Consider the following 57,671-nt stretch of genomic DNA (forward strand, 5'->3'; position numbering starts at 1 on the left):
TTGTACAAATCCAAAGTAAAAAGTCAATTTGAAAACGATTTAGAAATAGGGATTAAGAAAAAATTTTTTGTTTTTGTGTGTTTTTAAATATATTTTATATCTATCATCTCTTATTTTCAACAACAAAACCATAAAAATAAGCTGGCAAAATTATGCCAGCTTATTTTATTCCTCTTTAAACTTATATGCATTTTCAATCCTCTTTATCATTGAATCATACAAAAGCTTGGAAAGACCTATTCCACCTTGTTTTGAAGCACTTTTTGAAACCTCATCAACAAACATGTCGTTAAAGATATCATCTGCAATACCCTCTTTAAAAAGCCCACCTTTTGGTATCGACTTTTGCATCTGTTTAAAAATAGTAGAAAGCATTATTGCTTCAAATTCCTCACAAGCCTCTTTAAGCTTTTGCTTATCTTTCTCAGAATATGCTTTTTCCAGCTTGTCTATGATAGAGTTATCAATACCCTGCTGATAACCAGCCTGAACCTTTATACCCGAAATATCACTCATTGATAATTACCTGCCTCTAAAGATTTATCTTTTGAGATTGTTTGCCATGGAAAGCATATCGTCAGCTGTTTGGATTGCCTTGGAATTTATCTCATACGCTCTCTGAGCAATTATAAGTTTTACCATCTCATCAACAACCTGAACGTTTGACATCTCCAAAAATCCTTGTAATATTCTGCTCTTTTGCCCTTCCATCTCCTCTTCAGATACAGGCTCACCCGAAGCAGCAGAAACATTATAAAGATTTTTACCCTCTGCCAAAAGTCCTTGAGGATTTATAAATCTTACTATCTTGATTTTAAGACCTGAATCCTGAATTTGCCCCTCCTGGTCTTTATAAGTAATCCTCCCCGTTTCATCTATTGTGATGCTGGATATCGCAGTCTCTGGAAGAACAATCTCAGTGTCGCCCTCTGCTAAAACTGGATATCCATCTGAAGTCACAAGTTTTATTTGCCCCTCAACATTGGAGACTTTAAAGCTTCCATCTCTTGTGTATCTTGGGCCGTTGGGAGTTGACACAACAAAAAATCCTTCCCCCTGAATCGCTAAATCAAGCGGGTTTTCAGTCCTCTCCAAGTTACCTTCTGCAAAGCTTTTTGTTATTGCAGAGATTGTAACGCCATGACCTATCTGAAGGCTCACAGGTTTCCCGTCACCTGCAACAACATCTGCACGCGATAAAGTCTCATACAGAAGATCTTTAAACTCAGCCTTATCCTTTTTGAAAGCTGTTGTATTGACATTTGCAAGGTTGTTGGATATGATATCAACATTTGTCTGCTGTGCTTTCATACCAAGAGCAGCAGAATAAAGTGCCCTCATCATCTTATACCTTTTCCTCCTTTTACCTTTCTAATCCTTTTTGCAAATTACATCTTAACTATTTTCTTGCAATCTCACTTACTGCCTTTTGCAACGTCTCATCCTGAATGGTAAACGCCTTCTGGTTTGCTTCATACGCCCGTAAAACATTTATCATGTTGACCATCTCTTGAACTGAATTTACATTAGAGCCTTCCAAATACCCCTGAACAATCCTGCCTGAAAATGGTATCTGCTGTGCTGTAGCATCTGCTTCAAACAGGTTATTGCCAACTTTGCGAAGCAATTGTTTGTCCTGAAAATCAACAACCCTGAGTCTGTCAACAAACCTCCCATCTTGGTAGACATTCCCCTGTTCATCAATTCTCACTTGCCCACCATTTTGAAGAATTATCCTTCCGTTTTGACCTAAGACGTAAAAACCGTCAAGTGTAACAAGTTCTCCCTGCGAATTTAAAGTAAACGCACCGTTTCTGGTATAAAGTATTTGCTGAGCACCTTGATTCCCTGGCACCTCAATAGCAAAAAATCCATTTCCTCTTATCGCCAAGTTCAAAGGCTCATCTGTTTTTATGTAAAGTCCCTGGGAAAAATCGCTCACAATCCTTGACACATCCGCACCTAAAGACATATACCCTATTGCATTGTCAGGCGAAGAAACTTTGTCGTATATCCTGTAGACAAGCATGTTTCTGAAACTTTCAACCTGTGCAACATCTCTTTTAAATCCGGTTGTGTTCACATTTGCCACGTTGTTTGCTGTTATGTCCATTAGTTTTTGATTCAAAATCATCCCCGATGCCGATGTGTAAATTCCTCTAATCATCTTTTCTGCAATCTCCTTTTTTTATCTGACTCTCGGGTCTTTTATAAGACTTGCTTCCAAAACATCTAAGGATTCTAACGCCTTTCCTGTTCCAAGTGCAACGCACGACACAGGATCATCTGCAATCCTTGTTGGAATTCCTGTCTTTTCAGAGATAAGCTTGTCAAGCCCCCACAAAAGACTTCCTCCGCCTGTCATCACTATCCCAGTTGAGGTAATGTCTGCTGCAAGTTCAGGTGGTGTATTTTCCAAAACTCTGTGCACAGCTTCAATTATAGCCGAAACAGGCTCTTCTAAAGCTAAAAGCATCTCATCAGATGTCACAGTTATTGTCTTTGGAAGACCGGTAAGAAGGCTTCTTCCCCGCACCTCCATCGCTTCGACTTTCGGTTTTTTGTAAGCACATCCAATGTTTATCTTCAGCTCCTCTGCGGTTCTTTCACCAATTGCAACGCTGTGCTTCTTTCTTATATATCGGATAATTGCTTCGTCAAATTTATCCCCTGCAACTTTAATCGATTCGCTGACAACCGCCCCACCAAGAGAAATTACTGCAATGTCTGTAGTTCCACCACCGATGTCAATCACCATACACCCTACAGGTTTTGATATGTCAAGCCCTGCACCAATCGCAGCTGCAATTGGTTCTTCTATTAAAAATGTTTGTTTAGCGCCTGCCTCGTATGTTGCATCTAAGACTGCTCTTTTTTCAACCTCAGTAACTCCGGATGGCACACACACAACAACCCTCGGCTTGAAAAATACCCTCTTGCCAAGAACTTTGCCCAAAAAATATTTCAGCATTGCCTCTGTAACCTCATAGTCTGAAATAACACCATCCCGAAGAGGTCTTACAGCTACGATATTGCCCGGTGTTCTTCCAATCATGCGTCTTGCTTCTTCTCCAACTGCTAAAATCTGTTTTCTTGTCTGCTCTATCGCAACAACTGATGGTTCTCTTAAAACTATACCCTTTCCTTTCACATACACCAAAACTGTTGCTGTACCCAAATCTATTCCTATATCTGTTCCAAACGCCATAACGCCGCTCTATCCTTTCTATTTTTCTTTTTTGTAAATATACCTTAAATATATTTTAATTTTTAATTTGCATATTTTCAATGAATTTTATATACAATTTTTATAAAACAAATAAGGCTTTTGCCGCACTCACTTTTGAACTGCCGGCAAAAGCCTAGTTAACTTTCTTACTTTCCAGTTTTGAAATATTGGATTGCTCGCTGTAGCTGTTTGTCAACATACTTAGATTTTAAAAAATCTATAAACTTTTCATTTAGCTTTTTCTGTGTTGTTATATCAAGCACTCCAGAAGGATAAAGCTTATTGTCTTTCTGGAACTTTTTAACCGCAGCCACTGTGCTATCATCCATCTTTGCTGTCCAGCTACTTAAATATCCAAGGTAGAAAAGCCTTTGCTGGGCTGCCAAAACCTCTAAGTCCATATCACCATTCTTGAACTTCTTTGTTGCAGTCAGGCTCAAAATCTTATCAGGTCCAAACTGTGAAAGTGAATCATCCTGAACCTCTATGTCTGGCACAACACCTTTTCCTTCAACATAATAGCCAGACGGTGACTTGTACTTTGCAACAGTCACTTTCGCCACGTACCCTTTTTTTGTATCTGTTTCAGGAAGACTAACTAAATTCTGTACAGTCCCTTTGCCATATGTCTTTGTACCAATCACAACTCCTACTTTTCTGTCTTTTATAGCCTGGGCAAAAATCTCTGACGCAGATGCGCTCGACTCGTTTGTCAGAACAACAAGTCTGTATTTCGGGTTTTTGTTTTTGGATTTATACTCATCTTTAAACGTGTTGTATTCAATTGTTACAATTGGTCCTTCTGGCACAAAATATTCACATGTCTTTATAACCTCATCTAAAAGTCCGCCGGGGTTGTTTCGAATATCAAAAATAATGTTCTTGATATCTTTTTTGTCAAACTCATCAAGAGCTTTCTTGACATCATTTGAACACCCTTGGGTAAACTGTGTAAGTTTAATATAGCCGATGTTGTTTTCAAGTATCTTGTACTCTACAACAGGAATTTTTATCTTTCTTCTGACAATAGTAAATCTGTATGTCTTGCCATCTCTTAAGATGTCAATCACAACAGTTGTGCCTTCCTGACCACGAATGAGTTTAACAGCATCATCTGTTGTCTTACCAACCAGAGACTTTCCATCTGCTGCAATGATCTTGTCGCCAACTTTCAAGCCCGCTTCCTTTGCAGGTGTTCCGTCAAAAACTCCAACAATTACTATGTAGTCCTCCTGTTTTTCTATCTGAACACCTATTCCCGAAAACTCGCCATTTACGCTCTGGATAAAGTCCTGAGCCTGCTGTGGTTTCATATACTCTGAATACTTGTCAAGGCTCTTGAAAAGCCCTGTAAACATCATATCAATCAAATCATCATAGCTGTATTTGCCAATATGATAAACTTTGGCAACCTGAAGAACTTTCTTGATATAATCCATTTGCTTATCAGTAGGATAATCACTTGAAATTATAAAAAATTGAGAATATACAGGAGCTGCAATAAAGATAGAAAGTGCAACCACTACAGCTACAATTTTTATTAAAAGCTTTTTGTTAATTTTCATCTCTCTCCTGCCTCCACATCATGATTTTTTGTATGCTCAAAATCTACTACTTTAAACCTTTTCTAATTTAACCGTTAATCCGAGCTAAAGAGGCTCATGTCAAGATATCTTTGTGCAAGCGTGTCTCTTAAAAAGTTTATGAGGTTGTAAACAATGTTTGCGGCAGTACCTTTTGTAAGCCTTTGCTGAGGCAAAAAATTATTATCCTCTGTTCCAACCATTATTTTTTCATTTTTTAATATCCAAGCAGCATCCTTTGCCCAAACAGGAATACTCTCATCATCGAGGTAACCTGTTTGAGTGATTGGCTGGGTTACCTTTTTGTCAAATCCAAGCACCTTTGAAATAACAACAGCAGCCTCTGCTCTTGTAATATAATCTTCCGGTTTAAAATACTCAGCACTTTTCCCTCTCATAAGACCAGCTTTTGTAACTGCGTATATGTAACCATAATATTTATGATTTACAGGCACGTCCTTGTATATTGATTTTTTCTGCACTGTTCTTGGATTATAATAGTTAGAATATATGTTGAGCGCATCCATCAAAAGCTTGGCAAACTGAGCACGGGTTATATACTCTGCAGGATTAAAATCAGTGGCATTGTCAAATCCGCCAAAAGCAAAGCTTGTGTTCACTGCATCTTCGTACTCATACCCTTTCACCTTTGGAAGAGTAGGCGCAATTGCCATTCTGATAATTGGATTTTTTTCAATGCTTTTTGTCACTCTACCTTTCTGTCTTATTGTCAGAACTTCTCCCGTCTTTGTGAAGGTTGGAAGGTCAAACATAGCAATGAAATTGCCTTCAACCTTGGACTTCAGTACATATGTCCCTGGAATACTGGATGGAAGATTATTTTGTTGAAACTCTAAGATAGTTTTTTGCACAAGTGCAATATTGTAATTGATGGTTGCAAACCATGAAGGTGTTTCCATTATCTGTTTTATGTTCTGAAACTCTCCGCTTCCCCAGTACCCGTCATACCCGTAGTTTTTACCTTCGATAGTAATCTTTAGTCCCTTATCATATGTCTTTTCAAGCGTCCACTGACCCTGAAAAAAGCTCACAGCCGGGTTTGTATCAACCGCTGTCGATTTTGAAAATGAATAACTTTGAAGATTGTAAGTAGCACCCTCTACAGTCAACGTCTCTTTATAACCGGCAATTGTATACTCCTTTGTTATACTCCCATTTTGAAGCTTTGTCAAGCTACCTTTTAAACTTACAGTTCTTTTTATGGCAACCTTACCCGTTGAATCTTTCAGGTCATAAGTGTAAGAAAGAGTCTCGTTATTTGCCGCCCTTTTTATTTTTGCATCAACAGTACCTGTGAGAAGAACTGGTTTCCCAGTTACAAATGTATACTCATAATATTCAATCTTGGTCTTTTTAGGGTCGGGGTCTTTGTAGGCTGAAATTCCCCCCTCGTATCCTAAATACCCTTCCTCGCAAAAAGCAATTTTCCAGCTGCCAATTAAAATCAAACTCAAGACAAAAGCTGCTAAAAAAATTTTTTTTAACAATTCTAAAAACACCCCTTATAAATCAAAACTTTTAGTAGTTTACAATTACAATCACTGGTGATAATACTTCTCTTGACAAGTCAAAATTGTTCTGTGAAATCAGTAACAAAACCCTGTCACCAAACTGTGGCGCTTCAGCCCTCAAATTTCCATTTGCGTCTATCAAAACAGCTTGGGTTGTGTTAAGTGTAAAACTCTTATCAACTCTGTTCCATGTCTGAGTCATCATATCATTGTACTGGACATTTAGAATTTTCATATCTTTTCCGACAACACCCGAAACAATATATCCTCCAAAACTTGCATCAATTATAACATTTGCATATTTGCCATCATGGATAATATAAATATTTTTATCCTTAAGATTCAATATCTCTTTTGGACTTCCAAGTCCATATACATCACACAAAACTGTCTGTGTATCGTAAAGAAGAGTTAACTTGCTCGGAACATACTGCCATCCACGCTGACTATCCAAATATACATAATCTTTTAAGCTGATATATTCAAGCTCTGAAATATCCTGTACCTGCCCACGAACAAATATGGGTTTTGATATGCCCTGTAGCTTCTTCGCAACAACAAGGCTGTCTTGACTTGCAATGCCAATTATTTCATCCCCAACCTTGAAGCTTGCAGGGGTTAAAAGCCCATTTGAAATGGTGTACGTTTTGCTTCCTATTGAATATTTGTTACCGGCTACTGTTATTGAATTAGAAGACGTCATGCTCACCTCGCCCTGTATCTTGGTAAAAGTCCCTCTTGATATTGCCACAATGGTGTCTAAAATCTCCTGTGAAAATCTTTCTTTTGTCACAACTATAACAGGTAAGTTTTGAAGTTTTGACAGCGTTGCAGAAGAATTACCATCCAAAATAAACTTCAAATCAGATGGTATCTTGAATGAAAGCCATGTGTACAGCGGTTCAAATGCGTTGTTTCTCAAAATCTGAATGTCAGAAAGATATAAAACATCTCCAACAACCATTCCTTTTGCAATATAGATATTTTTTACATATTCATTTTCTGATATCTCTATCTTTCGGATGTATGCTGAACTTCCATAAAAACTTCCTGTAAGCTTTACATACTGACCTGGCACAACATCTTTCAAAGCTGCAGGCATACCGTTTTTTACAATATCAACTTTGTCATTTATTTCATATGGTCCATATATTCTCCCATCGATATTGACAATTATTTTTTGGGGAAGACCACTTGCAAGATTTCTTATAACATTTTCAATCTTTGCAAACTTTTGCTGTATGTTAGAACTTGCCGTGACTGTACGTACAAAATCTCCATTAAAATAGAGAAAAACCATATCTCCAGGCAAAAGACTCTCCAAGGAGACGGCATTGCCATCCTTTTTAACCTTTATGCCCAGCTTCTTGGAAAATCTGTAACTCTTCTTCATACCATCTTGATTGTAAATCTCTATATAGGCAAGGTTAGAATCTATTTCGTGCAAAATTCCTGAAACTGTATTCTCAGACTTCTCATCAAAAGTAGTGCTCATATACTGAACATACCCACAAGCTGTCCCTGCCAAAACTTTCATACCATCATAAAAATCATTTTTTGTAAGAACTCTTGAAAAATCACCCTTGTCAATGTAGACTGTATCCGATGAAAGAAGATATTCTGTTAATACTCCATTTTGATTGAGAACAACCCTGTCACTTGTAATTCTTGCTATAACTCCCTGTACTCTTGTTATTTGAGGACTGTCAAGCGAAACCAATGTGATAGTATCTGCTCTATTTTTTCGGACTTTGACCTGTACAAGATTTCCTGTATTCAGTTCGGAAAAGTTTAAGCTTTTGCCAGAGTTTTCATCATAGATTGTAGCTTTGGGATTTAAAGAAAGATTGTAAACTTTCCCATCCGAAAGTTTTACTGAAAAAGTCATTTTCTTTGTATCAATTTTTGAGATAGCACCTGTTATATTTTCCTCTCCTGGTCGTTGCAAAAGACTTGCAAGTACAACCTCGTTTTTACCATTTATATAAAAGCTTGCATAGTCCCCTTTTTGAAAATAAGAAGAGCTGAACAAGTTGCTATCTGCTATTACTGCAAAATCCTGCTTACCCGGAGTAACCACAATGTTTAAGCTGTTTCCACCCTCATTTTCACATACAAAAATAACTTTACCACTGCTAAATTTTTGAATATCCTTTATTTCAAGTTTTACCTCTTTTATCCCGTTTGCACTCAAGATGTTAGATTTTAAATTTCCAAGAACAAATGCCAGCTCTTCATATGTTATGTAGTCGTCTGGATGAAGATATCCATCAGACCTTCCAACAAGAGCACCATTCTTTAAAAGAGTATTTATTGAACTTAAAAACTTGCTGTCTATTTTATCATAATCAGGATAAGTCTTAGCCAAATTCTCATAAGAAATAGGTATTTTAAATGCCTTTACAACCCAGTAGCAAACTTCCTGACGGGTAGCAGGGGCAGACCTTACAAATATTAAATCGTCATACGAATACGGTCTTCCTTCATACACAGCTTTTGCAATGGTATCTTCATTTTTCTTTATAAGCTGCTGGGTCATCTTCTCATGTTCTTTTTCACTTGGCTGCACCTGCGCCATCGCATCCTGATACTCTTTTTTGGACAAAATTTTCATATCATATGCAAGCTGAATATATCCAAGATAAAGATAATTATATGGCTTTACAAGCTTTTGACCTGATGGTCTTTTTAGTTCCAGCTTCTCAGCTCTAACAAACGCATCCTGCTGTCTGCCCGCACTATTTAAAATCACAGCCAGTGCCTCTTCCTTTGTCAGAGTATCAGAAGGATTTATCTTTGCTTTCCCAATTGTATTGAAAAATCCAAATGCTGACATAAACAAAAATGTTTCTCTTGAAAAAGCATTTTGAGGCAAATTTAAAATTTGGGTATTTTTTACTATATTACTGTAACTGCTGCTTGCTATATACTCCTGACCAGCTTGGATATTTACAGGAATGAGTATACAAAAAAATAAAATTAAAACTGCTATATTTATTAATCTATATAGGCTAATCATTTTAAGTTTATTTCTTATCATGCTAAAAAACCCCCGCTTTAGCTTATGAATTCTGTCCTATAACATATTATCGACAAAGCTTTCTTTTTTCTCAAGAGAAAAGACAAGCTCTTCAAGAAACTCTAAAAGTTCTGTGGCTTTATCTATTCTGTTGATCTTATCTCTTATCTTAGCAGCATTCTCAATTCCTTTTACAAAAAAACTAAGATGCTTTCTTGCCTCCAATACTGCCATCTTCTCGCCCTTTTCAATGCAAAGCTGTCTGAAAAACTCAATCGCAACTCTTATCTTCATATGAGGCAAGACCTCAGTCTCCACATATCCCTTTTCAAAACCCTCTTTGATTTGTAGGAACACCCATGGGTTTCCAAGAGCTGCTCTTCCTATCATGATACTATCCGCACCTGTTATTTCATAAACTCTTTTTGCCGACTCAAAATCAGTTATATCACCATTTGCAACAACCGGAATTTTAAGCCTTTCTTTTACCTTTCTTATTATTTCCCAGTCAGCTTTTCCAGAATAAAGCTGTTTCCTTGTTCTTCCATGAACTGTCACAAAAGAGGCTCCGCTTTCTTGCAGGATGTATGCAAATTCAGGAGCATTAATACTTTCTTCATCAAATCCCTTTCGAATTTTGACAGAAACAGGTTTTCTGCTCACCTTTGCAACCCTTTCTACAATTCTTGATGCCAAAGAAGGATTTTTCATCAGAGCACATCCTTCACCGCTTTTCACAAGCTTGGGAACAGGACAGCCCATGTTTATGTCAATAAAATCATACTCAAACTCATCCTGCAATATCTCGGCAGCCTGCGCCATAACTTCAGGGTCGCTGCCAAAAATCTGAACACCTCTTATTTTCTCTTCCTGTGAAAATGAAATAAGCTCTTTTGTCTTTGTACTGCCAAGAACTAAGGCTTTGCTTGATACCATCTCTGTCACTGTGACATCTGCACCAAACCTTGAGCAAAGTCTTCTGAAAACCTTGTCTGTAAATCCAGCCATAGGTGCTAAAAAGACTTTTCCTCTGATGTCAAACATCTTTAATTGTCAACTCCTTTTTTGCAGAAAATTCAGTACAGCATCTTTAAATTCTAAAAAATCAGATAAATCTTTTTCAATTATATTTTTGAGAATCTCAAGATTAATAGCTTGATAATCATGCACTGCAATATTTCTAAAACCCACCATGGCTTTCAGTTTTTTGACCAACTCTTTTGACACAACATTTTTTCCTCTAACAAATCGAAAGCTTCTCTGCTGCTTTGCGGAACTCCAAATTTAAAAACTGTGCACAGGTGCATTGCAATGTCTATTGCTGCTTCTACAGCTCTTTGAAGATTTAAAAGTGCATATTCTTTCAAAGCCCTCATAAAAAATAAATTTTTTCTTTTCTCATCCTCGCAATATATTACCTCTCCTGTGCCAACAATCTGGGCTTTTAGTACAGTGGAAGCCTTTGTTAAATCAATAAAATCTATATCTCTGTTTAAACTATCCGCAATTTCTTGAGAAACCCAAAACCTCTCAACGTTTGATATTTCTTTATCAGAAAGATATGCAATGTCAATATCGCTATCTTTTCTAAAATTCCCCTTAACAAGAGAACTAAACAGAATTATAAGCCAGGGCAATATTTCTCTTTTCAAAATATCCACAACTACCTTTTTGATTTCCTGAATGTTAATCTCACATACGCTTTTTTACCTTCTTTTTTCAAAAACTTTTTGTAGTAACCTACTTACAACAATATTTTACCACACTTCAGCCTTTATAAGCTCACTATTTTATCATCAAGACCCTCATTTTATGAACATCCCAGCAGCTTTCCAACAAAAACTAAAAACAGCATGTGCACAGGATAGAACCAGTAAAAAAAGTATTTATTGAGCTTAAATTCAAAGTCAACTGGAAGCATTCTCACAAAAAGTATCAATACCACACTCAAAATAGAATATACCTGAAGTTGCCATCCCATAAGGTGTGTGACAATTAATGTAAGAATAGAAAATCCAATAAGCTGCAAAATGGGTTTTTCGTATAAAAAATAAAATAACAAAACTGCTAAAACACCATAGATTCCATAGTCCATTGAAACAAAGTATGATATGGCAAGTGGAATAATCACCAGTGGATACCACTTTCTTTTGAAAAAATAAAGGCAAAGTGCTGCAAAAAAGAAGGTCGCAATGACATTCAGCTCTCCATCACCTGTCATAAGATAAAAAGGATACTGGGATATGATGGCAAATATTAAGAGTCTTTTTAAATACCTTTTATGGTCAGATGTGTGCCAGAACCCCACCGCCACTTGATAGGCAAAAATGGGAAAGGCAATGCGACCAATTATCCGCAGCAAAGGTTTTTGTGGAAAATATAAAAATCCTGTATGGTCAATAAACATGGTTATGCAAGCAATAAGCTTTAGCAAATTTGATTTTGAGACAGTAAGTTTTTTTGAACACAAAGATAAAAAAGGTATTGACTTTAGTTTTAGTGCTAATCTCTCCACCGAAAATCTTTCCCTTCCATAAAAAAGTATTAGTGTTATTTATATTTCTTCAGCAAAAACAAAAAATCCTTCTTATAGCTCATAAGCAAAATTGTGAAGAAAAAATTAAGGACTGCCTCTAAAATTTTACAGACAGCCCTTACAATATTTGCTCTATTAATTTTTAATTTTCTAAATTTGTCTAAGTCTGAAGCCCTTTTTTGAGCGATTTTGTAATAAACAACATAAGAAGGATTATGGTTAAAAAACTTATTATCAAAATGGTAGAAAAACAAAGATAAATATTTTTAAAGTTATTATCAATAAATGAAATTAATTTTGACCACAAATTAGCTATAAACATAACTGCGGCAGGCACAATATAATCTACTTTTGTAAATCTTCTATATACATGATAAAACACTATTCCGCCAACTATCCAGCAGTAAATTACAATGATATTTAAGTAGAAAAGCACTAAAAAGAAATTTACTTTATCCTTTAAAACAAAATATTTAATAACAAATTCGATATACTTTGAGCCATTGAAAAGAAAACCAAGTCCATTGAACCAGAGTATAAAGATAACTATATCAAGCAAAAAGTGCAAAAATTCGCTTAGTAGAAAATAGCCTGGAGTAATTTTATTTGAAGAAAATACTAAAAATCTTTCTGGCTTTGTAAGAAGTTCATTAAACCTGATACAATGAGATATTAAAATCGCTATTGTAGATATGACTGAAAAAATAAAAAATATTGGCGCAATTTCATCTTTAGGAAAATATTTTAGAAATATCCACAATAAAATAGCAGTTGAACTTATAGTATAAATAAGATAAAAGTTTAAACTATTTCTGTATTGGTATTTTACAAACTTTACCATCAGCCTAAAACCTCCTTTTTGAAAAACTGGTTTATAGACACTCCAAATTTTGAACGCAAGTTTTCTGCAGAATCTCTTAAAACTATTTTCCCGTCTTTTATAAATATTACTTCATCAAATATATGTTCAATTTCGGAAATAATGTTTGTTGAAATAATAATTGTTCTGTCATCTGCCACATTGGCTAAAATTATTTCAATTATCATATCCCTTGATACAGGATCAATAAAAGCGAAAGGCTCATCTAATAGATATAAATTAGTATTTCTCGAAACTAAAAAAGTAACTGACAACTTTTCTATTGCACCTCTTGATAAATCATGAATTTTAGAATTCTCATTAATGTTCAAAAATTTAATAAGCTGCTCAGCTTTTTGAAGGTCAAAATCATTGAAAAAATCAGAATAAAACATTAAAGCTTCTTTTACCTTCATCCATTTTGGAAATATTATGGAATCCGGCAAGAAAGCAACATACTTACGTGTCTCAACCCCCACCTCCTTACCGTTTATAAAAACCTCCCCAGAAGTTGGTCTTGCAAAACCTGAAATAATCTTCAAAAGTGTTGTTTTACCTGCACCGTTTTCTCCTATAAGTCCAATTATTTTTCCTTTATCAGCTGAGAAGTTAATATCATTTAAAACAGTCTTTGAACCATATCTCTTATACAAATTCTTTACTTCAAGTAGCATTTATTTTACTCCTCCCTGCTTAGTTTTTTTTCAAGAATACTCAAAATCTCACATTTGCTATATCCAATCTCATTCATTTCAGCTATAAAATCTTCCAGTATTTTTTCTGCCATCTTTTCTTTTAAACTCTTAATAAGCTTACCATCAGATATTACAAAATTTCCAATTCCTCTTTCGGTTTTTATAAGGCCTTCTCTTTCAAGTTCCTGAAAAACCCTTTGCGCTGTGTTTGGATTTATATTGAACTTCTGCGACATTTCACGAACTGAGGGAAGCTTTTCACCAGGCCTTATTTTGCCACTGACAATCTGCTTTTTTAGGTATTCCAATACTTGTAAATAAATAGGGACATTGGGGTTAAATTCAATCAATTCTCTCCCTCCTGTATTTGTGTTCTAATTAGATAATACACTAATACGATAAGATTGTCAATGGGATATTTTTAGTTTTTTTATCCAACAAAAAATAAATTTCTAAAATGTTTAAAAGAATCTTCTCTTAAGGCAAGAACATTCTGGTATAATTTAATAAATAGAAGACCATTTTGAAGGTGTGAAAAGATGCAAGAAGAACTGGTGCTTGTCTGCAATGAAAAATTTAAAGACTTTCCCATTGGAAACTTCCCCTTTGACCCTCACCATTCTGCAATGGGAGAATATCACTGCTATATCCCTGAAGGCTATCGCGGAAACTGGTACGATCCGGTAGTTTATCATGGCTGGAATGGAAGTGGACCTACCTGGATTGTAACAGAGGAAGATGGCAAAAAGTTTATGGAACAGACAAGGGTGCTCGCCGCATTAAAGAATTTGTGGCCAATGCTTGTAACAGGAGATGAGTTTTGGCAAGACTATTTAGTTGAAGCTCAGGTAAGAATGCTTTCAACCATTTCTCCAGCCCATGCAGGCATAATGTTCAGATATATTCATGCCCGAAGTTTTTATGCTCTTTTGTTTCAAGACAAAAAGCTCAAGCTTATAAAAAAAGATCAGGAAAATATTGAGGTCCTTGCTTTGTGCAACTTCAATTATGATTGTGATACATTTTATAATCTGAAAGTGGAATGTGTCGGCAGCAAACTAATTGGATATGTAAACAACAAAAAGATGGTAGAAGCAATTGATAGCTCATATACAAGAGGAAAAATCGGGATTACAGCAACAATGCCTGCACAATTTACAGATGTCAGGGTGTTGATGAACCATCAAGCTTATAAAAATTATTTGATGGCAAAAAACAATTGGGTTCAAGTTGAAAAAAATCTTCAATGCGAGTATCCTCAGCCGGTTTTATGGAAGATAATTGATTTTAAAAATTTTGGCGCAGGCAGGCAAATAAGATTTGGAAATTTACCAGAAAACAATCAGAAGTTTATGATAATAGCCCAGCATCAAAAGAGAGTTCACAGAGATGCATATGCAAATATAAGCTGTCTTACAGCAATTGATTTTGATGGTAATGTTATGTGGCAGATTGGTGAACCTTCTTCACAAAAAGACCATGCATATCTTACAGCCGACCTTCCTTTTCAGGTGTGCGATGTTGACCTTGACGGGGTTGATGAGGTAATTGTGGCAAGAAACTTTAAAATCATGATTTTAGACGCTCTCACAGGAAAAATAAAAAAACAAATTTCTGCACCTTTTTCTGATGAAACTGACAAGCTATACTCTGTCCCATTTGGTCAATATGCATTCGATAGGGTCAATATTGACTCAATTAGAATTGCAAACTTAACTGGCAAATCTAAACCAACAGATATAATTGTAAAAGATAGATATAGCAGGCTTTGGGCATACGATAACAATCTTGAACTTCTGTGGAAATTCAATGGTAAAAATACAGGACACTTTATGTTCACAAAAGACATTGATAACGATGGCAAAGAGGAAGTTGTTGTAGGGTATCATCTTTTAGATCATGATGGAAAGCTTCTGTGGACTTTATCTGTAGAATCAGACCACACTGATGAGATTGTGATAGGTCCAATTGACCCTGAGAGAAAAGAGGACATCATTGCAATGGCCTGTGGTGATGAAGGTTTTATACTCTCTGACCTCAAAGGCAATATTATCAAGCGACATTTGATAGGCCATGCTCAAAGAATAAGTGTTGGAAACTATCGACCTGATCTTAAAGGGTATGAGATATGCGTAACTACATACTGGGGATATCAAGGAATAATATACATCTTTGATTGTAAAGGGAATCTTCTGCATCAGTTCGAGCAACCTGTGCCTGGAAATATAATAACGCCTGTCAACTGGACGGGAGACGGAAGAGATTTGATATTACTTAGCGGTCATGTTCAGCATGGTGGGATGATTGATGGTTTTGGAAGAAGGGTTGTAACTTTCCCTGATGATGGTCATCCAATCCTTTGTGCAGATAGCATTGATGTTACAGGTGATGGCAGAGATGAGATATTGCTGTGGGATGAAAAGAAAATGTTCATTTACACCCAGCAGGACAATGGTATTAAGTCAAACGTACTTGTTCCAAATAAATACCCCATTATAAATGGCTCAAACTATAGAGGGGAGTTCTCTTTTTATAATACTTAAAAAACAAGGGACTGGTGCTAATAATTAGCATCAGTCCCTTATCATTTTTAAGTTTATTCACACCACGCACGGCTAAGATAATTTTTGATTTTTTTTGCATCCTTCTTTTCGCCCACAATCTCAAATGTACCTGTAAACTTTATGTCTTCTGAAGATGCCCCTACCATGACCTCAACAGTGCCGGGTGAGATTACCCTGTTCATATCATAATCATAGTATGCAAACTGGTCCGGGAAGATTTCAAATACAACCTTCTTCTTTTCGCCCGGATTTAAGTGCACTCTCTTGTAAGCTTTTAGCTCTTTTACAGGGCGAGTTACCAAGAACTCTTCTTTTCTTGTGTAAAGCTGAACTATTTCATCACCTTCACAGTTTCCTGTATTTTCTATCTCAACAAAGATTTTTATACTTTCATCCATTGTAATTTTTTCTTTTTCAATAGTAAGATTTTTGTACTCAAAAGTTGTATACGAAAGACCATAACCAAATGGTAAAAATGGCTTTGAAGACATCTCAACATAATCTCCATGCCAGCACGACTTTCCACCGGATGGCTTGTGACCATAGTATACCGGTACTTGCCCAACATCTCTTGGGAACGAAATTGCAAGTTTTCCACCCGGATTGTACTTCCCAAAGACAATATCTGCAATTGCCTCTGCACCCTCTTCGCCCGGGAACCATGCTTCCAAAACAGCTTTTGATTTTTGCCAGATATTTTCTAAGGCAACAGGTCTGCCGTTCACAAGAATAACAACAATGTTTTGATTCACCTTTGCAATCTCTTCTATCAGTTCTTCCTGAACACCTGGAAGCTTTAAGCTCGCTCTGTCTCTTGACTCGCCGGATGTGCAGTCAAGTTTTAAACCTGCTTTGTCACCAACTACAACAATTACAACATCTGCATCCTGTGCAGCTTTTTTTGCTTCTTCAAAGCCGGACTTATCGTGGGAGTTTACATCACAGCCTTTTGCATAAACAACTTCTGTCTTCTCTCCTATTCTTTCCTTTATAACCTCATACACAGATTTAATATTTACAACCTTTTTGACAAATGCATCTTCATCGCCAAGATCAACTTCTTCTTTCATAAAGAACATCTCTGTTGTTGAGATGTGTGCTGGGTAAGAATAATCACCAAGAAGGTTTCTAACTGAATTAGCATTAGGTCCTATCACAGCAACTTTCTTGAGGTCTTTTTCTTTAAGTGGCAATATACCGTCGTTTTTCAAAAGAACTATAGACTCCTGTGCAACTTTTCTTGCCAAATCTCTTTGTTCTTTGTTGTCAAAAAGTTCTATGATATTTTCTGTTTTTACAAATGGATTGTCAAAAAGTCCGAGCCTGAACTTCATCTCTAAAACTCTCTTCACAGCAGCATCAACAACCGCCATGTCAAACTTGCCTTCTTTTAACGCCTCAATGAACTTTTCTGTAAAACATTCTATTCTTGGAAGCTCAATGTCAAGCCCTGCCCATAGAGAAATATATGCTGCTTCTTCATATGTTTTAACTGATTTGTGATAGTCTAAGATATTTTTAACACCACTGTAGTCGGACACAAATATTCCATCAAATCCCCATTCATTTCTTGCAATTTCGGTCAAAAGCTTCCTGTTTGCATGACAAGGAATTCCGTCAATTTCATGGTAAGCTGGCATAATTGATTTTAGACCTGCAACTTTAACAGCAACTTCAAATGGATAAAGATACACTTCTCTTAGCTCTCTTTCAGGAATATGAACAGGTGCCCAGTTCATCCCGCCTTCTGACATTGCATAACCAACAAAATGCTTTCCTGTTGCAATAACCTTTTCTTCAAAGTCTTTGCCTTGAATACCCTCAACATAGCTTACAGCCATGTTCGCAACAAGATATGGGTCTTCACCAAATGTTTCTTCAACTCTTCCCCAACGCGCATCCCTTGCAACGTCAATGAGCGGTGCTAATGCTTGGTGCGCACCAACAGCTTTCATCTGAAGTCCTATTACCTTTGCCATTTCTTTTACAAGCTCATTGTCAAACGTGCAGGCAACACCAATGCTCTGGGGAAATACTGTTGCTTTGCTTGCCATAAAACCAGAACATGATTCTTCATGGATTATAGCAGGAATTTTTAGTCTTGTGTTTTCAATCAAAAACTTTTGTATTTGGTTTGCAGCCTCTAAAGCCTGCTGAGGTGTGAAATTGCTCGCACCTGCAACTCTTGTAATCTGACCAATACCATGAGGAATAACTTTTTTTGCTTTTTCCTCAGAAAACTGATTGTTTTCCAAAATATCCTTCACAAGCACACTTGTGAGCTGATACACCTTTTCTTCAACAGTCATTTTCTGTAAAAGCTCATTTACCTTTTTTTCAATTGACACTTGAAATTACACCTCCAACTTGAAATTTAAAAAACTTTGTGCCGGGGGGGTAGAAAACGGTTTCAATGTTCATGAATAAAATTATGTCTCAATTAAATTATATCATTGTCAATTTAAATTCATCAACTATGCACTTTGTCAAATTATTTTTTAATATTATCATGAAAAATAGCTAACCAAATATCTCTATTTTAGAAAAAAGGGGGCTGTCCAAAAAGGTGAATGGATAGCCCCTTTATTTCAATAATATAACTTAATTTACTCGGTTCTGCGTGTATATTGCAAAATAAAAATTTTAAAATTTTGTTTTTAGACAACCTCTCTTATTTACATCAAAATCCTTATATAACATAGTGTCTCAAAACAAAACTAATTATTCCTGTTATAAACGCCATTACAAGCGAAATTATCAGGGTTGTTCTCAAGACCTTTGACTCCTCGCCGATTGCATCAATTGCTGCAGCTGCATTTTGAAGTTTTGACGGTGAAATGCCAGAGGCAAGTCCACCACCAAAAGCCACTACTGCGACCATCAAGAGTGGAGATAGTCCGAGCAATTTTGATGTTTCAATAGTATACTTTGCAAACATGGCAACGGTGGATGTTTCAGTACCTGTAATGAAACCGCCAAGTATACCAAGGTAAGGAGCCAAAAAAGCATAGCCATGTCTGAAAGCTTTTGCCGAATATTCTGCAAGTACATAAACAATGTTGTGTGCAGGTTGCAAAAGTTCATATCCGTTTGATGTCTTTTGATAACCTGAGTACATCATAACATAGGCCATCAGGAAAAACACAGTTGAAGACCAGAAAGGCTTTGGTATCCTTGATTTTGTCTTTTCCCATACACTTTTTAGTTTTTCCCCATCCATCTTGAAGATGAAGAATGAAATAACTGTTGAAAGTAGTATCCATGTATACGACTGCCAGATTACCCTCGTAAAAATCGGTTTTATTTTAGGTCCCTTCATTACTTCAACTGGCATTGAAAGTTTGTTATACAAAAATTCTCTTATAGGAGTGATGAGATTCGTAATTAGAATGAATACAACAAGAAGTATCCACGGCGATGTTGCTTTTATTATTCCCATTGTTTTCTCAATTTTTCTATCTTCATCAGTAAAATGGCTCGAATCATACACGCTTTTGCCAAGAAGTTTGAGTATTGCCATCATGACAAGCATTATGAGAATCCCTGCAAATATACCAGTTATAACTGGTGCTTTTACTAAAATCGCAAGCTCTGCTGCTGCATAGGATGTAAGTCCAACAATTATAGCAGGCACAAACCCTCTTTTGGTAAACTCGCTATTGCCAATTATAAAAAGCATTGCGAGTGAGATTGTAAATGAAACAACTCCAACAAACGGCAAAAAGTATCTTGCAGCTGTTATCAAATCCACATTTGCTATCTGCGAAAACACAACCAGTGGCGTACCAAGAAGTGCGTATGTACACAGCGCATCAAACCCGACTGCAGACAGGGCAATTGCCGCAAAAGTGGAATACCCAAGTCCAATCAAAATTGGGGGAAGCACTGTCACAGGAATAGCACCTGTTGCTGCAAGAAAAGTGCCAAAACCCACATTTAAAATCAATGCTTGATATACCTTGTCATCTTTTGATAGCCCTTTTATAAACACAATAATTCTTTTCATAGCACCTGCTGACTCCATGACATTGAGCTGTAGGATTGACGTGACAACAACTAAAGATACAGGAAGGGCAGCTAAAAATCCCATTATGGATGATTTTAACACAACATCAAATGAGGTTTTAAAATACACAATGGCAATCAAAGCTGTTGCCACCCATCCGACAAACCCTGCAACATCTGCAGTCTTCTTTGCAAAGATGAGAAGAAACAAGACAAGCAAAATTGGTAAGACACTCAAAACCAAATCCATACTACCATCAATCCCCCTTCTACCATCCTACAGATTTTATTCTCAAGGCCAGCGCAAAATCCTATTTTGAGCCGGCCATGCTACCAGTACTACCTCATACTTCAAACATCTTCTCAAGCAGGAAAAGTCCCATCTTTGTTTTAAAGTACTTGTCCCTTATAGTTTTTATTGTTTCGACTTCCATAGAGTCTTCATATATATTTACAAGAAAATCTGCCTCAACAAGGATTTGAAAGTCAATGTCATCTATCTTTGAATATGAATGATGGTTGCCAATGAGAAAAAGTATCCTCTCAAGTGTGTCTTTTTCAATATTCATGGGTGACAAAATTTCTTTTGCAACCTCTGGTCCTTCAATCTCCTGCAGATGACCTGCTGTTGAGTTATATTTTTGTTCACACACCTTAATCCCAATATCATGCAAAAGTGCAGCAGCCTCTAAAACATACTGTTTTTTACTGTCCAAACCTTCCGCCTTTCCAATCAATCTTGCAAACGAAAATACTTTGAGTGCATGGTTTATTCTTCTCACATCGTTTTTGAAATATTTTATCATCTCAAATGTTATTAAATCAATAGGATCCACTGCACAGCCTCCTTTGGCTTCGCTTGAAAAATTTCTACTAAACCGCAGGATGACCAGTGGCAAAATTTCCTGCCACTGGTCAGATTGTCTTATTCACTATTTAATTATTAATAAGCATATAGCTTACCATACGGGCGTTTGTTGTAAGGAATTAGTTTGTAAAACGGCTTTGACATTATATACTCTTTACTATATCCAAAAAGCTTTACAAACTCTGTGACATATTTATCAATGAATTTATAATCTTCTTCTTCCATATCAACAACTTTTACTTCTTTTCCAAGCTGATATGGCTGAAGTTCTCCACGAAGATACATCACACCACCATGCATACCTGTGCCACAGTAAAGACCTGTTATAGGCTCACCATCTTTCAATGTAAGACCCAGAACAATTATCCTTCCACCTGCCATGTACTCGCCAAGAAAATCTCCTGCTTTCCCGCCAACCACCAATACAGGAATCTTGTCTTGATACTCCTTCATGTGAATTCCTACTCTATAGCCAACATCGCCTTTTATGAAAATCTCGCCGCCGCGCATTCCATAGCCTATAATATCCCCTGCAGAACCATGAACTATTATTTTGCCCGCGTTCATGGTATTTCCAATACCATCCTGACCGTTTGCAAATACCTCAATTGTAAGTCCGTTCATGAACGCAGCCATGTCATTTCCAGGGGTGCCATAGATGTTAAGTTTCCTATCCGGGAATGTCAATCCATCGCCAATGTAGCGCTGTCCATTTACATTTATCAAATCTATCTCTTTGTAACCTTCATTAAGTGCACTTTCAATCATTTCATTCAACTCTTTGTAATGAATACCTTTTGCGTCTATGGTAAGCTTATGAAGATTCATTTTAAGCTTTTGCACCCCCTAAAATCTTCTCCTGCCTTACTTCTTTTGGCAAATCTAAATATCCAAAGTCCTCGTCAAGAAGTCTGTGCTTTATACTCTCAACATTAAAGCCTTCTTTTATCATATTAGTTATCATACCAGCTCTGTCAATTGAGTTTATAAACATAAAGCCAATAACTCTGCCATTTTTGAGATATATCTTTCTGTAAGTATTCTTCTCATTGTCGTGTTTTACCAAAACTTCTATATCATCAGAGTTAGGCACAACAATCCCTGCTGTTATCATATGGACATCAAAAAACCCTATTGAGTTCATTGGGAATCCTCTGTCAAATGTCTTTTCAACCCCTGCCATGTTATAGCCTGCCGTCTCGCCCTGATTATAAGCATTCGGCCAGATTGGAATTACTCTCTGTTGTTCAAATACAAAATCGTATCCTTCTGCACAGTCTCCCGCTGCATATACATCCTTTATATTTGTCTCCATTTTATTGTTAACAACAATACCTCTGTTTATTTTAAGCTCTGTACCCTTCAAAAAGTCTACGTTTGGCACAACGCCTATAGCAAATACGACTATATCGGCATCTAAAACCTCACCATTTTTGAGCTTTACCTTTTCAACCTTTCCGTCACCTGTTATCTCATCAACAGATGTCTCAAGTTTGAAAACTATACCATGTTTTTCAAGCTCATTTTGAACTATCTTTGATGCTTCCAGATCCAGTATAGACCCTAAAATCCTGTTTGCAAGCTCAACAACAGTAACATCTACATTTCTTTTTATAAGTGCTTCTGCTGCTTTGAGTCCGCTCAAGCCCGCTCCAATGACTACTGCCTTTTTTGCACCATTTTTGATAGCCTCATCTATTGCTTTCACGTCATCAAACTTTATAAATGTAAACACATTCTTGAGTTCAAACCCTTTTGTTGGCGGGATGAAAGGTTTTCCACCTGTTGCAATCAATAACTTGTCATATTTTACCTTTTCACCATCATCAAGTAAAACTTCCTTATTAGCAAAATCAACTGCTACTGCTTTTTTGCCAAGTTTTGTCTCTACTTTGTTTTTCTCATAGTAGTCCTCATCTCTTATATACATTTTGTTTTCGTCAACTTTTCCGCCAAGATAATAAGAGATGAGCGGTCTTGAATATACCCTGTACTTTTCATCTGATATAACAACAATAGGGTTTTGCGTGTCAACCTTTCTTATCGCTTCTATACATCCACAGGCAGCAACAGAATTGCCTATTATAACATACTTCATTGACAACATTTCCCCCTTTTTAGACCTCTTTGATTTCAAGGGCCTCATTTGGACAGTTCTTAACACACGCAGGTTCACCAAGTTCCAAACACAAATCACATTTTGAGGCTGCTTTCTTGTTTTCTCCTCGCCTTACTGCTCCATGCGGGCATGCCATTATACACGACCAGCACCCAACACACTTTTCCTCATCGCAAACTATTCTTCCATCTTCAAGCCTCTTCATTGCACCTGTGATACATGCCTTTGTACATGGAGCATCATCGCAGTGTCTGCAAGAAAGAGCAAATGTGGTCCATGTTCCACTTTTTTCTTCTATCAAGATTCTCGGCGTAGGTTTTTCATCTTTGTGTTTTATATAAAGCTTAACAAGCTCGTGAGCCTTAACATTTGGCTTTTTGTATTTAGAGTGAGCATACACACAGTAAACCTCACACAGGTGGCACCCTACACACACATCTTCTTTCGGAAAAATCTTCTTTGCCAAAGCCTATACCCCCTCTCCCGCATGCTTTACACCTAAGATCTCCATTTCTTTCTCTGTAAGTCCGACTGCCCTTAGCATAAGTCTATTACCTCTCAAGCTCTCCAACGCATTTATTCCCATAAGACCCAACATTTCTTTTATCTCATGACTCCAAGCCTTCAAAAGGTTTGCTGCTCTTTTTGCACCAATCTCTGGATTGAGTCTTTTTACTAAAACAGGGTCCTGTGTTGCAATTCCCCAGTTACACTTTCCTGTATGACACTTCTGGCAAACATGACATCCCAACGAAATGAGCGCCGCTGTTCCAATAAAGACCGCATCTGCACCAAGTGCTATAGCCTTTACAACATCTGCGCTGTTTCTAATCGAACCTGCAACAATTATTGACACTTGGTTTCTAATTCCTTCTTCTCTGAGCCTTGAATCAACAGCTGCTAAGGCAAGTTCTATTGGAATACCAACATTATCTCTAATTCTGAGCGGTGCTGCACCTGTGCCACCTCTCACACCATCGATTGTGATAAAGTCAGCACCTGCTCTTGCAATCCCAGAGGCAATTGCTGCAACGTTGTGAACAGCTGCAATTTTAACACCAACAGGTTTTGTATAGTTTGTAGCCTCTTTTAAAGCAAAGATTAGCTGTCTTAAATCTTCAATTGAATAAATATCATGGTGTGGAGCTGGTGAGATAGCATCAGAGCCAATTGGAATCATCCTTGTTCTCGATACCTCTTCACCAACCTTTTCACCAGGAAGGTGACCGCCAATTCCCGGCTTTGCACCCTGACCAATCTTTATTTCAATTGCTGCACCTGCGTTCAAATAATCAACATCAACGCCAAATCTTCCTGACGCACACTGAACAATTGCTCTTTCTTTGTATTTATAGAGTTTCTGATGAAGTCCACCTTCACCTGTGTTCCAGTATGTCCCTACCTGGACAGCAGCTGCTGCCAAAGACTCACAGGCATTTAAAGATATTGAACCAAACGACATCGCAGAAAACATAATAGGTACTTCTAATTCAAGCTGTGGCGGAAGTTTTGTTTTTAAATTGCCTTTTTCGTCAAACTCAAGCTTGTCAGGTTTTCTACCAATAAAGGTTTTAAGTTCCATTGGTTCTCTCAGCGGGTCAATTGACGGATTTGTAACCTGGCTTGCGTTTATTAAGAGCCTATCCCAGTAAATTGGTATTGGTTTGTCATTTCCCATACCAGTTAAAAGTATTCCGCCTGTCTCTGCCTGTTTGTATATTTCATTTATATAAGCTGGTGTCCAGTTAGCGTTCTCTTTGAATGCATTTTCTGTCTTTTTGATGGTAAGAGCCTTTGTTGGACACATAACAACACATCTGTGGCATGCAACACACTTTGAAGAATCAGCAACTACTCTGTCTTCTTCATCATCATATTCATGAACTTCGTTTGCACACTGGCGAACACAGACTTTACAGCGAATGCATCTTGTCTCATCTCTTACAACCTCAAATTCATTTTCATATAGCGAAATCATACTATCACCCCTTCGTCCAAAGTAACATACACAGGCTCTCCGCCTTTGGGCATCCAAACCTTTTCTGGGTCTTTGCATATTTCTCTTATTGCTGCCTCTTCTGATGCGACATATACAAAGTCGCCTTTTTGCGCAGCAACAAGCGGTCGCAGTTTTATTCTATCGTTAAGAGCAAGTATTCCATTGGAAAATCCAAGAATTATTGAAAATGGACCATTTACTAAACAGGATGAGTAAACTGCTCTTATCGCTCTGAGTTTTTCTCTTTCTTTTTCATCCTGCCTATCAATCACACTCCAAAACGGAGCTGCTAGGGCTTTGGCTGCAATTTCGACAGAAAGCTTGTGTTTTCTCAAAAGAAGGTCAAAAAGGTATGCCATGACCTCAGTGTCAGTCCTGAGTGTACACTTGTAACCAAACATCTCTAAGTATCTGTAATTTGTTCCATACGATGAAATCTCGCCATTGTGGACAATTGACCAGTCAAGCAGGGTAAACGGGTGAGCTCCGCCCCACCAGCCTGGCGTGTTTGTTGGGAATCTTGAGTGCGCTGTCCAGATATATGCCTTGTACTCGTCAATCCTGAAAAACTCGCCTATGTCCTCTGGATATCCAACGCCCTTGAATGCACCCATGTTCTTACCACTTGAAAACACATACGCACCGTCAATTCTACTGTTTATGAACATTACACTGTCAACAACAAAATCCTCTTCTGTTTTTTCTGTATCTCTCAATTTTTTCTCAAGTGGCTTTACAAAATATCTCCAGACAATTGGAGCGTTTTGAATACTTGAAACCTTTCTTGTTGGAATTACTTCACTTTCCAATACTTCAAAGTTCTGATTTAAAAAGTGCTCTGTATCTTCTTTTGCCTTTATATCATCAAAAAATAGGTGAAAAGCATACCAATCTTTTCTGTCAGGATAGATTCCATACGCTGCAAATCCACCACCAAGTCCATTTCCTCTTTCTTTCATGATAGCAATAGAATTGATGATGTCCGTGCCAGAAATTCTCACACCCTTTTTGTTGATAAATCCCGAAATAGCACAACCAGATGGAATTCTAACTTGCCCTTCCCTTAACAATTTTTATACCTCCTGTGTATATAAATTGAAAATTATTTACTATTGAGTTTTTTACTTCTAAAAAAATTACATCTTTTGCATACAAAAAACAACATTTATACATGTATACAATGGGTTAAGTTTAATTATAGCAGCAAATTGTTAAACAATCAATAAGAAATTGAGGAGAATTTTTTGTAAGCTGCAAGTTGAAAACAAAAAACTTGCAATTTTGATGTGAAGCTTGTAAACCTTTATGCAGGAAGACAAAAGATAAAAAATTTTGAATGTATCTTTTAATTGCAATGACCATAGGTTAGAATTTAAGTATAGCATATTAGATAAAAAATGAATTTTTAGAGGTGAAAAAATGCCAAAGCGAAATATAAAAGAAGAACCTGTCATGTTTGGCGACCCGGGATTTTCTTCATGGGGTATAGCTTATTACAAAAAAGGGCAAAAAAATATTGTTGAAAGACACACACACGACTGTGATGAGTATTATTTTGTGTTAGAAGGTAAATTAAAAGTAACATCGGAAGACAAAGAATATATACTTGAAAAAGGTGATATGCTCTGGACCAAGATGGGCGACTTTCATGAAATTGTAGAGGCCTTAGAAGACACAACAATGTTTTGGTTAGAAGGTCCACTGATGGGCAAAAGACGAAAGGGACATCAGTATGAGCTATAAATAAGTTATTGAAAAGAACTTTATTTTTTTGTAAAATAATAAACAGTTCTTTGGTTAAAAATTAAAAAGAGGTTGTGCTCTTTGTTAAAAGGGAGTAGCACCAAAAGCCTTGTCCTCAACATTCTCGAGAAAGGTGTTTTTAAAAACCTTTCTCTGGGGATAAGGGCCCAAAATAGGGTGTGCGAGACTTTTAACATGTGATTTTGTGTCACATGTTAAAAGTCTTTTTTATTTGTCTTTAAAAAGATTTTGCAAAACCCATAATAGTTTTGTCAGCAGTTTTAAAACACTTTAAAAGCAGCTCAAAAACACTTTTGAAAAAGGAGGGATTTGAGCTTGAATCAAAATTTTTCTGATTTTCACTCTAAAACTGTAGAGACCGTTTTGGAAAATCTCAAAACAAGTTTAAGCGGACTTTCCTTTGAAGAGGCAGAAGAAAGACTTAAAGTGTATGGAAAAAATATAATTGAAAAAGGAAAAAAGAAAAAGTAAAAGAAGTGAGAGTATATGCAAGAGTCTCTCCTGAGCACAAATTAAGAATTGTAACTAGCTGGAAAAGTCATGGCAAAATAGTTGCAATGACAGGTGATGGGGTAAACGACGCACCTGCATTAAAAGCTGCTGATATTGGAATTGGTATGGGAATAACCGGGACTGACGTTACCAAAAATGTATCTGATGTTATTTTAGCAGATGATAACTTTGCAACTATTGTTGCAGCTGTTGAAGAAGGAAGAAAGATTTACGACAATATACGAAAAACCATACAGTTTTTACTTTCTTCAAATATTGGAGAGGTTGTAACACTCTTTTTTGCAACCCTTTTAAACTGGGTGGTATTGTATCCAATTCATATCCTGTGGGTAAATCTTGTGACCGACACTTTCCCTGCTTTGGCACTGGGTATGGAAAAAGCAGAAAGTGACGTAATGAAGAGAAAACCAAAGAAAACTTCAGAAAATATATTTGCAGGTGGACTTGGCTTTTCAATCCTGTATCAAGGTTTTCTAAAAGGCTTGATAACATTATTGGTATTCTTTATTGGAAACAAATTATATGGCCACAAAACTGCCATCACTATGACTTTCATGACGCTCAGCCTCATACAACTTGCTCACGCATACAATGTGCGTTCAAACATTAATTCGCTATTCAAAATGGGTGTATTTTCAAACAAATATTTAAACCTTGCTTTTATAGCCTCGTTTTTGCTTCAGGTTGTAGTTTTAATAGTTCCTCCATTAAGGGAGTTATTTAAATTGTCATACCTCAATTTTTCACAATGGACAATCATAATCTTGGCATCACTTTCTATAATCCCTATTGTGGAAGTTGTAAAATATTTTACACGGCACTTCCACAAAGAATAATTTCAAAAACATTATCAGGCAAAAACCATTACACAGATCTTTGTTGACACTTTTTATTTGGTAGTTGTATTCTTATTAAGAAACATTAACAAAAGAAAGGGATGACAAAATGGTAGTCGGATACGTCTTAAAACTGATTATTTCTCTATTTGTGATACTTTTGGGATGTACCTTTTTTACAAATGCTGTTGAATGGTTTGGTAAAAAGCTAAACCTTGCCGAGGGAGCAGTTGGAAGCATTTTAGCTGCGGTTGGTACTGCATTACCGGAAACACTCATACCTATTATTGCAATACTTTTTGCAAAGGGTGAAAGTTCTCACCAAGTTGGAATTGGTGCAATTGCCGGTGCACCTTTTATGCTTGGAACACTTGCATTCTTTATTACAGGTCTTGCAGTAATAGTTTACACCCTGCTCAAAAAAAGAACTTTAAAAATGAATGTTGACTTGAGTGTATTTGAAAGAGACCTTACCTACTTTATAATTGTCTATGGCATTGCTGTTGCCACAACGTTTATACACAACCATAAGGTTATAAGAACAATAATTGCACTTATTCTTTTTGTTGCTTATCTTATCTATGTAAAAAAGACGCTTGCGGATAAGTCTGAAAATGAAGAAACTCAAGAGCTGGAAGAGCTGTATTTCACAAAATTTCTAAAGCTCCCAAACAATCTTCTTTGGATAAGCGTTCAGCTTATTCTGTCACTTGCTATAATAATCTTTGGTGCACACCTTTTTGTTGAATATGTGCAGAAAGTTGCCACTTTGATTGGAATCTCAGCACTTGTTCTTTCAATCATCATAACACCAATTGCAACAGAACTTCCTGAAAAGCTGAATTCTGTAATATGGATTGGCAAGAAAAAAGACACCCTTGCAATTGGAAACATAACAGGTGCTATGGTATTTCAATCATCTGTCCCTGTTGTTTTTGGTATAATATTTACTCCATGGGATTTGAAAGGAATTACAATGGTATCCGCAATTTTAGCTTTTTCGTCTGCCGTTTTAAATCTTTTGTGGGTTAAAATTAAAAAAAGCGTCAATCCATTTGCACTCTTGTTTGGTGGAGTGTTGTATATTATATTTATAGCTTATGTTTTCTGGATATAATTGTATAGATTTTTATTCCATGTTTGTGTTATAATTAAGAAAAACAAGCAAAACTTTAAGGAGAATAGCAATGAGTGATAGGGAAATACTGGAATTAATACTGGAAAAGGTCACTGTGCTTGACCAAAAGGTTGACAGGCTTGAAAAGAAAGTTGAAAGCCTTGAAAAGAGGGTTGAAAGCCTCGAAAGAAGAGTTGAGAGTCTTGAAAGAAGGGTAGAAAGCCTTGAAAAGAGAATGGATGCACTTGAGGCAAGAGTTGAAAGGTTAGAATTACAAGTTGCTGAAAACACCCAAATTCTAAAAGCTTTAGAGCACTTGGCACAGGTAAATAAAGCAGAACATGACAATTTTACTCATCAGCTTGCACGCATTGAAGGACTTCTCTCCTCTGAGATATCTAAAAACAAAGAAGAACATCAGCTGCTTTTTGTTAAGACTGAAGAGAACTCCGAGAAGATAACAAGGCTTGAAAAAGACATGGTTGTAATCGAGTCTGTTTGTGGTAAGAATATGCAAGATATAGCTTTTTTGAAGGGTGTGAAGAATTAAAGAGCATTTACATACAAAAAGCTGCCAATCTGCCTGGCAGCTTTTTTGTTTGTATCTTTGCAATATTTTCACCTCTATCTATTTTTTATTTAACAAATTGTTAACACATTGTGATATAGTTTATACTATAATTAAAGTTGTGTGCTCATATACTTTATTGATTTTGGAGGAGGGATAATTTTTGATAAAGGTAGAACACTTAACTAAAAAGTATGGCCAGCACTATGCCATTCATGACATCTCTTTCGAAGTCCAAAAAGGGGAAATTGTAGGTTTTCTGGGCCCAAATGGTGCTGGCAAATCTACAACAATGAATATAATCACAGGATATTTATCACCTACAGAAGGTACTGCATATGTTGACGGATTTGACATCTTAGAAGAACCAGAAGAGGTGAAAAAAAGAATTGGATACCTTCCTGAAAACCCACCACTTTATATGGATATGACTGTGCAAGAATACCTTGATTTTGTTAGCGATATCAAAAAGGTTGATAAGAAAGAGAAAAAAAGAAGTATGGATAAGATAATGGAAACTGTTGGCATTGCTCATGTAAGAAACAGGCTCATAAAAAATCTTTCAAAAGGATATAAGCAGAGGGTTGGTCTTGCTCAGGCTTTAATTGGCAATCCTCCTGTTTTAATTTTGGATGAGCCAACAATTGGACTTGACCCAAAACAGATAATTGAGATAAGGACTGTTATAAAAAATCTTAGAAGTGAACACACAATAATATTGAGTTCTCATATCCTGCCAGAAGTAAGTGCAGTATGTGAAAGAGTGCTTATAATTAATAAAGGCAAGATAGTTGCCAGCGACACACCTGAGAATTTATCTAAAAGACTTACTCATGGAAGCAAACTTCAAATGAGGGTTTTGGGACAAAAGCAAAAGGTTTATGGAATCCTTGAAAAGGTGCCAGGAGTAAAATACATAGAATTTATCGGACCGAAAGAACCAAACACTGTTGAAGTTATTGTTGAAGCAGAAAATAATTTGGATATAAGGGCAGATATATTCTATGCACTGAGTGAAGCAAGACTTCCTATCTTGATGATGAGAGCGGTTGACCTGACACTTGAAGAGATATTCCTGCAGCTTACTACCGAGGAGAAGGAGGCTGAAGCTGTATGAGTGCAGTTTTGAAAAAAGAGCTAAAAATATACTTTTCAACACCAACAGGCTATATATTCATGGGATTCTTCCTTTTAATCTCTGGATTTTTCTTTGCAGTGTCAAACCTGTTTTCGGCAAGCCCTAATTATACATCAGTACTGGGTAATATAACTTTTATATTCTTGGTTGTTGTTCCAGTACTTACAATGAGACTCTTGAGCGAAGAGGCAAGAACAAAGACAGACCAGCTGCTTTTGACATCCCCACTGAAACTTACTGAAATTGTACTTGGAAAGTATTTGGCTGCTGTAACTGTTTTTGTTGTTACAATTGCTGTTACTATATTATACCCAATAATTCTTTCTCTTTACGGTGATATACCTGTAGCAGAAACCTTAGGAGCATATATAGGCTTTTTCCTTCTTGGATGCTCTTTTATTTCCATAGGACTATTTATATCTTCACTTACTGAAAATCAGTTTGTTGCTGCAGTTGTAACATTTGCAGCTCTGCTTTTGACATGGGTAATAGATTGGCTTGAAAGTGCTCTTCCGACAGATAGAGTTGCAGGATTTGTGTTCGTTTTGATCCTTGTTGGGCTTGTTGGGGCATGGATTTATCTCACAATAAGGAATTTAATTATAAGCATTTCAGCAACAGTTGTAGGTGCTGCAGTATTTATTGCTGTGTACATCTTAAAACCTGAATTTTATGACAATGCTATAGTTAGATTTTTCAAGTGGTTTTCGCTTTTAAGCAGATACCAAAAATTTACAAATGGACTTCTGGACTTATCATCAATAGTTTACTATCTATCTTTTATATTTGTATTTATATTCCTCACTATAAGAGTACTTGAAAAAAGAAGATGGAGTTAAAAAAGGGGGAAGAAATAGTGAAGCTTGATTTTAAAGCTATTAAAAGTTCATTTAAAACAAGAAAGTTCAAATATGGCGGATACGCTGCTATGCTAACTGCATCTGTTATAGCTATACTGATAGTATTGAACCTTCTTGTGGGACAAATTCCGGCAAAACTTGATCTTACACACAACAGACTTTATTCACTTTCAAAACCTACAGTTGACCTTTTGAAAAACCTAAAAAAAGATGTTACAATTTATGCTCTTTTCCCTACCGGAAATGAAAATCCTGTGATCTCTGAGTTCATACAGAAATATGCTGAGAAATCTTCACATGTAAAGATTAAATACATAGACCCTTACAAAAATCCAGGATTTGTTAAAAAGTACGATACAAGCGGTTCTGGCATTGATGAGGGTTCGCTTATTGTCGAAAGCGGAAATAAGTTTAGAGTAATCAACAGATACGACATGGTTGATTACTCATATAATGAACAGACAGGTGAATCAAATGTAACAGGTCTTACAATAGAACAAAAACTTACACCTGCAATCTTGTATGTTACATCGGACAAAAACCCTGTTTTGTACGAGCTAAAAGGTCATGGAGAGGACACGCTGGTTAGCCTTGGCGTTTCAAGTGAGATTGAGGCTGCAAACTATGAAATAAGAGATTTGAATCTTCTTACTGAAAAGAGCGTACCTCAAGATGCAACAGCTGTTGTAGTAATCTCTCCAAAAACAGATATCTCAGACATTGAGCTAAAAAAATTAAAAGACTATATAAATGGCGGCGGACGTGTAATGTTTTTAATGGATCTATTGAAAGATGAACTCAAAAACTTCAACAGCCTGTTTGAAAGTTTGGGAGTAAGACTTGAACATGGAATTGTCATGGAAGGTGACAATAACTACAACGCAGGAAATCCTGTGTGGATACTGCCAAAGCTTGAATCACACGATATTGTAAACCCAATTGATATTAACAACATGTATATGCTCATACCAAATGCTCAGCCAATTGTTGAAACAAAGTTCAAGAAAAGAACAATCACCATCGAAAAACTTCTTACAACAACATCTAATTCTTGGCTCAGAAAAGATTTGAACTCAACATCGCTTAACAAAGAAAAAGGTGATGAGAGCGGTCCGTTTACTCTTGCTGTTGCTATTACTGATAAAGCAGATGCTCTCAATGCAAAATTAAGACCAAGAGATGCAAAAATTGTTATAGTTGGCAACGCAACATTTTTGAACAGTCAGTTTTCAAAAAGTGTTCCGGGGAATCTGAACTTTGTTATAAATGCTCTCAACTGGCTTCAAGATAAAAAAGATACTTTGCAAATTCAGCCTAAGGATCTCACAACCTTTAGACTAAATATTAGTACTACCCAGGCTATGATTTGGGCAGCAATCACTGTTATTGGAATACCTATTGTTATTTTGATATTAGGTCTTACAATCTGGCTGAGGAGGAGACATCTATGAGAAAGAAAAAAAACAGGCTTTTTACAGCTATATCTGTTCTTTTAATTTTAGTACTTGTAATTGGTGCATATTTCTACGTAAGCTATATAAATAAAAAAAAGAAAGAGGCTGAAGAAAAAAAGTCTCCATCTACTATATGGATAGCAAACTTTGACAGAAATAAGATTACAAAGATTGATATCAAGCACGATGATATTCACCTTGTGCTTGAAAAAGTCAAAAACAAGTGGATTGTAAATGGAATCAATAACCCTCTTTATTTTGACCAAGACAAGATAGACGACATAGCATTTTCGTGTGCCCAAATGACAGCCGAAAAAATAGCTGACACTAACCCTAAAGACCTCAAAAAATACGGGCTTGACAATCCAAAATCAATTGTTGAGGCAACTTTCAGCGACGGGAAAAAAGTCACATTTTATCTTGGTTCTGAAACGCCAATAACTTCCACTTATTATTTAATGAAAAAAGGCGACCCAAAAGTCTATGTTGTGTGGACAAACCACGCAGAAAACTTTACTGTAAAACCTCAGAAGCTTTTGAGTGTCAAAATACCAGAAATAGATACGCAAAATATTACCTATGTCAAACTTGTCAGAAAAGGTCAGCCTACAATTGAAATTAAAAAAGTTGATGAAAAGAATAAAGAAGATAATGAATGGAAATATTATGTGAGACTCTGGAACCTTGTTCAGCCATACAGCCAGCCAGTGGGAGTCGCAAGCGATAAGTTTTCAGAGTTCATTGAAAATGTTCCAAACTTCAGTCCTGAAGACATTGTAGGCGAAGATGTTTACAATCCTAAGTACGGACTGCAGTCACCAAGAATTGAGCTCATCGTAAAGGATAACAAAAATACTTTGCATCTTTTTGTGGGTAACAATGTAGATGATTCAACTGTTTACTGTAAAATGGCAGACTCAAAAGTTGTATTTACAATGTCAACTTATAAGACTGAATTCATGAACACCATAAAACCATTTGACCTTATCGAAAAGTTTGCCTATATTGTAAACATCGATTATGTTGACAAGATTGAAATCTTTACTAAAGAGAAGAAACATACACTTATACTTGATAAAAAGCTTATTAAAAAAGCTACAAGCGAAGAAGAATCTGATGAGTACAAATACAATTTCCAGGCTGACGGAAGAAAGATTGATGAAGATACTTTCAAAAAGTTCTATCAGGAAATCATTGGTCTTTTAATTGACGGTGAAAATGACAAAAAACCGACAGGCACACCTGAGGTCACTATGAAGTTCTATCTTGTCAACAAAAAGGTTGATGTGATGGAGTACATTCCTTACAACGACGACTTTTACATGGTTGTTCGAAATGGAAAGTCTGACTTTGTGATTGCAAAAGAACAGGTTCAAAAGATGCTGAAAGATTTAGAAGACTTGGTTGCAGGCAAGTACAAACCGCCTGAAAACTAAAAGTTTAAAACAGTAAGGCTGTCGAAACATTACGACAGCCTTTGTTTTTATTTATATGTAATGTATTTTTGCTTAATATCTTTATATCATTTTTAGTTTTTTGATATTGTATGTGCACCTGCTAATAAATTAAAATGAATAATGTATATAAAAACGATAGTTATTTTAAAAATGTGAGGTGAAATTTATGCTTGACAAAAATTATTATCAAAACCCCAAAATTCAACACATAAATATGGAAGAGCCAAGAAGTTCTTTTATACCCTTTGACAATCCCCAAAATGCTTTAGAAAACGAATGGGAACTCTCAAATTCTTTCAGGCTACTGAATGGAAAGTGGTATTTTAAACTTTTTGATATGCCGTGCAAGGTGACAGAAGATATAATCTTGGCAGATCCAAAAACCTGTAATTTTGACCAGATTATTGTCCCCAGCAACTTCCAGATGTTTGGTCACGACATACCAATTTATTCAAATACCCGATACCTAATCCCTGTTGACCCACCATTTGTGCCAGATATAAACCCAACAGGTGTTTATAAAAGAGATTTTTATATTTCCAAACAAGACTTAGATAAAGAAGTATTTATTGTATTTGAAGGGATAGACTCAGCATTTTATTTGTTTATAAACGGTTGCTTTGTTGGTTTTTCAAAGGTTTCTCACATGATGCATGAGTTTGACGTCACAAAATTCATAAAAGAGGGTACCAACACCATCACAGTTGTTGTTTTAAAATATTCAGATGGAACTTATTTGGAAGACCAGGACAAATGGCGAATGAGCGGAATATTTAGAGATGTGTATCTTCTTTTGCGACCAAAGGTATTTGTAAGAGATTTATATTTAAAACCAGTTTTGAGTGATGACCTCAAAGAAGGATACTTGAGTGCTGAGATTGAAATTGAAAACAGAAGCAATGAGCAAAAAGAATTCAGCATAGAAGTGCAAGTCTTCTTTGATAAAACTTTAATTAAAAGCTCAAACAAATCACTTGGGCTTTCTGCCTCTGGCAAGCAAGAGATCACTTTTGAATTTCAAATTGAAAGTCCAAGACTGTGGAGCGCAGAAACACCGAACCTTTACACATTTCTTGCAATCTTAAAGGATGTTGATGGAAACATTTTAGAAATTATCCCGCAGAGCTTTGGTTTTAGGAAGATAGAAATAAAGGATGGGGTATTTTATTTAAACAACGTACCTATAAAGTTAAAAGGTGTCAACAGACATGACATGCACCCGAGAGTTGGATTTGCAGTAACAAGAAAGATGATGCAAGAGGACATAACTTTGATGAAACAACATAATATAAACTGTGTGAGAACCTCACACTATCCCAACCATCCTTATTTTTTAGAGCTATGCGACAGATTTGGTATTTATGTGATTGATGAAGCTGACTTGGAGACACACGGATTTGGAGCGGTTGGTGACTGGGGACTTTTAGCAAAAGACCCATTATGGGAAGATGCGTTTGTCGAAAGGGCAAAGATGATGGTAAAGAGGGACAAAAACCATCCATCAATCATCATGTGGTCGCTTGGAAACGAGTCTGGCTATGGCCCAAATCACGATAAAATGGCACAGTGGATAAGGTCATATGATAAAAGCCGCCCTATTCATTATGAAAGTGCCCGCAATGCCGAGGTTGTAGACATCGTAAGTGTGATGTATCCACCAGTTGAAAAACTTGAAGAAGAAGGCAAAAAGATAGAAAGACGTCCATTTTTCATGTGCGAATATGCACATGCGATGGGAAACGGGCCTGGAAATCTCAAAGAGTACTGGGATGTGATATACAAATACCCAAGGCTTTTAGGTGGATGTGTGTGGGAATGGGCAGACCATGGAATTTTGACAAAGACACCTGATGGGAAAGAGTACTATGCCTACGGCGGGGATTTCGGCGATGAGCCAAACGATGGTAACTTCTGTATAGATGGACTTCTTTTCCCCGACAGAACTCCATCGCCCGGGATGATTGAGCTGAAAAAGGTTTATGAACCAGTTGTAATTGAACTTTTAAGCAAAGAAGAAGGTACTTTTAAAGTTACAAACAGGTATGATTTTATATCTTTAAACCACATTGAGGTTGAATGGGAATTGCTGTCAAACGGCAGGATTGTGAAAGAGGGCTCTGTTGATGTGAGCGATATTCTTCCCCACTCTTCAAAAGAGGTAAAAATTGAGGAAGTCAAAGAAGTTTTAGAAAGCAGCAGGGAAGAACTTTTCATTACCTTCACAGCAAAGCTTAAAAACTCCACAGCCTGGGCAAAGAGGGGGTTTGTTATAACAAAATCTCAAATTGCACTTAAAGAATACACTTCTCAAGATGCTGTGCAAAAAATTGATAAGGCAAATTCTATCTTTTCTAAGCAAAACAGGTTTGAAGTAGTTGATTTTCCTGACAAAGTAGCAGTTTTTGCAGGCAACACAAAAGCAGAGTTTTGCAGATGGACAGGTGATTTAAAAAATCTTGAGCACAATGGTCATGAATTTATAAAATCCTCGCCAAGATTCAATCTTTGGAGGGCTCCAACAGACAATGATGTTCATATCAAAAACGAATGGATAAAAGCTGGCTTTGACAAACTTCAAAGAAGAATTGTAAATGTCAGCCTTGAAAAAAACAGCAAGTATTTTAAAGTAGAATCAACTTCGGTATATGGTGCATATTCAGTAAAGCCTGTACTTGAAGTAAGTATTAGCTACAAGATTTTCAAATCGGGAATTGTAGAGACAAATGTATATGCGCGGGCTCTAAGAGAACTTCCGCCACTTCCAAAGATAGGACTGCAGTTTATGATGCCAAAAGAGTTTGAGTATGTCAAATATTACGGAAGGGGACCTCATGAAAATTATCCTGATATAAAACAAAGTGCAATTGTAGGAATATATGACATGGCTATAAAAGACATGTATGTTCCATATATAATGCCCCAAGAATATGGAAACAGGTGTGACGTTAGATGGGCTTTTGTATATAACATCCATGGGATAGGACTTTGTATTAAAGGTGTACCAACGTTTAACTTCAGTGCAAGAGAATATACTGATGATGTTCTCACAAAAGCAAAACACACGTATGAGCTTACAAAAGCTGACGGGATTGTTGTGAATGTGGACTTTAAGATAGGCGGTATTGGAAGCCAGAGCTGCGGCCCCGGCCCGCTTGAAAAGTATTTAATCAAAGATGATAAGTTTGAGTTTTGCTTTTATATGATACCGGTTGATAGCAATAGCTTAGATGTTGAAAAGCTGTTGTAAAAAATCAAAAGGGCTTGTCCAAAGTTTATGAGATGAGTGACATAGTAAAAACTGCTAATACAAGAGTTGCAATTAACCTTTTACTTTTAATCAATTTGACTTCCTCCCTTCAATGTTTGTTCTGTTTTAATAGATTTGATTGTGCAATTTTATAATAACATGGTCAAATATATTTAAAAAGGCTCTTTACTTTACAATAGGTATCATAAAATTACTTCTTTGTATTGTTTATATAATATAAAAAAGGGATGTTCGTTTGCATATTATTACTAAATGAACATCCCTTTTATTCTTGAGAATATTCTATTATTTTTTAATTTATTTCAAATATAAAATAATCGAATTCAGCAAAATCTTTTTCAAGAACTTTTCCTTCAACATCCCTGTTCACACAAAACAGACCAACCTTAGAACCTGTCCATATATCTTCTTTAGGAACAAATTCAATTCCGAATTTAAAAAATTCTGTCCCATCAAAACTATATAAAAACTCACTATTAGCACATTTTCTCATTCTAAGCTTTAAATATATTTCATTTTGGTTTATTTTCTCGCTTACAGTAATTTTTTCATAAACCTTATTACCTGAAACTTCACCCAAAATCTGTATAAGGTAGTTACCATCCTCTCTTTTTTCAATTCCTATTGCCGAATATTTGTACCCACTTACAATAAGTCCTGAAAAAGTTCCTTTTGTATTGAAATTCACCTTCATTTTTGTTACAACTTCAAACTCTTCGGCTGGTATCTTTTGAAGCAATAAATTTGGCATATAAAATATGCTCTTCTCTTGTTGTAAACTACTTTTACAAACAGCAAAAAGCTTCAATACACTCTTTTTGTTATCAATAATATACCATTCATCCTTCGGGTTTGCGTGCCACTGCCATGCCAACGACAGTTCCTCTTTATCAAAATGATCTGAACATTCTATATAAAAATGGCAACTTTCTTCCTCAGTTGAAGGTTTTCTGTATTCTAAAACTGGTTCCCCAATCCCATCTTGATTCTGATCTACCCCTATTATACACCAATCATCCTCAAACCAAGTCATAGGTTGAAGATGTACAATTCTTCCGTATGGACCCTTCTGCTGAAAATGTACAAACCAATGCTCGCCTTTTTCAGTCTCAACCCACGCACCCTGGTGCGGACCATTTATTGATGTATTTCCCTGGTGCATCACTATCTTTTCTTCATAAGGTCCATAAATGTCTTTAGACCTTAAAACAGTTTGCCATCCATTTTTTACACCACCTGCCGGCGCAAATATGTAATAGTAACCATTTCTCTTGTAAAGTTTTGGACCTTCTATTGTCGGCTGAGTAACTGACCCGTCAAATATTATCCTGCCTTCATCTAAAACGCTTAGTCCATCTTCTGACAACCTTGATATACAGAGCTTACTGTTAAATCCCACTCTGCTTTTCGCAAATGCATTAACAAGATACGCTTTACCATCATCATCCCAGAAAGGACATGGATCTATCCACCCTTTTGCTCTTTTTACTAGCACTATATCCGACCACTTTCCAAATGGATCATCCGTATAGCAACAAAATATTCCATCATCTGGCATACTAAAATATATGTAAAACCTGCCATTGTGATATCTTATTGCTGGTGCCCATATACCCTTTCCAATCTGAGGTGTGTCATATTCAGGAGAGGGAAGTTTTTTCACTGCATAGTTTACAAGTCTCCAATGAACAAGATCTTTTGAATGTAAAATAGGAAGCCCTGGAACACAGTTAAAACTTGAGGCAACTAAAAAATAATCATTCCCCACCCTTATTACATCCGGATCCGAATAATCTGCATGAATTATTGGATTTTTATATTTTTCTATTTCCATTAATAATTTTCGCCTCCACAAAGATAATTTAATTATAAGGAGACTTCAGGATTTTTCATCCCAAAGTCTCCTTTTTTTCAGATACCTATTGCTTTATATACCTGTCATAAGCATTTTGATAGATCTTTATTGCTTCATCTATTTTCATTCTCTTCAATGTCTTTACAAATGCATCATAATTCGAATACTTTCCTGTCATCATCTTTAAGAACATTTCATCATAAAATGTGTTAACTGCATTCATAATATTTGCAAGCTTGCTTGATTCATCAGGTGTAAAGAATAACGACAAAGGAGGTAATGCAATCTCATTTGTAACTTTAGACCAATTCTTTGAAGCCTCTTTTTGTTGAGGAAGCATAAAAGATATCTGCAAACTGTATTCTCTCGATTGCACATATGGTCCCAAAATAGGAACGTATTTAGCCAGTGCTTCCTTAGGTCCAAGCTTCGGATTATTTAAAATCTCATCAGTATACAAATATCTTCCATTCTTGTATAATTATTTTCGTAAGGCACATCAAAAAAATTCTAATAAAATAACAACCAAAGTTTCGGTTAACATAAGATTTTGAGTCTCATCAATTAAAGTAACATTTCTAATCCTTCCTCTTTGAGAGGAAAGCAGCCTAAAATCACTTCCTGCTGCTTGTGGCTTCTCATCTTTGGCCACTTTTAAAAGCATTATTTTTAACGCTGGCCTTTTGTCAGCCATGCTAACTTTGATATAATTCTTTCTATCTGGGCATGGAATTTATCTGCACTCGCCTCCTGGGAGCAGAAGCTTCCTTCCGTATACTCGCCCAAAAGACTATTATTCCATTCCAGGTAAGTCTAAACTATTTGTGGCTAAAGGCCAGCTTAAATCTTAGTTTAAGCTGGTTCCTCTATCTACTGCCCAAGGTTGTATACTTACCTTCGCTCGGAATGGAAAACTCATGCCCTAATTCAATTTTAAAATCACTTGCGAGGAGGTCTTATGCTATGAACTTAAAACCTTTTGCCGGGATTGATGTCTCTAAATATTTCAGTGAAATGGTGGTTATCTCTCCTACAAATGAAATACTCACTCGCTTGACTATCCGTCACAACAATCCCTCTGACTTTGATAGGGCTATTGAAATCCTCAAAAAAGTTGAAGAGGATTTTGCGGCTCGCCCTACCATCGTCATCTCAAGCCACAGGGCATTACCACAAAATCCTCTCCCGCTTCTTTACTTCTAATGGCTGGGATGTTGCAATTATCAACCCCATCCAATTCTCACTTCTATCAAAAATGCGGGAGGAAGTCAAAGTAAAAAATGATAAAATCGATGCCCTGTGGATTGCCTTAACCTTCAGGCTTACTAACTCTGCTATAGCACAACCTTCATCTGAAACCCTCGATTGCTTGAAAAACTTATGCCGTCAGTATTACAACCTCAGCGATGAGTTAACCTCTTACAAATACAGACTTATATCAACCGTTGACCAAATTATGCTCAACTTCAAAGAGGTCTTCCCCGATATTTGCTCTAAAACATCTTTGGCTATACTTGAAAACTACCCTACTCCAAACGATATCCTAAGCGCTGACAGTGAAAAACTTATTTCCATCATTCAACAAACTTCTAAAAAAAGCTATCAATGGGCTAAAGAAAAATATGAACTTCTTATCGAAAAAGCTAAACAGTTTAAACCTTTTTCTATATCTTGACTTGGCAACTGTTACTATGCTTAAAGTCTATATTAACATAGTCTTGACTTTGCAACAGAACATCGACAAAATTTTTGAAGCCATAAATCAGCTTGTTCAGCAGTCTTCACAGACTCAACCTTCAATATCTGAAAATATTAACCTTCTTCAATCTATCCCCGGCATAGGTTTTCTCACTGCCGCAACTATCCTTGCTGAAATAGGTGATTTCAAAAAATTTTCAAAACCCAACAAACTTGTTGCTTTCTTTGGCATTGATCCTTCCGTAAATCAATCCGGGCAATTTGTTGGTTCAAAAAACAAAATGTCTAAACGTGGCTCTAAAATCTTGCGAAGAATCTTATTTACAATTGCTCTTGCTAATATCAGAACCAAAAGAGACTCTAAGCCTTGTAATCCTGTACTCTTCGAATACTATCAGAAAAAGTGTCAACAAAAGCCCAAAAAAGTTCTATTTTGTGCTGTCATGAGAAAAATTATTTGTATCATCTTTGCTGTCATGCGCAATAAAAAACCTTTTGAACTTAGAACTCCTGAAGAACATATTCAAAGATGCTTTAATAAGACTGCTGTTTATTGCGTATAAATAATTGTTTTATTAACAAAACATTGGTTAACCATAATACGTGCTCAGCCTCCATATATTATGTCAACTTCTAATGGATGGCTTACCTTTTTATACCCTTTTAAAAGGATTTTACACCATAAAATGTTATCAAAAATTTTTTAAAAAACTCTTGACTTTAATTAGCTGGTCTTCATTTGTTTGGTATTTTCCTAATATATACAATTTTTCAATCTTTTTTTCTTTGAACACACCCCCATTTTTATGTGATAATATTAATAGTTTGGTGAAAAATTTTTAATAACTGGTTATTTGAAGATCTATTTTGTGAACAGGGGTTAGGGTCCTCGGCTTTAAGTTTCTTCACTCTAACCCCTGTCTTTATTTTATCTCTACTCAGCAACCAAATTAGATACGTTATCCAAACTCAAAATCCTCCCATAATCTGCTGTATCTTTTGCCCTGCACCTGTAAAACTCTACATTCTCACAATTGTTAAGTTCAAATGCTGCACCTTCCTGATTAATCACAGAAACATTCATGAATCTGATATTTTTAACAGTATTTATTACAAACCCTCTTTTTGCCATTGGCTCTAAATAGCTCATCATGGCAGGAAGTTCAGGTTCAGGGTTTTGTGCCATCTCAACTGTAACATTAGAAAATACAACATCTTCGATTGGCATCTCGGTAAGACCATATAAAAAGCCTGCTGCAGCTCGTGCCTCTCTCACAACAACATCGCTTATATAAATTCTTCTTACCACTGGAGTTGTACTGTCTACAGGATAAGGTGACTTGTCCCAAACCTTCTTTTCTTTCCCGCCTTTGCCGCAATGATAATACATATAAAATGCAAATGGACACATTACATTTTTCATAACAATGTTTGAAACTCTTATATCCTCAACAACTCCTCCTCTTCCACGTCGGGTTTTGATTCTTATTCCTCTGTCTGTCCCCTCAAAAACGCAGTTTGAGATAACAACATTCCTAACGCCACCGCTCATCTCACTACCAATAACAACCCCGCCATGCCCGTGCGCCATGATACAGTTTGTGATGGTAATGTTCTCACAGGGTATCCTTTCTTTACAGTCCTCTGTCCCGGATTTTAATGTTACGCAGTCATCACCAACATCTATGTAACAGTTTGAAATTCTCACACCTTTGCATGACTCAGGATTTATCCCATCTGTGTTTGGCGAATCATAAGGATTTTGAATTTTAACATTATGAACTGTAACATTCTGGCATTCTATAGGATTTACTGTCCAGCTTGGAGAGTTTACTATCTTTATTCCTTCGATGGTTACATTATTACATCTGTAAAAACATATAGAACGAGGTCTTGGATATTTAAGCTCTTTATCCCTGTGAAGACGCCACCATTTCTCGCCCTGTCCATCAATAGTGCCAAATCCAACAACCGCAACGTTTTCAGCATTTTCAGCATATATCAGTGGAGAATAAACCTGCATTTCTTCGCCTTCCCAGCGTGTATATACAAGCGGATAATCTTCTATGTCCTGTGAAAACTTTAGCACAGCACCATTTTCTATATAAAGTGTCATGTTACTTTTAAGATGAATTGGACCTGTATGATATATACCTGCCGGGACAAAAATTGTTCCCCCACCATGCTTTTCACACGCTTCTATTGCCCTTTTAAAAGCTTCTGTGTCCTTGTCAATGCCATTACCCTTTGCTCCAAACTCAACAACATTTACAACCATCTTCCCCTTTGACCTCCTGTTTTAGAAACTTACTCAAAAAGCCTTTCTACCCATGCACTTGCTTTCAAAAATGCTCCAATACCTTTTAGGTCATTTGTCTTTATTGGTTCACTGATATAATACTCATACGACCCATCTCTGTACGGATTTCCACCAAGTCCTGCAACCATACAAACTCCATTGAGATTTAAAAGCCCGTTCTCATCCTCTTCAACAAACCTGTAAATTATCCCCTCATATGCTCTTTCAAGTGCTTTTATATAACTTGAGTCCAAATATCCCTTTTCTATTCCCTTTGCAAGTGCATATGCAAACATGCATGAAGCTGAAGCCTCAGGATAGTTTCCATTTCTGCCTATAAAGTTAACAACCTGATACCAAACACCTGTCTCAGGGTCTTGATACTTCAAAATAGCGTCAATAAGCTGCTTGAAAATAGATAAAATGGTTTCTCTTGACTGATGATCTTGGGGTAGAAAGTCAAGCACATCAACTATTGCCATTGCAAACCAGCCCATTGCTCTTCCCCAGAAATTTGGAGAACAACCTGTGATTTTATTTGCCCATTTCTGCTGTCTACTTTCATCCCATCCGTGAAAATGCAAACCTGTAATAGGGTCTTTTGTATTTTTTGCACAGAGAATAACCTGTTTTGCAACATCATCGAAGATATCTTCAGCTTCATCCTGCCCTATAAGTGTTGCATACTCGGCATAAAAAGGTGAACCCATGTAAATTCCATCAAGCCACATCTGATGAGGATATATGTTTTTGTGCCAAAACCCACCTTCTGTTGTCCTTGGATGAGTTTTGAGCTGACTTCTGAGAAGCTGTGCTGCTTTTCTATACTTTTCCTCTCCTGTTTTTCTATATAAAAACAACACTGCTTTCCCGTTGTTTATATGGTCTATATTGTACTCTTCGGGTGAGTACTTCTTTATACTTCCATCATCCTGAACAAAATAATCTATATTCTTTTTTATATATTCAAAGTACTCTTCATTTCCTGTGTTTTCATATATATATTCAAAACCCTTGAAAACTACACCGTAATCATACTGCCACTTATCTGTAAGTTCCGGAAACTTTGCAAGCACACTGTTTGCCATTCTTACCGAATAATTTGCCTTTGCAAATTGTTTTAATTTTTTCATTCCTCAATCCATCCTTTCACATATGACTCATATATCTTAATTGAGATTGCAAAAATCTATCGAAAATTTTATCTGTTTCACTATGCATATTACATAAATTAATTTTCAACATTTATTTTAATTCGAAAGAGTGCCTTTTGCATCAAGAAAATATTAAAATACATATGAAAATATTAACATGACAGGAGTTCAGGAACTTTTCAAATTGTCATGGAAATTTTTAAGGTTATAGTGACAATTTTAATCATGAAGCTTCATTTCTTTAGAATCCCATCTCGAAAGGAACAATAACAATATTTATACGACCCTCAAATTTCATACCATGGTTTATTATGGTAATATAATTGCACATTCTTGCCTTAATCTGGCAATCCATACAGTATCCTGTTTCAACACATGGAGTTTTGTGATTATTCCTTTTTGAATTCATAGGTGCAATCTTTTTAAGTCTCTTGAATGCTTCATCCAAGTCTTCAACAACCTTGTTAACACCAGCTACAATTATTACCTTTTTTGGCCCGAAAATCATAGCAGATACTCTGTTACCTGAGCAGTCCACATTTACAAGCTCTCCATTTTTAGTAATTGCATTAGTAGATGTGACAAGAACATCTGCTAAAAGCGACTGACGCATAAGTTCAATTCTCTCTTCAGCTGTCATTTGTTTGTACCTATCAAAAAGCTTATATGGACCATTTCTGAATATTTCTATTAAACCCAACTCTTCTATTGTAACAGAACCCCCGAGGGCTATACTTGAACCCTCGGGGATCAATTCCAAAACTTTTTTTCTTGCATCTTCTAAAGTCGGTGCATAAAAAGCATTGTATTTTCTTCTATTAAGTCTTTCTACAATGTCCTTTGCAATAAGTTCATTTTGCCATGCTTTATACTGGTTCATATCAAAAACCCCCAAAAAACATTTTTACCTTGCAAGCCAGCCACCATCAACATTCAATATACAGCCATTGACATATTCTGACGCATCAGAAGCCAAAAATACAACTGCTCCCTGCAAATCTTCCGGTGTTCCCCATCGACCTGCCGGAATTCTTGAAAGTATCTCAGCACTTCTTACAGGGTCTTCACGAAGCTGCTGAGTATTGTTTGTTGCCATATAACCCGGTGCAATTGCATTGACGTTTATATTGTACTTTGCCCACTCATTTGCAAGCGCTTTTGTAAGACCTGCAACACCGCTTTTGCTTGCTGTGTATGATGGAACTCTAATTCCGCCCTGGAACGAAAGCATGGATGCAATGTTTATTATTTTTCCGCCTGTTCCTTGTTTGATGAACTGTCTTGCTGCCGCCTGACAGAAGAAGAATACTGTCTTGAGATTAATTGCAAGCACATCGTCCCAGTCTTTTTCTGTAAAGTCAATAGCATCACATCTTCTGATTATTCCTGCATTGTTCACTAAAATGTCAAGCCTGCCAAACTCCTGAATTGTCTTTTCTATAATCATGTTAATCGGCTCGATTGTCATTAAGTTTGCCTGAATCTCCAAAAACCTTCTTCCAATTGATTCTATTTTTTGTTTTGTCTCTGTACATGGAACATAATCAACACCAACAATATCAGCTCCAGCCTCGGCTAAAGCAATTGCCATTCCCTGACCCAAACCTGTTGACGCACCTGTTACAATTGCAACTTTCCCATCAAGTTTGAATTTGTCAAGTATCATTTTAAACACACCTCCATAAATTATATTTTTGTTATTTAAGTTCCTTCATTGGAACAGGATTAACATCAGAATATGACTGGTTTTCTCCAGCCATTGCCCAGATGAATGTATAATTTTTAGTGCCAACTCCAGAGTGTATAGACCAGCTTGGACTGATTACAGCCTGTTCGTTTCTTACAATAATATGTCTTGTCTCCTGCGGCTTTCCCATCAAATGCAACACAAAAGCATCTTCAGGCATGTCAAAATAAAAGTATACTTCCATTCTCCTATCATGCAAATGGCAAGGCATTGTATTCCATACATTGTTTGGCTCTAAAATTGTCATTCCCATTACAAGCTGACAGCTTTTTACCCCGTCTGGATGGATGTATTTATATATTGTTCTTTCATTTGACTCTGAAAGCGAACCAAGATGAGTTGCCTCAGTATTTTTTATGTCAATCTTTTCTATTGGATATTGTTTATGTGCAGGAGTTGATACAAAGTAGAACTTGGCAGGATTTGCAGGCTCGTCACTACCAAACTCTATTTTCTTTGTTCCCATGCCAATGTAAAGTCCGTCCCTCTTGTCAAGTTCAAACTTTTGACCATCTGCCACAACATACCCTTTGCTGCCTATATTGATTATCCCAATCTCTCTTCTTTCAAGAAAATACTGAGCACCAATCTCTTTGCCATCTTCCAAGATTAGAACTTCTACCGTTGGCACAGCACCGCCAACAATAACCCTGTCAACATGAGTGTAGACCATGTTGATTTTTCCATATTCAAACAAGTTTTCAATCAAAAACTCCTTTCGTATCTCATCTGTAGTCAAAGTCTTAAATTGATCAGGATGCATTGCATATTTTACTTCCATTTTAGAAAATACCTCCTTTTTATAATTATCTTTTCATCATACCAGAACTGTCATGCCCAAGTGCCTGTTTAATCTCGTCTTCAGACGTAATGAGACTATCACCTTCTACAGTGTGCTTCAAAGCACACATGTATGTTGCTACCTCAAGCATCTTATCGCTCTCAAGCTCTCTTAAAATTCCATATAAAACACCTGCTGTAAAAGCATCTCCGCCGCCAACCCTGTCAATAACTTCTATTTCGCGCTTTTTTGAAAATACAATATTTCCATTTTCATCTTTTGTATAAGCAAAAAAGATGTTTTTAGAAGCAGATATACTCCTTCTTGCAGCAAGAATTATTCTCTCCAAGTTTTGGTACTTTGTTTGCAATCTTTCAAATAAAATCTTTTGACCATCTGTAGTAAGGTCAATGCCTTCAAAATATTTTTCTTCCATATCAATCTTTAAAACTCTTCTCACATGCTCTTCGTTTGTAATTAAAATGTCCACATACGACATAAGATCTGAAATCACTTCATTTGCTCTTTCATAGTTCCACAGTTTTGACCTATAATTGATGTCAAACGCCACCTTTGCACCTGCATTTTTTGCTGTCTTGAAAGCCACTTTTAGTTCATTTAACACATTTTGTGATAAAGCAGCAGTGATTCCTGTTGAGAAAAATATCTTGGTCTTTTTCAAAATATCTTCCCAGTCGATATCCCCAGGCTGTATCTCATTTATGGCAGAATCTGCTCTGTCGTACACAACAGAAGATGCTCTCTGCCCTACACCCTTTTCAAGAAAGTAAATTCCAATCCTTTTACCTTTTCTTTTTATATAGCTTGTGTCAACTCCATATCTTCTCAAAAAGTTTACAGTAGCATCACCAATAGGGTTTTGTGGAAGGAGTGTAACATAGCTTGTCTTCACCCCAATGTTTGACAGAGCAACAACAACGTTTGCTTCAGCCCCGCCAAAATTGATATCAAAACTTGTCGCCTGTAAAATCCTCTGATACCCAGGCGGTGAAAGCCTCAGCATTATCTCACCAAAACTTGTCACCTCAAACATCACTTCTGTACCTTCCCCTTTGCCATCTTTATCTTCTCCACAAACTGCCTGCATACCTCTTCTACTTTGCTAAAGTCTCCATCCTTTGCATACTTTGTTATATTACCGCCAACGCCCACAGCAAAAGCACCCGCTTTTATCCACTCATCAACATTGTCAAGATCAACCCCACCTGTTGGCATAAGCCTTGCCTGTGGGATTGGTCCTTTGTATGCTTTTATAATTTTCGGCCCGAAAAGCTCGCCAGGAAAGATTTTTATAACATCTGCACCGCACTCAAGGGCTTCCACAACCTCTTTTATTGTCATAGCGCCGGGCATTGAAGCTATCCTGTACCTGTTACAAAGTTTTACCATTTCAGGATTGAGGTATGGACTTACAACAAACTTTGCACCGGCTAAAATTGCAATTCGTGCTGTTTCGCTGTCAAGAACTGTACCTGCTCCTATTATAATCTCATCCTCCTTGTACGTGCTTGTAAGATACTTTATTATCTCGTCAGCGCCGGGCACTGTAAAGGTTATCTCAATTGCGCTGGCACCACCTTTTATACATGCCTCTGTAATCTTGAGAGCCTTCTCCTTAGTCTCTGCACGAACAACAACAACAAGCCCATTGTCATTTATCTTTTGCAGTACCTGTTCCTTTTCCATCCTCTTGCATCTCCTTTCCTTGATAATCTTCTTTATCCTCGACATACCCAAGCCTGTGAGAAATCTTCTTTGCAGTCTCAACAACCTTTTGCGCTATTTCTTCATCTTTGTGAGGTGGCAGTACACTGGTCGGTGCTGAAATGCTAATAGCAGCAATCATCTCGCCTCTATAGTCATATATAGGAGCAGCGATACACCTCACACCTTCTTGCAACTCTTCATTGTCAACTGCAAAGCCTCTATTTCGAACAAATCTTATCTCATGCATAAGCTTTTCTACATCCGTTATGGTGTTTTGTGTATATGGTTTCAGAGAAATTGTTGATAGCATCTTTTCAACTTCTTCATCTGAAAGCTTGCTAAGCATCACTTTCCCAAGAGCTGTGCAGTATGCAGGGACTCTTTTGCCAATTGAGGAGTAAAGCCTTATTGAGTTTACCTGTTCAATCTTGTCAATGTATACAACATCAGTACCGTCAAGAATTGCCAGGTGTACAGTGACATTTAACATGGCCACAAGCTCACGCAAAAACGGATGTGCTTCGGTTTTGAGTTCAATGTTGTTAAGATAAAGGCTTGAAATCTCAACAAACTTTACACCAAGCTTGTAGCGCAGGGTCTGAGGGTCTTTATGAACATACCCTCTGTTAAGTAGTGTCTGCAAAATCCTGTGGACAGTGGTCTTGTGAAGAGAAAGTTTTTGGGAAAGCTGAGTGATTGAAAGCCCTTTTGGCTCAACAGCCAAAGCTTCGATTATCTCAAACGCCCTTTCAATTGACTGAACAGAATTTTGCGACATATCAGTCTCTCCTGTTTCATATTATGAAACGCTGTTTCGTATTGTTCACAAAAATATTATAGCACTCTCTTCTGCTTTTTAAAATAATCAATTTTGCTAATTTAAATGCTCCCTGCGGGACAAGTCACTTCCCGCAGGGAAATATTTACCAAAAGGAGATGCTTTATTACTTCTTGTTTAAAACCTCTTTATTGACAAGTGTTCTTGGAACTCTTCCCTCAATGAAATCTACTATATTGTTTGCTGCAAGCATTGCCATGTCAAGTCTTGACTCTTCTGTTGCAGAACCAATGTGTGGAAGCATCACAACATTGTCAAGTTCAGCCAGTTCTGGCTCAAACTCAGGCTCTCTCTCATACACATCAAGACCTGCTGCAAAAATCTTCTTTTCTTTGAGAGCTTTGACAAGTGCTTTTTCATCTACAATTGGTCCGCGTGCTGTGTTAATTAAGATTGCCGACGGTTTCATGAGAGAAAATTCTCTTTCGCCAATTAAATGCCTTGTTTGTGGTGTGAGCGGCACATGGATTGATATAAAATCTGCTTCTTTCAAAAGTTCATCCAGTGGCACAAATTGAGCACCCATCTCTTTTTCAAAATTTTCTTTTCTCTCAAAATCATAGTATAAAATCTTCATGTTAAATCCTTTTGACATTCTTGCAAAAGCCTGGCCAATCCTGCCAGCACCAATTACACCAAGAGTTTTACCTGTCACGCCCTTGCCTAAAAAGAGCATAGGACCCCAACCTTTGTAATGCCCGCCTCTCATAAATTTGTCAGCCTCAACTATTCTTCTTGCCGCAGCAAACAACAGTGCCCACGCAAGCTCAGCTGTTGCGTTTGTCAGAACGTCTGGCGTGTTTGTTACATAAACACCCCTTCTTGTTGCCTCTTCAACATCTATGTTATCGTAACCAACTGCATAGTTTGCAACAATCTTCACATTTGGTGCATGGTCGAAAAACTCACTGTCAACTTTGTCAACAAGCTGGGTCAAAACTGCGTCCTTGTCAGCTATTGCTTTCAAAAGTTCTTCTCTTGTCATTGGTCTGTCGTGGGGATTTACTTCAACCTCACCGTACTTTTTCAAAAGCTCAATCGCAGGCTCCATTATTCTTCTTGTCACAAGTATCTTCATATAAATTCTCCCTCCCATTACTTGCTAAGTACTTTTCTATTTATTAAGAAAAATTCTTATAATCTTGCCCATGCTTCGTTCAAAACCCTCTTTGAGCTTGCAAGCACAATTTTCGGGTCCTGCCCTGGCATAGGCGATACTTCAAAGCTCAAGATAGGTCTTTTTTCTGGATTTAAAAATCCTATCTCTTTTAAGACTCTCAAAAATTCAATTACCTCTTCAACGTCGTTTTCGCCGCCCTCTATTCCAAACATTGGATGTTTGTCTCCATATGCTGGATGGTTCTTATCCTTTACAACAGCGTTACCTATATGAACATGTGTGAGGTAGTCTTTTACAGGCAAGAGCGCCTGCTCAGCTGTTTCTCTTGTAAGTGGAAGATGGCTCAAATCTACAATCAATCCAAAATTGTCATATTCTTTTCTAATCTCGGCTGCAAATCTTGCTGCAAGCTCAGCAGGTCCAATCAAACTCTTTTTGTCAATGTCAAAGTCAAATACTTCAAGCTCTATCATAAGATTGCCTTTTGACTTTGCATAGTCACAAAGCTCTTTTGTTGTTTCAATCAAAATCTTAAAAGCCTCATCCTTTCTTGCCTCGTCATACTGTCTTGACAAAAATCCAAACCCAACTGCTCCAAGCTCGTATGCCTCGTCAATACCTTCTTTTAAAATCTCAATGGCTTTTTTCCTCTTTTCGCTGTCATAGTCGTTTGGATTAAGACCAGTTCTCAAAAGCCTCGGCTGACCTCCATATGCAACTGTGACATGGGCAGATTTTAGCATATCTTTTACTCTCTTTCTTACCTCTGGGTCTTTTATCCATGTGACCTCAACTGCATTGAAGTAGTCATCTTCAAGAATTGATTTCAATGTCTCTTCAATTGGACCTTCACCATCAATTACCTGTGGGTAAGACATAAAATGAATTGTCCCAATCTTCAGATATTTGTAAATTGGCTCGTTCATCTCAAAAAACACCTCCACCAAGATTTTTGTTCTTGTAAAATTTGTTAAATTAATTAAACTATATCGTAACTACCAAAAACTTTTAGTTTTTTTATGGCTTCCTTTTTGACAATCTCTCTTATTCTCTCAAAGATGGCAGGTGTCAAATCCTCAGTTTTGCTCACAAATTCTGGGAGCTGAGAGTTTATAGCCAAGGTCAGGTCTGTAAAGATATTTACCTTGTTAATTCCATACTCAATGCACTTTTTAAAATCATCATCTGAAAGTCCAGAGCCGCCATGAAGTACAAGATAGCAGTCAACCCTTTTTCTTATTTCAGAAAGCCTCTCAAAATCAAGCCGCGGCTCACCTTTATAAACCCCATGCACAGTACCAATTGCAACAGCCAAAGCATCAACATTTGTCTGCGCAGCAAAAATCTCTGCCTCTTCAGGCTTTGTGTAAAACTCTGGGTTTTTAAAATCCCAGTCACCTCTACCCACAACTCCAAGCTCACCTTCAACGCTCACACCAACAGAGTGTGCTATCTCAACAATTTCCTTGGTTTTTTGTATATTCTCTTCAAACGGCAAGCTTGAACCATCAAACATAACAGATGTAAACCCAGCCTTTATTGCTCTGATGATATTTTTCAGACTTTTTGCATGGTCAAGATGAACACATACCGGAACAGATGCCCTTTTTGCAAGGAAAATCATGACCTCTGCAATCATCTCAAAATCAAGCCTGTCAACAAACCTGTCAGCAACACCAATAATAATTGGACATCTGAGCTGCTCTGCAGCATCAATCAGCCCTTCATAAAAATCGGCAGAAAGCCCATTGAACATCCCCACACCAAACTTTTTCACTTTTGTATAACTTAAAACCTTATTTAAATTTACAAGCAAAACAAAGACCTCCTAACCATCAATATTGAGAAAGCTTTGGATAAAGGCTGGAAACTGAACTGTAAAGCTCGTTGTATATTTCATACACTCTGTTATAAATCTCATGGTTTTTGCTGTCTGGCTGGTACTCAAAAAGCACTTCTCTTTTTTCCTCAATTAAGCTTCCCCTTGCACCAACTGCATATGACGCAAGAATCATCGCACCTTTTGATGCCGCCTCCTGTACTTTTTCAACAACAACCTTTTTGCCAAGAACATCAGCCTTAATTCTGCTCCATACTCTGCTCTTTGCACCACCCCCCATAGAAACTATACTCTCAGGCTTAAGCCCCATAGACTCTAAAATTTCTATGCACGCTCTTATTTCATACGAAATCCCTTCAAGCACAGCCCTTGCAACATCAGCCCTTGAATGTGTCAAAGTCAGCCCAAACAAAACCCCTTTTGCGTCAGGGTTCCATCTTGTCGCTCGGCTGCCCATAAAAAATGGTAAAAGTAAAATCCCATTTGCACCCGGCTTTGAACTCTCAGCTTCAATATCAATCAGCTCATAAACATTCTCGCCTTTTTCCTTCTCGCCTCTGTAAAAGTTGTCTCTTATCCATCTTAAAATCGTACCGCTTGTGTTCATCCCCTGCTCAATCAGGTAGTGATCCCTTATCACATGGCAGGAACACACAACCCTTGGGTCAAGACTCTCTGGGACTTTATCAGATGACATCGACACATTTGTTGCAGTCCCTGTTGACTCCATAACACGGCTTCCTACAATCCCTGCTCCTAATGCTTCTAAGGGCCTATCTCCGCCACCGCTTACAACTGGTATTCCGCTTTTGAGCCCCAGGATTTTTGCAACATCTTCTTTCAAATACCCTATGACCTCATCTGCATAGCAAAGTCTTGGAAACTGAGAGGACTTTATCCCCACAAACTCAAATATGTCTTCCCACCACTGTCTTTTGTTTATATCAAACATCATTGTTCTGCTTGCCAGTGAATGGTCTGTAGCAGCTTCGCCTGTAAGCATGTACCCTATAAACTCTTTTGGCTGCAGAAAAACATAAGCTTTTTGCAAAATCTCTGGCTGATGTTTTTTGAGCCACAAAAGCTTTGTTGCTGTAAATGTAGAGTCTGGAATCAGACCAGTTATTTTATGTATTGTGTCTTTCCCAAACTGCCGTGAAATCTCTTCCGCCTCAGGGCGTGAACGCCTATCCATCCACGAGATAGCTCTTGACAGAACATTTCCTTTCCTGTCAAGTGGAACAACCGTCTCCCTTTGAGATGATAGCCCAATTGCCAAAATACCTTCTGCTCCTGCTGCTTGTACAACTTCCCTGATACCTTCTACCGCTTCCTTCCACCAATCAAGCGGGTCTTGTTCAGCCCATTCAATCTGTGGTGTATATGTTGGATATTCCCTGTTTGATTTTGCAAGGATATTGCCTTCAAGGTCAAAAAGTATCACTTTGCAGGCAGTGGTTCCAATGTCTATTGTAAGAATCTTTTCCATTAAAGGTTTGCCCCTTTCAACATAAAAATCTCATCTTGGCTCTTTAAAAAGTTATACTACTGTTATCTTTATACCCTTTTGTCTGAAACTCTCCAGAAGCTCACTACTTATATCACCTGCTGTGATAATTTCAGACACTTTGTTGAGAGTTGCAAACGAAACCATGGCATTTTTCTTAAACTTGCTGCTGTCTGCAACAACTATAACCTCTTTACTGCTATCTATCATTGCCCTTTTTACCTCTGCTTCAAATACATCAGAGGTAGTAAGACCTTTTTCAAGAGAAATGCCACTTGTTCCTATAAAAGCTATATCAGCACTAAATTGCAAAAACGCTTTTTGTGCTTCAGGACCAACTGTTGAAAAATTGGAATTTTTAACTTTGCCACCAACTAAAAATAAGTTGATACTGTTATTTGTTATAAGTTCATTCACTATATTTATGCCATTGGTTATAACAGTTATGTGCTGAAAACTCTTAAGTTTTCTTGCTATCTGTTGCGTGGTTGTTCCTGTATCCAAAATCACAACCATGCCCTCTTTTATCCTATTCAACGCCTCAAGTGCAATCCTCTCTTTTTCCTGAATAAACTCTTTAGAACGCTGTGAAATGGGCGGAACTATTGATACCCCTTCTTTTAAAATAGCTCCTCCATAGTTCTTTTCAATTATACCTTCTTGTTCCAGTTTCTTTAAATCTCTTCTTATTGTCTCATCAGATACATTGAAAATGTTGCAAAGCTCTGTGACAGTTACACTCTTTTTCTCCATCAATATCTCTTTAATTTTTTGTCTGCGTGTTGCTGAAAGCATCTCTTTTCATCACCCATCTCTTTATATGTGGATTTGTGTGTCAGCTTATTAATATTCTACTCGATTTTTTGAGGATTTGCAATATGAAATTCAAAATGATTACACAAGATTGGTCAAACATTTTTAAAGGTGAAAATAAAAAAAGCAGGCATTTGCCTGCTCCTACTTTTTAATACTTTGTACGCTATATTTCTATTTTCCACTCTTTTAAAACATTTTCCTTTGTATACCTCTCAGCTTCTATTTCATCAAGTTGAGGTCGTTTGGGATTTTGTTTACTACTACCTGGACCAAAATTTCTATATTCAAAAAATCTCTCATTTTCAGGGCAAAAGCCGTGCATCTCACACCAACCGTCAGGATGAATGTGCTCATCCAAATAGCATTCCTTGAACACAACATTTACCCACCTTTTCTGCAATATGTTTTTTCCATCAATTAGTTCAAAAACTGCGTCTAAAACCTCATCTTCTCTGAGAAATCTTTCTACCAACAATTCTTTGTTAAGTGATACTTTCACAAAAATATTTTCATCTGCTCTTACCGAAACCTTCATACTATTTAGACAAAGTAGCATCAGGAAGGTAGTTCTTTACTTTGACCTCCTCCCAATCCCCTGAAGGGGATAGGATTCCTTCAGGGGTTGGGCTTCCCGCTTCTACGTGGTATGACTTACCAGGATATAGGGATTGCCCCTGAATATCCTGGCAGCGGTCTCCCACTCCACGGGCTTGACTTCGGACCGGTCCAGCCCTACTAACTTCAACATGTTTATTGCAGCGTTCAAATCTCTATCAATTTCTAAACCGCAAACAGGACATCTGAAAATTCTTTCCGACAACTTGACATCATACTGACTTCCGCAACTGCTGCATGTCTTCGTTGTTGGCAGAGAACTTTTGATTGCCACAGCAGGAACCCGAAGACTGTCGCTCAGTCTTCTCTTAATTGTCCCTACTGCACTGTAGTGTACTGACTTTGAAAAATATCCATCCTTCCAACCTTTGATGTTATCTTTTTGAAAACAAACTGTCTTATATCTATATAAAAATGAACAGGTTTTGTTTATTACGTCATACTTGATGTTTGTTAATTTTTCATACTCTCTTGCAATTTTTTCTTTTGTTTTATACCATCTTTTAGAACCTTTCTGCTGGCGTGCAAGTTGTTTTTGCAACTTTTTCAAGCGTTTTGTCTCTTTTATCTGCCATTCAAGTTTGAGCCTGTTCGATAATACCATCCCAGCAGGTTTAAAATCAATTCCAGCAGCAACATCGAACGTCTGCCATACCCTCGGTTTTACTACACCTTTTCTGTTCTTTCTTCTTTCCCACGCTTCCGTGTATCTACCCTTGTTTATGTAGCAGGTTACAAAAAGGTAAATGCCACTTGGTCTTTTTACAAGTTCTGCTTTTGCTATTTCGCTATCTTCTGGAATCTGATGTCCTCCCAGTACCCTCAAAGGTTTTTTAATGCCTTGTATCTTAACTCTGGTCTTTTGCTGATTAACAAACTTAAAAGTGTTCCCAAATTGTTTGAGGGGAATTGAATTGACATAGTGTTTGAACTGCAGTTTACCCGTTTTGTGACCATTTTCCTTTTGTATGTGAAGAGAATACAAATTCTGCTTTATTCTTTCCACCAGAGCTTGCTTCATCTGGGAACTGAGATTTTCAATCCTTCTTCTTTCGAAATTTTCTCCAACCTTTATTTCAACTTCTTTTAGTTTCTCCGCATTGCTATCAAGTCTGTTTCCAATGTCAGCAACTATATAGTTGTACAACCATTTCGCTTCTAAAAACAGCCTAAAAAGTTTTTCTTTTGTTTCTTTTGAGGCAGAGTTAAGATTAATTTTTAACTGACACACCACAGGTATTTGGTTTTTTCTTCTTTCTTTAGTTTGTTGCCATGTTTGTTTAATTTTTTCTGCCTTTGTCATCTTCTTAACTCCTCTAACAATACCGAAAAACTTTTTGCTACTTCTATTATACCCTGTACTCTCAAGATAATTCAAGAGAAGAAAAATGACTGCCATTCATCACAATCCCCTGAAAGGGGATGTGCTTTCTGGCTGATCTTTTGTAAAGTTCCTAAAAAAGTGCACAAAATAAAAAAAGACTGTCGCACATTTTTGACAGTCTTGCCCTCAAACTTAATCTTATTTTTAAACATAACAATCTTCTTCTTTCTTGAGCCTTCTTACAGCCACAATTTTGTTTCCTTTCTGGTTCTGCTTGAGTTTTTCACACAGAGAAGCAACTATCATAAGTCCGCGCCCAAATTCATATAAATCCTCTATCTCATCCTTTTCATCATATGGGGTGTA

47 protein-coding genes and 4 pseudogenes (1 of these 51 cut by a window edge) are annotated in these 57,671 nt (G+C 36.9%); 12 read left to right on the plus strand and 39 right to left on the minus strand.

Annotated elements, in window-relative coordinates:
• Positions 1–165: 165 nt before the first annotated feature.
• From COB47_RS10575 to COB47_RS10640, 13 genes and pseudogenes are all read right to left on the minus strand, one after another.
• Positions 166–516, minus strand: coding sequence for a rod-binding protein (locus COB47_RS10575; RefSeq protein WP_013291356.1), 351 nt, complete (start codon positions 514–516; stop codon positions 166–168).
• Positions 517–540: 24 nt separating this feature from the next.
• A complete protein-coding gene (gene flgG / locus COB47_RS10580) occupies positions 541–1,344 on the minus strand; it encodes a flagellar basal-body rod protein FlgG (RefSeq protein ID WP_013291357.1) in 804 nt (267 codons plus the stop codon).
• A gap of 55 nt (positions 1,345–1,399) precedes the next feature.
• Positions 1,400–2,167, minus strand: a complete 768-nt coding sequence (gene flgF / locus COB47_RS10585) for a flagellar basal-body rod protein FlgF (RefSeq protein WP_013291358.1) — start codon at positions 2,165–2,167, stop codon at positions 1,400–1,402.
• 21 nt (positions 2,168–2,188) lie between these two features.
• Positions 2,189–3,208: a rod shape-determining protein gene (mreB, locus tag COB47_RS10590; protein WP_013291359.1), complete on the minus strand. Its 1,020-nt coding sequence runs from the start codon at positions 3,206–3,208 to the stop codon at positions 2,189–2,191.
• Between the two features lie 167 nt (positions 3,209–3,375).
• Positions 3,376–4,794 carry a S41 family peptidase gene (locus tag COB47_RS10595; RefSeq protein WP_013291360.1) on the minus strand — a complete coding sequence of 473 codons (1,419 nt, stop codon included), beginning with the start codon at positions 4,792–4,794 and terminating at the stop codon, positions 3,376–3,378.
• A 74-nt stretch (positions 4,795–4,868) separates the two neighbouring features.
• On the minus strand, positions 4,869–6,320 hold the full coding sequence (locus COB47_RS10600) for an S-layer homology domain-containing protein (protein WP_013291361.1): 1,452 nt from the start codon (positions 6,318–6,320) through the stop codon (positions 4,869–4,871).
• Between the two features lie 31 nt (positions 6,321–6,351).
• Entirely contained in the window at positions 6,352–9,384 is a 3,033-nt protein-coding gene (locus COB47_RS10605) for an S-layer homology domain-containing protein (RefSeq protein WP_013291362.1), read from the minus strand.
• Between the two features lie 36 nt (positions 9,385–9,420).
• On the minus strand, positions 9,421–10,407 hold the full coding sequence (gene dusB, locus COB47_RS10610) for a tRNA dihydrouridine synthase DusB (protein ID WP_013291363.1): 987 nt from the start codon (positions 10,405–10,407) through the stop codon (positions 9,421–9,423).
• A 9-nt stretch (positions 10,408–10,416) separates the two neighbouring features.
• Positions 10,417–11,024 (minus strand): annotated as a pseudogene (gene hepT / locus COB47_RS12365) (type VII toxin-antitoxin system HepT family RNase toxin).
• Positions 11,025–11,173: 149 nt separating this feature from the next.
• The gene (locus tag COB47_RS10625; protein WP_013291364.1) at positions 11,174–11,878 is read right to left on the minus strand and encodes a TraX family protein; all 705 of its coding nucleotides are present in this window, start codon (positions 11,876–11,878) and stop codon (positions 11,174–11,176) included.
• Positions 11,879–12,059: 181 nt separating this feature from the next.
• Positions 12,060–12,740 carry a hypothetical protein gene (locus COB47_RS10630; protein ID WP_013291365.1) on the minus strand — a complete coding sequence of 227 codons (681 nt, stop codon included), beginning with the start codon at positions 12,738–12,740 and terminating at the stop codon, positions 12,060–12,062.
• Positions 12,740–13,432 (minus strand): ATP-binding cassette domain-containing protein, encoded by a 693-nt coding sequence (locus tag COB47_RS10635; RefSeq protein WP_013291366.1) that lies wholly within the window; start codon positions 13,430–13,432, stop codon positions 12,740–12,742. Before COB47_RS10635 ends, COB47_RS10630 begins: the two co-directional genes overlap by 1 nt.
• Before the next feature lie 5 nt (positions 13,433–13,437).
• A complete protein-coding gene (locus tag COB47_RS10640) occupies positions 13,438–13,803 on the minus strand; it encodes a GntR family transcriptional regulator (protein ID WP_013291367.1) in 366 nt (121 codons plus the stop codon).
• A gap of 189 nt (positions 13,804–13,992) precedes the next feature.
• Here COB47_RS10640 and COB47_RS10645 point away from each other — a divergent pair, with 189 nt between their 5' ends.
• Positions 13,993–15,996 carry a rhamnogalacturonan lyase family protein gene (locus COB47_RS10645; protein ID WP_013291368.1) on the plus strand — a complete coding sequence of 668 codons (2,004 nt, stop codon included), beginning with the start codon at positions 13,993–13,995 and terminating at the stop codon, positions 15,994–15,996.
• Between the two features lie 53 nt (positions 15,997–16,049).
• On the opposite strand, the gene COB47_RS10650 is transcribed toward COB47_RS10645, so the two are convergent.
• The 8 genes from COB47_RS10650 to COB47_RS10685 form a co-directional block, all read right to left on the minus strand.
• Positions 16,050–18,365 (minus strand): glycoside hydrolase family 3 N-terminal domain-containing protein, encoded by a 2,316-nt coding sequence (locus COB47_RS10650; RefSeq protein WP_013291369.1) that lies wholly within the window; start codon positions 18,363–18,365, stop codon positions 16,050–16,052.
• A 341-nt stretch (positions 18,366–18,706) separates the two neighbouring features.
• Positions 18,707–20,272, minus strand: coding sequence for an L-lactate permease (locus tag COB47_RS10655; protein WP_013291370.1), 1,566 nt, complete (start codon positions 20,270–20,272; stop codon positions 18,707–18,709).
• A 94-nt stretch (positions 20,273–20,366) separates the two neighbouring features.
• Entirely contained in the window at positions 20,367–20,828 is a 462-nt protein-coding gene (locus tag COB47_RS10660) for an HD domain-containing protein (protein WP_041742823.1), read from the minus strand.
• Between the two features lie 137 nt (positions 20,829–20,965).
• Complete coding sequence (locus tag COB47_RS10665; protein WP_041742556.1) at positions 20,966–21,718, minus strand: GltB/FmdC/FwdC-like GXGXG domain-containing protein; 753 nt, start codon at positions 21,716–21,718, stop codon at positions 20,966–20,968.
• Between the two features lies 1 nt (position 21,719).
• Positions 21,720–22,988: an NAD(P)/FAD-dependent oxidoreductase gene (locus COB47_RS10670; RefSeq protein ID WP_013291373.1), complete on the minus strand. Its 1,269-nt coding sequence runs from the start codon at positions 22,986–22,988 to the stop codon at positions 21,720–21,722.
• 19 nt (positions 22,989–23,007) lie between these two features.
• Positions 23,008–23,475, minus strand: coding sequence for a 4Fe-4S dicluster domain-containing protein (locus COB47_RS10675; protein WP_013291374.1), 468 nt, complete (start codon positions 23,473–23,475; stop codon positions 23,008–23,010).
• 3 nt (positions 23,476–23,478) lie between these two features.
• Positions 23,479–24,987, minus strand: coding sequence for a glutamate synthase-related protein (locus COB47_RS10680; protein WP_013291375.1), 1,509 nt, complete (start codon positions 24,985–24,987; stop codon positions 23,479–23,481).
• Positions 24,984–26,078 carry a class II glutamine amidotransferase gene (locus COB47_RS10685; protein WP_013291376.1) on the minus strand — a complete coding sequence of 365 codons (1,095 nt, stop codon included), beginning with the start codon at positions 26,076–26,078 and terminating at the stop codon, positions 24,984–24,986. The genes COB47_RS10680 and COB47_RS10685 overlap by 4 nt, the downstream gene beginning before the upstream one ends.
• 349 nt (positions 26,079–26,427) lie before the next feature.
• Between COB47_RS10685 and COB47_RS10690 the strand changes: the two genes are divergently transcribed.
• The 10 genes and pseudogenes from COB47_RS10690 to COB47_RS10730 all read left to right on the plus strand — a co-directional run bounded on the left by COB47_RS10690 (position 26,428) and on the right by COB47_RS10730 (position 37,962).
• Complete coding sequence (locus COB47_RS10690; RefSeq protein WP_013291377.1) at positions 26,428–26,751, plus strand: cupin domain-containing protein; 324 nt, start codon at positions 26,428–26,430, stop codon at positions 26,749–26,751.
• Between the two features lie 384 nt (positions 26,752–27,135).
• Positions 27,136–27,243 (plus strand): cation-transporting P-type ATPase, encoded by a 108-nt coding sequence (locus tag COB47_RS12035; RefSeq protein ID WP_237699037.1) that lies wholly within the window; start codon positions 27,136–27,138, stop codon positions 27,241–27,243.
• A pseudogene (locus COB47_RS10695) lies at positions 27,231–28,121 on the plus strand (HAD-IC family P-type ATPase); the annotation flags it as partial. The gene COB47_RS12035 and the pseudogene COB47_RS10695, both read left to right, overlap by 13 nt.
• Before the next feature lie 109 nt (positions 28,122–28,230).
• The gene (locus tag COB47_RS10700) at positions 28,231–29,238 is read left to right on the plus strand and encodes a sodium:calcium antiporter (RefSeq protein ID WP_013291378.1); all 1,008 of its coding nucleotides are present in this window, start codon (positions 28,231–28,233) and stop codon (positions 29,236–29,238) included.
• A 70-nt stretch (positions 29,239–29,308) separates the two neighbouring features.
• Positions 29,309–29,788, plus strand: coding sequence for a Nucleopolyhedrovirus P10 family protein (locus tag COB47_RS10705; protein WP_013291379.1), 480 nt, complete (start codon positions 29,309–29,311; stop codon positions 29,786–29,788).
• A 181-nt stretch (positions 29,789–29,969) separates the two neighbouring features.
• Positions 29,970–30,923, plus strand: coding sequence for an ABC transporter ATP-binding protein (locus tag COB47_RS10710; protein ID WP_013291380.1), 954 nt, complete (start codon positions 29,970–29,972; stop codon positions 30,921–30,923).
• A complete protein-coding gene (locus COB47_RS10715) occupies positions 30,920–31,783 on the plus strand; it encodes an ABC transporter permease (RefSeq protein WP_013291381.1) in 864 nt (287 codons plus the stop codon). Before COB47_RS10710 ends, COB47_RS10715 begins: the two co-directional genes overlap by 4 nt.
• 14 nt (positions 31,784–31,797) lie before the next feature.
• Positions 31,798–33,255, plus strand: a complete 1,458-nt coding sequence (locus COB47_RS10720; protein WP_041742825.1) for a GldG family protein — start codon at positions 31,798–31,800, stop codon at positions 33,253–33,255.
• A complete protein-coding gene (locus tag COB47_RS10725) occupies positions 33,252–34,694 on the plus strand; it encodes a DUF4340 domain-containing protein (protein WP_013291383.1) in 1,443 nt (480 codons plus the stop codon). Before COB47_RS10720 ends, COB47_RS10725 begins: the two co-directional genes overlap by 4 nt.
• A gap of 187 nt (positions 34,695–34,881) precedes the next feature.
• On the plus strand, positions 34,882–37,962 hold the full coding sequence (locus COB47_RS10730; protein WP_013291384.1) for a glycoside hydrolase family 2 TIM barrel-domain containing protein: 3,081 nt from the start codon (positions 34,882–34,884) through the stop codon (positions 37,960–37,962).
• 313 nt (positions 37,963–38,275) lie between these two features.
• Here the strand turns inward: COB47_RS10730 and COB47_RS10735 are convergent, their stop codons facing one another.
• Both COB47_RS10735 and COB47_RS10740 read right to left on the minus strand, forming a co-directional pair.
• Positions 38,276–39,817, minus strand: coding sequence for a glycoside hydrolase family 43 protein (locus COB47_RS10735; RefSeq protein ID WP_013291385.1), 1,542 nt, complete (start codon positions 39,815–39,817; stop codon positions 38,276–38,278).
• An 85-nt stretch (positions 39,818–39,902) separates the two neighbouring features.
• A pseudogene (locus COB47_RS10740) lies at positions 39,903–40,313 on the minus strand (extracellular solute-binding protein); the annotation flags it as partial.
• A 488-nt stretch (positions 40,314–40,801) separates the two neighbouring features.
• Between COB47_RS10740 and COB47_RS10750 the strand changes: the two are divergent.
• A pseudogene (locus COB47_RS10750) lies at positions 40,802–42,099 on the plus strand (IS110 family RNA-guided transposase).
• 371 nt (positions 42,100–42,470) lie between these two features.
• Here the strand turns inward: COB47_RS10750 and COB47_RS10755 are convergent.
• The 16 genes from COB47_RS10755 to COB47_RS10830 all read right to left on the minus strand — a co-directional run.
• The gene (locus tag COB47_RS10755) at positions 42,471–43,814 is read right to left on the minus strand and encodes a glycoside hydrolase family 28 protein (protein WP_013291386.1); all 1,344 of its coding nucleotides are present in this window, start codon (positions 43,812–43,814) and stop codon (positions 42,471–42,473) included.
• A gap of 29 nt (positions 43,815–43,843) precedes the next feature.
• The gene (locus tag COB47_RS10760; RefSeq protein WP_013291387.1) at positions 43,844–44,968 is read right to left on the minus strand and encodes a glycoside hydrolase family 88/105 protein; all 1,125 of its coding nucleotides are present in this window, start codon (positions 44,966–44,968) and stop codon (positions 43,844–43,846) included.
• A 262-nt stretch (positions 44,969–45,230) separates the two neighbouring features.
• Positions 45,231–45,869: a lactate utilization protein gene (locus COB47_RS10765; protein WP_013291388.1), complete on the minus strand. Its 639-nt coding sequence runs from the start codon at positions 45,867–45,869 to the stop codon at positions 45,231–45,233.
• 24 nt (positions 45,870–45,893) lie between these two features.
• Positions 45,894–46,655: a 2-dehydro-3-deoxy-D-gluconate 5-dehydrogenase KduD gene (kduD, locus tag COB47_RS10770; RefSeq protein WP_013291389.1), complete on the minus strand. Its 762-nt coding sequence runs from the start codon at positions 46,653–46,655 to the stop codon at positions 45,894–45,896.
• Positions 46,656–46,686: 31 nt separating this feature from the next.
• Positions 46,687–47,517 carry a 5-dehydro-4-deoxy-D-glucuronate isomerase gene (gene kduI / locus COB47_RS10775; protein ID WP_013291390.1) on the minus strand — a complete coding sequence of 277 codons (831 nt, stop codon included), beginning with the start codon at positions 47,515–47,517 and terminating at the stop codon, positions 46,687–46,689.
• Positions 47,518–47,542: 25 nt separating this feature from the next.
• Positions 47,543–48,571 carry a sugar kinase gene (locus COB47_RS10780; protein WP_013291391.1) on the minus strand — a complete coding sequence of 343 codons (1,029 nt, stop codon included), beginning with the start codon at positions 48,569–48,571 and terminating at the stop codon, positions 47,543–47,545.
• Positions 48,571–49,224, minus strand: a complete 654-nt coding sequence (locus COB47_RS10785; protein ID WP_013291392.1) for a bifunctional 2-keto-4-hydroxyglutarate aldolase/2-keto-3-deoxy-6-phosphogluconate aldolase — start codon at positions 49,222–49,224, stop codon at positions 48,571–48,573. The genes COB47_RS10780 and COB47_RS10785 overlap by 1 nt, the downstream gene beginning before the upstream one ends.
• On the minus strand, positions 49,190–50,023 hold the full coding sequence (locus COB47_RS10790; RefSeq protein ID WP_013291393.1) for an IclR family transcriptional regulator: 834 nt from the start codon (positions 50,021–50,023) through the stop codon (positions 49,190–49,192). Before COB47_RS10790 ends, COB47_RS10785 begins: the two co-directional genes overlap by 35 nt.
• A 166-nt stretch (positions 50,024–50,189) precedes the next feature.
• Complete coding sequence (locus COB47_RS10795; RefSeq protein WP_013291394.1) at positions 50,190–51,161, minus strand: 2-hydroxyacid dehydrogenase; 972 nt, start codon at positions 51,159–51,161, stop codon at positions 50,190–50,192.
• 56 nt (positions 51,162–51,217) lie between these two features.
• Entirely contained in the window at positions 51,218–52,129 is a 912-nt protein-coding gene (locus COB47_RS10800) for a sugar phosphate isomerase/epimerase family protein (RefSeq protein ID WP_013291395.1), read from the minus strand.
• Between the two features lie 53 nt (positions 52,130–52,182).
• The gene (locus COB47_RS10805) at positions 52,183–53,019 is read right to left on the minus strand and encodes a class II fructose-bisphosphate aldolase (RefSeq protein ID WP_013291396.1); all 837 of its coding nucleotides are present in this window, start codon (positions 53,017–53,019) and stop codon (positions 52,183–52,185) included.
• Between the two features lie 19 nt (positions 53,020–53,038).
• A complete protein-coding gene (gene xylB, locus COB47_RS10810; RefSeq protein WP_013291397.1) occupies positions 53,039–54,532 on the minus strand; it encodes a xylulokinase in 1,494 nt (497 codons plus the stop codon).
• Positions 54,533–54,583: 51 nt separating this feature from the next.
• Entirely contained in the window at positions 54,584–55,345 is a 762-nt protein-coding gene (locus COB47_RS10815) for a DeoR/GlpR family DNA-binding transcription regulator (RefSeq protein ID WP_013291398.1), read from the minus strand.
• Between the two features lie 184 nt (positions 55,346–55,529).
• Positions 55,530–55,865, minus strand: coding sequence for a PemB family protein (locus COB47_RS12040; RefSeq protein WP_237698910.1), 336 nt, complete (start codon positions 55,863–55,865; stop codon positions 55,530–55,532).
• 138 nt (positions 55,866–56,003) lie between these two features.
• On the minus strand, positions 56,004–57,284 hold the full coding sequence (locus tag COB47_RS10825; protein WP_041742829.1) for an RNA-guided endonuclease InsQ/TnpB family protein: 1,281 nt from the start codon (positions 57,282–57,284) through the stop codon (positions 56,004–56,006).
• A 225-nt stretch (positions 57,285–57,509) separates the two neighbouring features.
• Positions 57,510–57,671, minus strand: partial view of an ATP-binding protein gene (locus COB47_RS10830; protein ID WP_013291400.1) — the end only. 291 nt of this gene lie beyond the right edge of the window; the window shows 162 of its 453 coding nt (coding positions 292–453); the start codon falls outside the window, past its right edge; its stop codon occupies positions 57,510–57,512.

It is taken from the genome of Caldicellulosiruptor obsidiansis OB47, from assembly GCF_000145215.1.
Taxonomy (GTDB): Bacteria; Bacillota; Thermoanaerobacteria; order Caldicellulosiruptorales; family Caldicellulosiruptoraceae; genus Caldicellulosiruptor; species Caldicellulosiruptor obsidiansis.

Excerpts from the sequence above, each read along its gene's own strand:
- COB47_RS10575 (WP_013291356.1), bottom strand. The coding sequence starts at position 516 with ATGAGTGATATTTCGGGTATAAAGGTTCAGGCTGGTTATCAGCAGGGT.
- flgG (WP_013291357.1), bottom strand. The coding sequence starts at position 1,344 with ATGATGAGGGCACTTTATTCTGCTGCTCTTGGTATGAAAGCACAGCAG.
- flgF (WP_013291358.1), bottom strand. The coding sequence starts at position 2,167 with ATGATTAGAGGAATTTACACATCGGCATCGGGGATGATTTTGAATCAA.
- mreB (WP_013291359.1), bottom strand. The coding sequence starts at position 3,208 with ATGGCGTTTGGAACAGATATAGGAATAGATTTGGGTACAGCAACAGTT.
- COB47_RS10595 (WP_013291360.1), bottom strand. The coding sequence starts at position 4,794 with ATGAAAATTAACAAAAAGCTTTTAATAAAAATTGTAGCTGTAGTGGTT.
- COB47_RS10605 (WP_013291362.1), bottom strand. The coding sequence starts at position 9,384 with ATGATAAGAAATAAACTTAAAATGATTAGCCTATATAGATTAATAAAT.
- dusB (WP_013291363.1), bottom strand. The coding sequence starts at position 10,407 with ATGTTTGACATCAGAGGAAAAGTCTTTTTAGCACCTATGGCTGGATTT.
- COB47_RS10630 (WP_013291365.1), bottom strand. The coding sequence starts at position 12,740 with ATGGTAAAGTTTGTAAAATACCAATACAGAAATAGTTTAAACTTTTAT.
- COB47_RS10635 (WP_013291366.1), bottom strand. The coding sequence starts at position 13,432 with ATGCTACTTGAAGTAAAGAATTTGTATAAGAGATATGGTTCAAAGACT.
- COB47_RS10645 (WP_013291368.1), top strand. The coding sequence starts at position 13,993 with ATGCAAGAAGAACTGGTGCTTGTCTGCAATGAAAAATTTAAAGACTTT.
- COB47_RS10655 (WP_013291370.1), bottom strand. The coding sequence starts at position 20,272 with ATGGATTTGGTTTTGAGTGTCTTACCAATTTTGCTTGTCTTGTTTCTT.
- COB47_RS10660 (WP_041742823.1), bottom strand. The coding sequence starts at position 20,828 with ATGATAAAATATTTCAAAAACGATGTGAGAAGAATAAACCATGCACTC.
- COB47_RS10665 (WP_041742556.1), bottom strand. The coding sequence starts at position 21,718 with ATGAATCTTCATAAGCTTACCATAGACGCAAAAGGTATTCATTACAAA.
- COB47_RS10670 (WP_013291373.1), bottom strand. The coding sequence starts at position 22,988 with ATGAAGTATGTTATAATAGGCAATTCTGTTGCTGCCTGTGGATGTATA.
- COB47_RS10680 (WP_013291375.1), bottom strand. The coding sequence starts at position 24,987 with ATGATTTCGCTATATGAAAATGAATTTGAGGTTGTAAGAGATGAGACA.
- COB47_RS10690 (WP_013291377.1), top strand. The coding sequence starts at position 26,428 with ATGCCAAAGCGAAATATAAAAGAAGAACCTGTCATGTTTGGCGACCCG.
- COB47_RS10700 (WP_013291378.1), top strand. The coding sequence starts at position 28,231 with ATGGTAGTCGGATACGTCTTAAAACTGATTATTTCTCTATTTGTGATA.
- COB47_RS10705 (WP_013291379.1), top strand. The coding sequence starts at position 29,309 with ATGAGTGATAGGGAAATACTGGAATTAATACTGGAAAAGGTCACTGTG.
- COB47_RS10715 (WP_013291381.1), top strand. The coding sequence starts at position 30,920 with ATGAGTGCAGTTTTGAAAAAAGAGCTAAAAATATACTTTTCAACACCA.
- COB47_RS10725 (WP_013291383.1), top strand. The coding sequence starts at position 33,252 with ATGAGAAAGAAAAAAAACAGGCTTTTTACAGCTATATCTGTTCTTTTA.
- COB47_RS10730 (WP_013291384.1), top strand. The coding sequence starts at position 34,882 with ATGCTTGACAAAAATTATTATCAAAACCCCAAAATTCAACACATAAAT.
- COB47_RS10735 (WP_013291385.1), bottom strand. The coding sequence starts at position 39,817 with ATGGAAATAGAAAAATATAAAAATCCAATAATTCATGCAGATTATTCG.
- COB47_RS10755 (WP_013291386.1), bottom strand. The coding sequence starts at position 43,814 with ATGGTTGTAAATGTTGTTGAGTTTGGAGCAAAGGGTAATGGCATTGAC.
- COB47_RS10760 (WP_013291387.1), bottom strand. The coding sequence starts at position 44,968 with ATGAAAAAATTAAAACAATTTGCAAAGGCAAATTATTCGGTAAGAATG.
- COB47_RS10765 (WP_013291388.1), bottom strand. The coding sequence starts at position 45,869 with ATGAACCAGTATAAAGCATGGCAAAATGAACTTATTGCAAAGGACATT.
- kduD (WP_013291389.1), bottom strand. The coding sequence starts at position 46,655 with ATGATACTTGACAAATTCAAACTTGATGGGAAAGTTGCAATTGTAACA.
- kduI (WP_013291390.1), bottom strand. The coding sequence starts at position 47,517 with ATGGAAGTAAAATATGCAATGCATCCTGATCAATTTAAGACTTTGACT.
- COB47_RS10780 (WP_013291391.1), bottom strand. The coding sequence starts at position 48,571 with ATGTTTGAGGTGACAAGTTTTGGTGAGATAATGCTGAGGCTTTCACCG.
- COB47_RS10785 (WP_013291392.1), bottom strand. The coding sequence starts at position 49,224 with ATGGAAAAGGAACAGGTACTGCAAAAGATAAATGACAATGGGCTTGTT.
- COB47_RS10790 (WP_013291393.1), bottom strand. The coding sequence starts at position 50,023 with ATGTCGCAAAATTCTGTTCAGTCAATTGAAAGGGCGTTTGAGATAATC.
- COB47_RS10795 (WP_013291394.1), bottom strand. The coding sequence starts at position 51,161 with ATGAAGATACTTGTGACAAGAAGAATAATGGAGCCTGCGATTGAGCTT.
- COB47_RS10800 (WP_013291395.1), bottom strand. The coding sequence starts at position 52,129 with ATGAACGAGCCAATTTACAAATATCTGAAGATTGGGACAATTCATTTT.
- xylB (WP_013291397.1), bottom strand. The coding sequence starts at position 54,532 with ATGGAAAAGATTCTTACAATAGACATTGGAACCACTGCCTGCAAAGTG.
- COB47_RS10815 (WP_013291398.1), bottom strand. The coding sequence starts at position 55,345 with ATGCTTTCAGCAACACGCAGACAAAAAATTAAAGAGATATTGATGGAG.
- COB47_RS10825 (WP_041742829.1), bottom strand. The coding sequence starts at position 57,284 with ATGACAAAGGCAGAAAAAATTAAACAAACATGGCAACAAACTAAAGAA.